Source organism: Stutzerimonas stutzeri (assembly GCF_051028275.1).
Classification (GTDB): Bacteria; Pseudomonadota; Gammaproteobacteria; order Pseudomonadales; family Pseudomonadaceae; genus Stutzerimonas; species Stutzerimonas stutzeri_AS.
The window spans coordinates 690,952-747,191 of record NZ_CP069269.1 but is presented as its reverse complement, the minus strand read 5'-3'; the positions used below and the strand labels follow the sequence as shown (position 1 = coordinate 747,191).

The following is a 56,240-nucleotide window of genomic DNA, read 5'->3' as shown; positions in this document are numbered from 1 at the left end:
ACGAACGGCGCCCGTCGAGGCATCCCGCTCTCTCTCATCCGGACTATACCGTCGGCCCCGGAATCACACCGGGTCTGCTGACCTTGCCAATGCAAGCGCTCGCGGGCTAAACGCATTGAAAGCTACTGCGCCCACGACAAGCTGCGTTGTGACCCTTCTCTCGTCGGGTCACGCCTTGCCTGCCACGGGCTCGCTACGCTTTCGACCTTCTTAATTGCGTATTACCGCCGGTGGGGAATCTCACCCCGCCCTGAGAACGTGGGCCATTCAAGGCCCGGCGCAGTTTTTACCACAGATGGGCCTTTTCTGCAGCCGGCACACAACCGTTTGCTTAGTGCTGCCAATGCAACGAAACATTTAAACGTTCACGCAACTAGCGCTGCGCTTGTTGGTCCATACGCATCGCATCGGTTTCTCGGACGCGAATCCCGCTAACCGTACCGATGTAACGCAAGACGATCAGGAAGGAACGTCAATCCCGCAATTCTTCGTACCGACACGCCGAGCCAGGGTCTGCTCGCATCTGCGGTCCCAGCACGCTGCACATAGGACACGATCAGGACGAACGCTCCGAACCTTCACATGTGCCAGGAGGTTGGGTATGTCAGAGGTTACGGCAATGGAACCGTCGGCGGCCGCGCAGGCAGCGGACATCGACCGCCAGGGTTATGCGGTCATCGAGCACTACATTTCACCAGAACAACTCGAACTGGGCCGTGCATTCATTGCACAGCAGGCTGCGAACCACGGCGGTGAGTATTTCGCTATCCACGGCATTGAGGCCTTGGGTGGCAGCCTGATCGCCGGGCTGGCACTTTCGCCCCCGTTCAAAGAAAAGATGGCTGAGCTCTATCGCCTCCAGACTGGGCGGGAGCCGTCCGCGACCGAGCAGGTCTTTCCGGTTATTCGTTGTCTGCAAGGGCGCAGTGGCCTCAAGCAGTCGCACTTCTACCACTTCGACGCCACAGCCGTTACCGCACTACTTCCGCTGTTCATCCCAACTGAAGGAGAGCACTGCGGCGATCTGATCATCTTCCCCAATACGCGACATATCCGATTCAATGCGTTGCGTAATGTCATCGAAAAGGCCGTGCTACATAACACTGTCAGTCAGAAATTGGTCGCCTTTGCAGTGCGTCGCGGTTGGCTCAAACCGATCCGCCTTAAGCTGGTGCCCGGAAACCTGTATCTGTTCTCCGGTTACCGCAGCCTGCACGCGAACGACGTATGCGATCCCGCCATGCTGCGCGCCACGGCCCTGTTCCACTTTGGCAATCCGCATCACGAAAGCGTGCTGGCGCGATTGCTACTGGGCGCCAACAAACGCAGGGCCAAGCTGGATCACAATGGGCTGAGGCCGGTTAACTAGAAACCAGGACGGCATGTTCTCGCACGCCTCGGGCGGCGAGAACATGCTGAGCATCAGGCGCAGGCCATGACCGGGCCTGATCCCGTATGCTGTGCTGCCCTTTGATGTGCTGCGAGGTGTCGCATTGACTGATCAAACAGTAACGTACTTTCTCGAGATGACTGCCCCTTCGCAGCTACGGGCAAAGCCAGTACCGCAAGACCTGTTTATCAGCGAGTGCGAGATAAAGCAGTTCCGCTTCAACCAGTTTCTCTATGGTTTGATAGGCGGTCCCTGGCAATGGACCGAACGACTCGACCAGCCTGACGACGTCTGGCAACGAGAAATTGAAAGCCCCGACCATCGCACCTGGGTCGCCTACCACCGAGGAGCCATCGCTGGCTATTACGAGCTACGTCGACAGGGCGACGACGTAGAGATTCTCTATTTCGGACTGGAGGCCGGCTTCTTTGGCCGCGGCTTTGGCGGCAGCCTGCTGAGTCACGCCATCGACAATGCCTGGAAATGGCCAGGTGCCCGCCGAGTTTGGGTGCATACCTGCAGCCTCGACCACCCGAGTGCGCTGCAGAACTACCAGGCCCGAGGTTTCAGCCTATACGACACCAGGATCGGCATCGAATAAAACTGGGCATCAGCTCGTTGGCACCGCGACGATCTTCCAGTCGTCGCCTACTGCTCGGATATCCTTGATCTTCAGTTCTCGAGCCTCGCTCATGTACTCCAGCGGCAGGTCGAGGAGTGGTCGTGCAGAGGAACCGAGAAATTTCGCAGCGACGAATATCTGGTATTCATCGATCAGCCCCAGCGAGGCGAAAGCACCGGCCAGTCGCGGCCCCGCTTCGAGCAGCACTTCATTGACATCACGCTTGGCCAGTTCACGCAACAAGCTGCGCAGATCCACGTGCCCTGCCTCGCCTGGCAGCGTCAGCAGCTCATGACCGGCAAACCGATACCGAGCGGCCTGCTCATCACTGCTGCTCACGACCAATGCCGGCCCCGCCTGGAAAAAGGGTGCGTCCAGCGGCACGCGTTGGCGACCGTCGACCAGCACGCGCAGCGGTTGGCGTTGTAACGCCAGCGTGGCTGCCTCGTCATCCAACCGGAGCTCTGCGGCGCGCACCGTCAGTCGAGCCTTGTCCATCAGCACCGTGTCTGCACCGGTGAGCACCACGCTCGATTGCGCGCGCAGCCGCTGCACTTCACTGCGTGCAGCCGACCCGGTGATCCATTGGCTTTCGCCGCTGGCCATCGCGGTCCGGCCATCGAGGCTCATCGCCAGCTTGGCGCGCAAATAAGGTAGCCCCGCCTCCATGCGTTTGATGAAGCCCGGATTCAATCCGCGCGCTTCGCTTTCCAACACCCCGCTGACCACCTCGATGCCGGCGCTGCGCAACAGCTCGAGTCCACGGCCAGCGACCTGAGGATTTGGGTCCTGCATGGCGGCGACCACGCGAGTTATCCCTGCCTTGACCAACGCTTCAGCGCAAGGCGGCGTTCGCCCATGATGGCTGCACGGCTCAAGGGTGACATAGGCAGTTGCGCCAAGGGCGCACTCGCCAGCCTGACGCAAAGCATGCACCTCGGCGTGTGGCTCCCCGGCGCGAACGTGCCAGCCCTCACCTACCCGCTCACCGTTCTTGACGATGACGCAGCCTACGCGTGGATTGGGGTGCGTCGAATACAGCCCCTTGCGCGCCAATTGCAGCGCCTGTGCCATCCAGGCGTGGTCGTTGGAGGTCATTCGGTTTTGGCCGGCTCACGTGAGAGGCGCTCAATTTCCTCGCGGAATTCATTGAGGTCCTGGAAGCGACGGTAAACAGAAGCGAAGCGGATGTAGGCGACTTCATCGAGCTTCTGCAACTCGACCATCACCAGCTCCCCCAGTACGCGCGACTTGATTTCGCGCTCACCGGTGGCCCGCAGCCGATGCTTGATGTGGGCGATGGCTTCTTCCAGGCGCTCGACGCTGACCGGGCGTTTTTCCAGCGCGCGCTGCATACCGGCACGCAACTTGTCCTCGTCGAACGGCTGACGGCTGCCGTCCTGCTTGATCAAGCGCGGCATGACCAGTTCGGCAGTCTCGAAGGTGGTGAAACGCTCACCGCAGGCGAGGCATTCGCGGCGACGGCGCACCTGGTCGCCTTCGGCCACGAGGCGCGAGTCGATGACTTTGGTGTCATGTGCACCACAGAAGGGACAATGCATGGGCTAGAGCTGTCAGACGTCGGGACAGCCATGGTAGCGCATCCCGCCGGCAAGACAAATCGAGCCAATTGTTGCTATACAGGCGCGCATCAACCTCATGTTATGGAGCCGTCCGTGCAGTTACGCCCCTTCGTTGTGCCTGCTTTGCTGCTGGTGCTGGCTGGGTGTTCGAGTGAACAATCCCAGCGTCCTATCGCGGCCGTCACGTTCGAGGAGCCGCCGCAGGCCACCACCCTCATGCACGAACTGCACGGCAGCCTGATCGGCGTCCCGGCCGACAGTGAAGTCGAGCTGGCGCTTCTGGAGGTCAATCGCCGTGACCAGCCAGACCGACTACTGAGCAATGTAAAGCTGCAGGGCCGGGGAACCGAGCTGCCGTTCATTCTCAAGTTCAACGCCGAGAAATTTCCGAAGGGTCAGGACGTGGAACTGCGTGGCCGGGTGACCCGTTCAGGGCAGTTGATCATGCGCCTGCCTGCCGTACAGGTCAGCAGCCCGGCCAATCAGTCTCTTGGCCCGCTGCATCTGGTGCCGGCGCCTTGACCCCGCCCGCTGTGCTGCGACAGGCACTGACCGAGCTGCTCGGCGATGCTTCGCTGAGCATCGAGTCACTGCCCAGCACTGATATCCAACTGTGGCTGATTGATGCGGGAAACATGGACCGTGCGTTCAGCCCCGAGGAAACCCGGCGGGTCCTCCAAGAGCCGCCATACTGGTGTTTCTGCTGGGCCAGCGGCCTAGTCCTGGCTCGCTGGCTGGCTGAACGGCCTGACTGGGTACGTGGCAAGCGCGTCCTTGATTTCGGCGCAGGGTCAGGTGTCGCCGCCATTGCCGCTGCAAAGGCTGGCGCTGCCGAAGTAGTAGCCTGTGACCTGGACCCGTTGGCCCTGGCCGCCTGTCGCGCCAACGCGGAACTCAACGGCGTGCAGCTCCACTATTCGGATGATTTTTTCGCTGAGGCTGACCGCTACGATTTGATCATCGTCGCCGACGTGCTCTATGACCGGGCTAACCTGCCGCTGCTCAACGAGTTTCTCAGCCGCGGTAAAGAGGCTCTGGTCGCTGACTCACGCGTGCGGGATTTTCAGCACCCGCTGTATGAGCGTCTGGACATCCTTGACGCCTGCACATGGCCGGATCTGGCCGAACCCGCGGAATTCCGTCGGGTGAGTCTTTACCATGCCTGTCGCGAAGGCACATCCGTCGCGATGTGCTGAAACGCAGCACCTACCGCACAGGAGGAGATATGCCGATCGAAAAACCATTACGCCTGTTCTTCGCCCTGGCCTGCCCTTCCGACCTGGCCGAAGCTATCTGCAACTGGCGCGACAGTCATGAGATAGGTGGTCGCCCCGTCGCGCAAGCCAACCTGCATCTGACCTTGGCTTTTCTCGGCAACCAACCTGCAGCCGCGGTGGATGGTCTGAAGCAGCTTGCCGCTAACCTGCGCGCGGATACGTTCACACTGCAACTCGACCAGCTGCAGATGATCGGCAAGGATTTCGCCTGCCTGATGCCCAGCCAGAGCCCCTTGCCGTTAATGGATCTCGTCGGGCAATTGCACGCCGGGATATCCGCGCACGGAGTCGTGCTTGATTCACGACCGTTTTTGCCGCACGTCACGCTTTCACGCCATGTTCACGCCTTGCCCGATATCCAGCCACATGCGTTCCAGTGGGCTGTGAGCCGGTTCGGCCTCTATCTGTCCGAAAACACCCCACAGGGCGCTCATTACACCGAGGTGGCTAGCTGGCCGCTGGCTGCGCCGAGCCGCTGAACACTCGCAACCTGCGCCCTTGCTTCCGAATCGTCTCGCCCCCACTTACCATGCACGCCTCATTTCGCATGTGCCCATTCCGAGAATTCCGATGAGCCAGACTCCCTACATCTTTGACGTTACCAGTAGCAATTTCGAGCAGCTGGTGCTGGAAAACTCCTTCCACAAGCCGGTGCTTGTCGACTTCTGGGCCGAGTGGTGTGCGCCCTGCAAAGCATTGATGCCGCTGTTAGCGAAGATTACCGATGAGTACCAGGGTGAACTCCTGCTGGCCAAGGTCAACTGCGATATCGAACAGGATGTCGTGGCCCGTTTCGGCGTGCGCAGCCTGCCAACCGTCGTGCTTTTCAAAGACGGTCAGCCGGTTGATGGCTTTGCCGGCGCCCAACCGGAGTCGGCGATTCGCGCCATGCTTGAGCCCCATGTGCAACCGCCCGCCGCGCCGGAAGCTGACCTGCTCGAAACCGCTCACTCGCTATTCGCTGAGGGACGCATCGGTGAGGCCGAAGATTCGCTTAAGCAAGTGCTGGCTGAAGACAACGAGAACGCCGGCGCATTGATTCTCTACGCCCGCTGCCTGGCCGAACGCGGCGAGCTAGGCGAAGCCGAGCGGGTTCTTGATGCGGTCAAGGGTGATGAACACAAGCAGGCCCTGGCCGGTGCACGTGCGCAACTGACCTTTCTCCGTCAGGCCAATGACCTGCCCGAAGTCGCTGACCTCAAGAGCCGACTGGCGCAGAACGGCGAGGACGACGAAGCGGCCTACCAGCTGGCTATCCACCAGCTGGCACGTCAGCAGCACGAAGCTGCGCTGGACGGCTTGCTGAAACTGTTTGTTCGTAACCGCGGCTACGCTGAAGGGTTGCCGCACAAGACGCTGTTGCAGGTGTTCGATCTGCTAGGCAGCGACCACCCGCTGGTGACTGCCTACCGACGCAAGTTGTACCAGGCGCTGTATTGATTTCCCAATGAGGCCAGTCGCCCTGCATCAGCTATCGGCCACAGCCTAGACAGGCCGGCAATGTCTCGGATCGACATTGCCTTCCCATCCTCGGAGCTGGCCCGCCAGACGATACGGTAGGTCGCTATCGTGCGACCCACTCTACAGATGACGTTGCTTTTCGGCCTGAGCTCGTTTGCTCGTTCGCCTAACCGAGTAACTGTCGCAGCGCCGCGCAATCTCGGGCGTGCAGTTCAGTCAGCTCAGGCCAGGGATTTTCCGGCAGGTTGACCAGTACGCCGCGCGCCCCAGCCGCCTTGGCGCATTCCAGGTCGAAGCGGTAGTCGCCTACCATCACCAGCGCGCTGGGTTCGATGCGCCATTTGTCTGCCAGCTGCAGCAACCCACCTGGATCGGGCTTAGGCGGCGCCTCATCACGGCCAAGGATGTCTTCGCTGGCAAAGCAGTCAGCCATACCAACCGCCTGCAGGGTGACCAGCGCCAGTTCGTGCGCATTGCGGGTCAGCACACCGAGCCGGCAACCGCGATCACGCAGCATATGCAGCAACTCTCGTGCGCCGGGAGCAGGCGTCGCAGCCTGAGCCAGCTCACGCTCGTGCTCCAGCAACCAGGCCCGTTTGTGCGCGGCTTGATCGGATGGCAGCGCAGCGAGGTGATGGAGGATGTCGTCGTCTTGGGGAATATCCAGGGCCCGCTTGATTGCTGGAAAGTCGTGCACGGCGAGTGTCAAGGTGCCATCCATGTCGAACACCCAGTGCCGCGCATCGGCCAGGCTCACTTCCAGTCCTCGCGCACACGGATCAGGCCTTCCTGTGCCACCGAAGCCACCAGTTCGCCGGCACGGTTGAAGATGCTGCCGCGGGCGAACCCACGCGCATTGCCCGCCCAGGGGCTGTCCATGGAATAGAGCAACCACTCATCGGCACGCACTTCGCGGTGGAACCAGATGGCATGATCGAGGCTCGCCAGCTGGATGAACTTGCTCCACGAACTCACGCCGTGCGGCTGCAATGCGGTGCCAATGAAGCTGAAGTCCGAAGCGTAAGCGACCAGGTACTTGTGCAGCGCCGGGTTATCCGGCAGCGAGCCATCGGCCCGGAACCAGATGTTCCGGATCGGCTCGATAGGCTGAGGGTTGATCGGGTCCTGCAGCGTCACCGGGCGGATCTCGATGGGCTTTGGTCGGCGCAGCTTCTCAGCCACTCGAGGCGGCACCAGCGGCGTCAGCTTGTGCATCAGGTCCCATTCACTGAGCAGGTTTTCCGGGCCTTCGACCTCTGGCATCTGCAGCTGATGCTCGTAACCGGTTTCGTCAGTCTGGAACGAGGCGCTGCAGGTGAAGATGGTCTGGCCTTTCTGGATCGCGCTGACGCGGCGGGTGGTGAAACTTCCGCCGTCACGAACCCGGTCTACGTCATAGACCACCGGCTGATGCGAGTCACCGGGGCGCAGGAAGTAGCCGTGCATCGAATGAACATGGCGCTCCGGGGCCACCGTCTGGCTGGCCGCAGACAACGCCTGACCGACCACCTGGCCGCCGAACAATTGAGGAAAACCGAGATCCTGGCTTACGCCGCGAAACAGGTTTTCCTCGATGCGCTCCAGCGACAGCAGGTTCACCAGGGTGTCGAGTGTGTCGGTCATCTTTCTCTTTCCTAATCAAGCGGGCACGGGGCAGGCGCGCAATGTTACGGATTCCGTGGGTTTCGCTCCAGTATCGACCTTAGCCACGCGCAGAAAGCCAATCATCACGCCGAATGCGGTAGAGCCGATGGACGCGCAACGGATGCCCGCCCGGCAGGTTCGGATGGTCGAAGTCCTCATGCGGTTCCGCCTGCATGCCGAGCGTACGCATCAACCGCAGCGACAGCTCGTTGCCCGCTGCGGTATAGGCAACTACGTCCGGTAGTTGCAGCTGTTCGAACGCGCAGGCCAGCGATGCTTCCGCGGCCTCGCGAGCAAGACCCTGGCCCCACTGATCACGCGCTAGCCGCCAGCCGATCTCGACGGCAGGACAGAACGGCAACGGCAACCGGCTCCAGGACAGCCCGGTGAGGCCAATGAAGCGCCCGTCGCTCTTGCGCTCCAGCGCCCAGAAACCGAAGCCATGACGGATGAAATGCAGCCTGAAACGGGCAATGGCGGCCGCGCACTCGTCGCGTGTAAGCAGACCGGGGAAGTAGCGCATCACCAACGGATCGGCGCAGATTTCAGCCAGCGGATCGAGATCAGCGTCGCGCCAGGCGCGCAGGAGAAGACGTTGCGTTTCCAGTTCGATGCGTTCCATCGATTGCCTCATGCTGTTTCCTTGAAGGGGCTGCCACCCGCTCTGCATACTTCCGGCTGTCCTCTACAGGCGCCGTTCTATGACCTTACCGCTGGTCTACCACGACGACTACAGTCCGCCGTTACCGCCCGGCCATCGCTTCCCCATGGAGAAGTTCCGCTTGCTGCGCGACCACCTCGTGGAGCAGGGTTTGACCACGGACCATGCCCTGCTGCGCCCGGAGATGTGCGCAAATGAGCTTATAGCGTTGGCTCATGACCGTGACTACGTCGAGCGATACTGCACCGGCGACATGAGCCGGGATGAATTGCGCCGGCTGGGTCTGCCCTGGAGTCCGGAACTGGCGCAGCGCACCGTCCGGGCGGTCGGCGGCTCGCTGCTGGCTGCCGACCTGGCGCTGCAGCACGGGCTGGCCTGTCATCTGGCGGGCGGCACCCATCATGCTCATTACGATCATGCCTCCGGATTCTGCATTTTCAATGACCTGGCCGTTATCGCGCTTTCGCTTCTAGAGAGCGGGCGCGTCGGGCGCGTGCTGATCTTCGACTGCGACGTGCATCAGGGTGACGGCACCGCGCGAATTCTTGAGCAGGTGCCAGACGCGGTGACCGTTTCACTGCATTGCGAAAAGAACTTCCCAACGAACAAGGCCCACAGCGACTGGGATATTGGCCTCGCACCCGGCCTTGGCGATCTGGAGTATCTGAAGGTAGTCGACGATACACTGGGTTACCTATTGCCGTTGTACCAGCCGGACTTGGTGATCTATGACGCAGGCGTCGATGTGCACCGGGACGATGCGCTGGGCCTGCTCGACCTCACAGATGAGGGACTGGCGATGCGCGACAGCGCTGTCATCGACCATTGCCTGGGTCGCGACATACCGGTGGTCGGCGTCATCGGCGGCGGCTACGACAGGGACCGTGCCCTGCTCGCGCGTCGGCACGCCCAGCTGCATTTCAGCGCCGCCGCAGCATGGCAAAGGCACGGTTTACGCTGACACCACTGGTCACACGGCAGGCCAGGCGGCGGAACTTCAACCAAGCGTCAAACCCTCACGTTTATGTGTGAATAAACCGATCCGTCCCCATGGGTCGCTGTTTGGGCACTGATAAACATAAAAAAAAATGAGGACGTAACGATGCTCGAAACTGATCGCGACACCACTGCCTACCACAACCCGCTCACCCGCCACCGGCCCCATACGTCCTGGAGCGCCGTATTCGCCGGCATTGCATTGGCGTTGGCCATTTCCCTGCTATTGCACCTGCTCGGCACCGCGATCGGTGCCTCGACGGTTGACCCCGCCACCGAAGCCAATCCGGTCGCAGGCCTCGGCAAAGGCGCCGTCATCTGGATGGTGCTTGCGGGTGTCGTTTCGCTGGCAGTCGGCGGTTATGTCGCGGGCCGCATGGCGCCGCGCCACGGCATGTTGCACGGCTTGCTGGTATGGGCAGTGAATACGCTGGTTACGGTCTATCTGATTGCAAGCCTGGCCAGTTCGGCCATATCCGGCACGGTCAGCGTGGTCGGCTCCGGCCTGCAAGCAGTCGGCTCCGGCATTGCCTCGGTAGCTCCGGCGATTGGCGGCGAGATCAAGCAGCAGATAGAGCAGGCCGATATAAACCTTGACCTCAGCGACATCCAGGCCGAAATCAGGCAGGCACTGCGTCAGACCGGCAAGCCTCAGCTGGCGCCAGAAAGTCTCGAGCAGGACGCTCAAGCCGTTCAGCAACAGGCCCAAACCCGCGTCGAGCAGGCCCAACAGCAGCCGCAGCAGGCCGACGAGCAACTGTCGGAGCTGATCGAGCGGATCCAGCAGAAAGCGGAGGAGACGCTTAACGCCGCCGACCGGGAAGCGCTGGTCAACCTGATGCAGGAGCGCGGCAACATGAGCGAGCAGAAAGCCGAGCAAATGGTCAGCCAGATCGAGGAGCAGTATCAGCAGGCCTACGTGCAGTTCAAGGAACTGCAGGCCCAGGCGGAGCAGAAAGCCCGTGAGGCGGCCGATCAAGCTGCCAAGCGCGTCTCCCAGGCCAGCTGGGCATTGCTGATCACCCTGTTGATCACTGCTGCCGTAGCCGGTTTCGCCGGTATGTTCGGCTATCGTCGTCAGCCGAAGCAGTCCGACGCGGTATAACAGTCGCGCCCCGGCACGCCCAGTGCCGGGGCTCCCTTCCTCTGTTCGCTACGGCGAATCACTTCTTGCCCGACGCTGCGACTTCGCGTCGTGAACCGCTAGAATGGCCGCCTCTGAACCACGGCCTTCTGACATGCCCACCTCACAATTTCGCGTCGCTGTCATCGGCGGCGGTCCTGCCGGACTGATGGCTGCCGAGGTGCTGAGCCAGGCGGGCATTGCTGTCGACCTTTATGACGCCATGCCCTCTGTCGGTCGCAAATTCCTGCTCGCGGGCGTCGGCGGCATGAACATTACCCATTCCGAAGCCTTCGAGCCGTTCATGGCACGTTACCGTGAGCGCGCCCCGGCGCTCCGCCCTCAGCTTGAAGCGTTCACCCCCGAGCAGCTGCGCGCGTGGATTCACGGTTTGGGCATCGACACCTTTGTAGGCAGCTCAGGACGGGTGTTTCCGACGGACATGAAAGCCGCACCGCTGCTGCGCGCCTGGCTGCGCCGACTGCGCGACGCCGGGGTGCAGATTCATACGCGGCATCGCTGGTTGGGCTGGGGGGCTGACGGCAGCCTGAAACTGCACGGCCCGGATGGTGATATCAGCGTCACCGTAGACGCCGTGCTACTCGCACTTGGCGGTGGTAGCTGGGCACGCCTGGGCTCCGATGGCGCCTGGGTTCCGCTACTCGAACAACATGGCATTACGGTCTCTTCGCTGCGCCCCGCCAATTGTGGTTTCGAGGTCGAGGGCTGGAGCCAGCATCTGCAGGACAGGTTCGCGGGCGCGCCATTGAAAACGGTAAGCCTGGCGCTGGCCGGCAATGCGCCACGCAAGGGCGAGCTTGTTGTCACGACCACCGGTATCGAGGGCAGCCTGGTCTATGCGCTGTCAGCCGAAATCCGCCAGGCGATCGAGCACAAGGGCAGTGCTACGGTCATGCTGGATCTCCTGCCGAGTCATTCATTGGAAGCGATTCATCGCTCGCTCGCCAAGCCTCGCGGCTCGCAATCCATGGCCAAGCACCTCAAGCGCCAGCTAGGTCTCGACGGCGTCAAAGCCGTATTGCTCAGGGAACTGGCGCCGCCGGAAGTCTTCGACGACGCGCACCGTCTGGCCAGCGCGATAAAAGCGCTGCCGATTAGCCTGCTCCGCACCCGACCGCTGGACGAAGCCATCAGCAGCGCCGGAGGGGTGCCGTTTGAAGCGTTGGATGAGCGACTGATGCTGCACCAGCTACCCGGCGTGTTCTGCGCAGGAGAAATGCTCGATTGGGAGGCGCCAACAGGGGGCTATCTGCTGACCGGGTGTTTTGCCAGCGGTCGTGCAGCGGCGACCGGCGTGCTTCAGTGGTTAGCTCATCGCCCATCGAATAGCTGACAGCTTACGCCATCACCCTGAAGCGCAAGTCAGAGTTGCCTGAACAGCGCCACCGCAACGATTCCAGCTGCGATAGCCGGCAAGGGTTTCTTGAGCCACAGCATGGTCACGGCTGTGACGAGAAAGGCTAGCCGCGCGCCATCGTCCCCGTTTACCGCCATGGGGGTCAGCAAGGCCACCAGCACCGAGCCGGACATGGCGCTGATGAACTGCTCGGTACGACGGTTGATGGGCACGAGCGACATCGCAAAGACACCACCCCAGCGCGTGGCCAGGGTCACCACGGCCATGATCAGGATGATGACCAGCGTACCGGCCCCAGCAGTCTCAAGCGTCACTTCGCTTTCTCCATCCAGAGGGCGCCCAGCAGGCCGCCTGCTAGCGCCCCGACCACCACATGACTGTTGGCCGGCAGGTACCAGAAGGCCAACATCGAGGCGCAGCCAGCGACCATCCAGATGACGATCATTCGCAGGTCTTTCTTGCCGCCCACGACCATCGCCAGCAGAAAGCAGCCCATGACCATGTCCAGGCCAAGGCTGACCGGGTCCTGGATTGCGCTGCCGAAGTAGATCCCAAGCCACGTACCCAACACCCAGAACGTCCAGAGCGCGAGCCCACCGCCAAACAGAATGCCTATTCCGGGCTTGCCCATACCAAACGCCTGCATGGACATGGCCCAGTTGGCATCCGAGACGACAAACATCACGGCGTAACGTTTCGCTGGCGGCAAATGACGCAGATGCGGATACAGTGTCGCGCCCATCAACAGGTGCCGAGCGTTGACGGCAAAGACCGTCACAATCAGCGGAACGACCGGAACCTCTGCCCCCCATAGCTCCAGCGACGCGAACTGCGAGGCCCCGGCAAAGACCAGTGCGCTCATCAGCAGACTGGAATAGTCACCTAGACCCGTCTGCGTTGCGGCCAGGCCGAAGGCCAAACCGAACACCACGACGAACAGCGAGATCGGGGTCAGCTGTCTGAACCCAGCCCATATGTCCTGCCGGGTAAGCCGCTCGAGCCCCTCATCCGTGTTTACCAAAAGAAAACCTCGCTGTTCTGCTTGGAGCCCGATCGCTCGAATCTCAAGGCTGCCCCCAACCAGCTGCCAGACGCTGCCGATATGACAGTGGGCGTTGTGACCGTTACACCACGCCAGAATTTGGCACAGGCGCGCCAGCGCATTGACCGGTCAGCGTTTTTTGGGCGGCTTCGTTCCGCCCAGGCTGGGCACCTTGCGGACCGGCTTGGCGTTGGGCTTCTCGCTTTCGTCAAACCAGTTGCCCAGATGAACGCGGCCTTTACCTGTCGCCACCTTCGGTTTCTTGGGCTTTTTCGGCTTCTTGACGATCTGGCCGCCGGGCTGTGTCGTCGGCACGCGATGGTCCGGAACGAAACCCGGCTCATCGTGGCGCGGCAGCACCTGACCAATCAGGGTTTCGATCGCGGCGAGCTGGTCGACTTCATCCGCTGCGACCAGCGAGACGGCTTCCCCGCTAGCGCCTGCGCGGCCAGTCCGGCCGATGCGGTGCACGTAGTCCTCTGCGACGATTGGCAGGTCGAAATTCACCACCTGCGGCAGATCATGGATATCCAGCCCTCGTGCGGCCACATCGGTCGCCGCCAGCACTCGCACCTCACCCGCTTTGAAACGCTCCAGCGCGCGCAACCGCGAAGCCTGGGGTTTGTCGCCGTGGATCGCATCGCTGGAAATACCTTGGGCCTGCAACTCGTCCACCAGCTGGTCGACACCCTTGCGCGTTTTGACGAAGACCAGGACCTGGCCCCAGCGTCTTTCCGCCAGCAGGTGCAGGAACAGCTCGGACTTGCGTTTCTTGTCCACCGGCACCAGCCACTGCTTGACCGTCTTGGCCGCAGCGTTGCGCGGGCTGACTTCGATGGACAACGGATCGCGCAGCAGCTTCTGCGCCATCTGCCGAATCACGTCGGAAAACGTTGCGGAAAACAGCAGGGTTTGCCGCTTTTTCGGTAGCGCGCTGAACAGCGCGTCCAGCTCTTCCGAAAAACCGAGATCGAGCATGCGGTCCGCCTCATCCAGCACCAGTGCCTGAACCTGGCTGAACTGGACCGCATTCTGTCGATACAGGTCGAGCAAACGACCGGGCGTCGCCACCAGCACATCGACGCCCCTGCGCAGGGCCATCATCTGCGGGTTGATGCTGACGCCGCCATAGACCGCATAGGTGCGCAGCGGCAGGTCCTGACCGTAGGATTTGAAGCTTTCGTGCACTTGCTCTGCCAGCTCACGAGTGGGGACCAGCACCAGCGCCCGGACGGAATTGCTCGCGACCTGCGGTCCTTCGTGCAACAGGCGTTGCAGCAACGGCAAAGCGAAGCCAGCGGTCTTGCCAGTGCCGGTCTGCGCCGCAGCCATAAGGTCGCGCCCCTTGAGCACGGCCGGAATGGCCTTGGCCTGTACCGGCGTCGGCTCGGTGTAATCGAGCGATTCGAGGGTGCGCAGCAGCTGATCGATCAGGCCGAGTGAGGCGAACGTCATGACAGATACCGGAGAACGGAAAACAAGGCGCGCAGTTTACCCGTAAAGGCCTTTCGAATCGCAGCCATTGCGGCCCGGCAAGGGCCAGCTGGCGCAATTCAGTCGGCCCTGTACATGCGCTCTAACGTAACAGCAGACCGCCTTCGATCGGCACATAGCGCGTAGCGGCGCGAATCAGCGAGTTGGCCGTCAGGCCCGGCGCGCCGTAGGCCGTAGCCTCCGCCCCGCCAGCCCGGACACGTTCGAGCAGCAGATCGAAGTCGCCATCGCCGGATGCCAATACCACCTCATCGACCCGCCCCGCAGCATCCAGCACGTCGATGGTGATGCCGACATCCCAGTCGCCTTTGGCCGAGCCATCGCTGCGCTGGATGAAGGGCTTGAGCTTTACCGTGAAACCAAGGTTGCGCAGGATCTGCTGAAACTGTTGCTGCTTGGCATCGCCGCGATCGATAGCGTAGGCATACGCCTCGACGATATCGCCGCGCTCGCTGACCTGCGCCCACAATGCGGCGTAATTGAAATGGCAGCCGTGGGCCTGGCGCACCGTGTAATACAGATTCTGCACGTCAGCGAACAGGGCAATTTTTTTCACGGGGGGCCTGCTTCGGATTGGCGGGTCAGTATGGACGGCATTGGCACACATGTCGCCGCCCGGTCCCTTGGGCTAAAGTGCGCGCCTGTTTTCACGACGATAAACTTTCAAATGAACGTATTCTCGATAGTGCGCGACGCCTGGTTCTTCTACTCTCACAACCTGAGTTCGATCGTCCGCCTCTGCCTGCCACTGATCCTACTGGAAAGCTTCACGACTGTTGCCGTCGAGCACCTGTTCGGCTCGGACGCCCTGCCCCTGCAAAGCGTGCTGATCGGTTTGATCTTCTACCCGTTCTACATTGGCGCGCTGATTCTGTTCCTCGACGCGCGCAGCCGCGGTTATTCCCCGCAGGTCCGGCAAGTCTGGGCACGGACACTGCCACTATGGCCGTCGCTGGCCGTGCTGGCGGCCCTCGGCACCTTGCTGATCATGCTTGGCGCCTCGCTGTTCGTGCTGCCGGGACTTTGGGTCATGGTCAAGATCGCCTTCGCCGAATACCTGTTGGTGTTGCGCGGCATGACACCGCTGGCGGCGCTGAAGGCAAGCTTTCTACAGACGAGGGGGCATTTCCTGCTGGTGCTCGGCTGTATTCTCGCCGTGCTCCTGCCGCTGTGGCTGCTCGAAGCCTGGCTTGCGCAGCACCTGTGGGCCGAGGACACCGCCCGCGGCGCGCTGGGCGTGGTGGTCGACAGCGCAGTCGGCATGGTGCAGCTGCTCGCGACCGTCGTGCTGTTTCGCTGCTTCATGCTTTGCAGCCCGCCGGCCATCGCACGCGACGACCAAAACTGAAGCGCGCGGCAGCAAACTGCGGCAGCCGGGTCTAGGCTAGGTCTCCACCCTGTGCGGAGGCCTTTCTCATGACCGATCAGAACCCAAGCATCATTTCCCACGTTTCACTGGGCAGCAATCGCTTCGACGAAGCCGCAGCCTTCTATGATGAGGTGCTTGCCACCCTCGGTTGCAAGCGCATCATGGCCCACCCGGGTGCGATAGCCTGGGGCCGTGAATACCCCGAGTTCTGGCTGCAGGCGCCAATCGACGGCCAGTCGGCCACCGTCGGCAACGGCACGCACGTTGGTTTCTTCGCGCCAGACAAGGCATCCGTCGACGCCTTTCACCACGCGGCGCTGGGCTCCGGCGCTACCGACGAAGGCGCCCCGGGACCGCGTAAAGCGTATGGCGAGCCCTACTACGGGTGTTTCGTTCGTGATCTGGATGGCCACAAGATCGAAGCAGCCTACTGGGACATCGAGTTGATGCAGCGTTTATACGGCGACGCGACAGCCACTTAAGCTCACCAGGCGAGGTTCGAGGCAACCCGCGCCCGTCTGGGGCATTCGCTCGGCCAGGGCGCGACCGATACCGACACAGTCCCGATAATCACCACCCCTCCGGTCAAGCACCTTGTTGGTGAATACCTTGCGATACATCTAGCACGCCTTCCCAAACTGAGCCGCCCCGCAAGTGCTCAAAGCCACACGGGCCGCTGAGTTTCAGCATCGACAGGCTGTCCTAAAACCGGGCTCGGCCGATAGCCTATGCATGGGCAGGGCCCGCCGACCAAACGCCGCAAATGGACAGCTCGGCACCGGGCGGCCATGCTGGATATGTGAAAACCACAAGGGGCAGTGAATTACCTTGAAGCGTTCAGTTTGGACAATGCTCGCTGCGGTTCTGGCCGCACCCTGCTTAGCCGCGTCTAAGGTCGACACACCACAGGTCCTGACCGTTGGCTTCTACGATTTCCCACCGGCGATCTACAGCGACCCGCAAGGCCGCGCACATGGCCCTCTGGTCGACATCACTCAGCGCGTACTTGCACGTGCCGGCTACCAGGCAACATTTCGTGGATCACCCAGTGCTCGTTTGTACGCGGCTTTGCAAAACGGCACGGTCGACCTCTGGCCCGGTGCGCCGGGAAAGCCGGAACTCTTGGCCGATACGCTCGAAGGCCGCGAAACACTTGCGCATATCAGCCTCAACCTCTACCACCGGCCCGACACCCCGTCGCCGGCAATACCCGAAAGCCTTCGCAAGCGCGGCGTCATCGTCATCAACGGGTACAACTACTGGCCAGCCGTGAACCAGATGCTGCTCGATCCGCAGCTGAACATTCGCCTGCATCGCGCCAGCAGCCACGCTTCGGCCCTCGAAATGCTTCAGCATCGCCGCGCCGACTACTTGCTCGACTACCAGATTCCGGTCAACCAAGCCCTGCAGCAGCTTGGCATGGAGCCATTGCCTTACCTCAACTTGCACGAGGTTCCGATCCGCTTCATCGCGTCGCGCCGGCTTGAAAACCATCAGAAGATCCTTGATGACCTGGATCGTGCGTACGCCGACATGGTCGCCGCAGGTGAGGATCTCAGCCTGCCCGGCGAGTAGCCTAGCGAGGCGAGTACCTCTCGACCGGGGTGCACCTGCCTGCCAGCGAAGCCTCAGCTGATGAGCAACCTGCTGGCCGAGGGCGTTCGAGCGTCGACCACCTGCGGGCGAGACGCCTCGCCTGGCTACTGATCCGGCATCAGCAGTTCAGGCACGTCGCGACCGGCGACGAACAGCTCGTCCACCAGCCGCGTGACATCCGCCTCCTTGCGCACCCGGTACCAGTTGCCGGCCGGATAAACACTCAGCGTCGGGCCCTGATCGCAGGGGAACTGGCACTGGGTGCGGGTGATGTGCACACCGCCCTCACATTCAAGCTTGCCGGCCGCTTTGAGCTTTTCCCGCAGCCCTTTCCAGAGCGGCAGGGCACCACGGCGCGTACAGCGAGGGCCATTGCACAGCAGCACGCGATGTTCATGCAGCGGGATCTTGGACCAGGCATGCACGGCCGGAAGTGGCGCGACATCAGTGCAGGCCAGGTGCAGTTCCGTCCGGTCGACCAAGGCGCAGGCCGCTTCCACGGGTAACGTCTCGGCGGTTCCGATCGCACTGGCCACGAAGATGCGATCAGCGCCTTCGAGCTGCATGAGCTCGCTGCGCAACCAGTCCAGATGGGCACTGCTGGCTTGCGGCTCGAGATCGATCACCAGCAGCGGCCGACCGCTTTCACGAACGATCTGCCAAAGCGGGCCGTAGCCAGAGCCCGTATCGATCACGTCCTGCAACGCTTGCTCACCGCGCAGCGCGGCCAGACGTGCTCTGAACACTTCGGCGAACGAGCCTTCGGACAAGTCGGGCCCGGCGAACAGAACCCGGGCGTAGGGTGAAACAGCGGTGGTCATTGGCTCTCTCCTCAGCGGCGCGCAGTCTAGCAGCGACGACAGAAGACGAGCGATCACATACCGGTCACGACGCCGATGGTTGTCAGCGCTGAAAGCAGCTCATCTCGATGAACGAATTCCCGGTTTGCCGCCGGCAGCATCGGGCGGCGCAATAGCAGCACTGGCAAGCCACGCTCGCGGGCTACTTGCAGTTTTGGCTCGGTAAAATTGCCACCGCTGTTCTTGGTGACGAGCACATCGCAGTGCAACCGTTCGAACAGCTGTCGTTCGCTTTCAAGGTCGAACGGGCCGCGGTCACCGATAATCTCGGCGCGATCCGTTGGCGCCTGGGCATCCAGGCAGCGCACTGTCCAGTGTTGGTGTTCGGGAATCTCGTGCAGATGCGCCAGCGGCTCGCGCCCAAGGGTGAAAAACGGCCGCTGGAAAGCGCCGATGGCCGACACCAGCTCAGCCCAGTCCGCTACTTCGTGCCAATCATCTCCGCTGCTGGCTTGCCAGGCAGGCCGTCGCAACGCCCAGCAGGGGATACCCGTCTGCTCCGCGGCGATGACTGCGTTTGAGCTGATCTGCGCCGCGTAGGGGTGCGTGGCGTCAACCACCAAATCGATGCGTTCAGCCGTAATGAACGCAGCCAGACCTTGCGCACCGCCAAATCCACCGACGCGAACCTGGCATTCCAGGTCGCCGGGGACGCGGCCCAGCCCGGCCAGACTGTAGACGTGCGCCGGGCCGAGGCCGCGAGCGAGTCGCAGGGCATCGCCCGTGCCGCCAAGCAGCAGGACGCGCTTCATCGCGGTTTCTCGACCTGAAGCAGCGTGATCGGCAAGGCACCGCGCCATGTGTCGAAACCGCCGAGGGGCTGAGCGTGCGCAACCGATAGCCGGGTCAACTCGCCGCCGATGCGCTCGCGCCAGCTCATCAGCATCGCCTCGCTCTGGAGGGTCACGGCGTTGGCCAGCAAGCGCCCGCCTGGCTTCAGGCTGGCCCAGCACTGCTCCATCACGCCCGCAACCGTGACGCCGCCGCCAATGAAGATCGCATCCGGCGCGGGAAGGCCTGCCAGTGCCTCCGGCGCGCGGCCGGCCACCAACTTCAACGCAGGAACACCCAGCGCGTCGCGGTTGTGTTCGATAAGCGCCTGACGCCCCGCATCCGCCTCTACCGCGATGGCCCGGCAGCTTGGATGCGCCCGCATCCATTCGATGCCGATGGAGCCGCAGCCCGCGCCCACGTCCCAGAGCAATTCGCCAGGCATCGGCGCAAGACGGGCCAGGGTCACCGCCCGCACATCCCGTTTGGTCAGCTGGCCATCGTGCCGGTAGAAGTGGTCGGCCAGGCCCGGCGTCAGCGGCACGCACGCGACATCCGAATCAGCGATGCATTCGACGGCCAGCAGATTCAAATCGGCAATGGCACCGAATGACCACTCTGCGGCGAGTGAATCCACCCGGCGCTCCCTTTCGCCGCCCAGGTGCTCCAAGGCGGTCAAACGGCTCGCGCCAAAACCACGACTCGTCAGCAACTGCGCCACCTGAGCGGGGCTGGTTCCGTCATTGCTGAGGATCAACAGGCGCGTGCCGCGAAATATCCTGGAGTTCAATGCCGCGAGCGGTCTGGCGACCAGGGACACGACCTCGACCTCCTGCAACGGCCAGCCAAGGCGTGCGGCCGCCAACGACACGGACGACGGTGCCGAGAAGACACGCATTTCTTCGGGATTCAGCTGCCTCGCCAAGGTGGCGCCGATGCCGTAGAACATCGGATCGCCGCTCGCCAACACGCACAGCGGCGTACCCCGGCGTGACATGACGGGTTGCAGACTGAACGGGCTCGGCCAGGCCTCTCCCCGGCTCTGCAGCTGATCGAGCAGCAACGCCAGCTGTCGCTCGCTGCCGATGATGCGTGACGCTTCTCCAAGCGCCTGCCGCGCCGCTTCGCCAAGCCCGGCCCAGCCGTCTTCGCCGATACCCACCACCGTCAACCAGGGCGTCATCTCGCCTCTCCATCACAATGCCAAACCTTCGTCGGCCGACAGGCTTGGCTGTCGCCGCGACGGGCAAAGCGGGCATAATAGCGCCTTCGTCGGTGCCCGCCGCGACTACGCCAAGGGCCTAAGAGGGAATACGGAGCGATCTCCAGATCGTTACCGAGCTGCCCCCGCAACTGTAAACAGCGAATCGCCGCAAAGATGCCACTGGGAAACCGGGAAGGCCGCGGACGATGAAGACCTGTCAGCCAGGAGACCTGCCGACGACGCTGGTCGCGAGTGCCATCATCGGGCGGGGTGTACCGATGCCAATGGAGTTCATCGAACTCTGCCGGTCTGGTCGCCGCGTCTTTTCGTTTCAGGTGACACCGTGCGCGAACTTGCTTCCCATGACTGAACTGCCCGTTCCACGGCCCAGCCCGTGCCCTGGCTTGCTGCGCATTGTGCAGGCACTGGACGGTGGCATCTGCCGTATCAAGCTGCCCGGTGGCGTGCTCTCCTGCGGCCAGGCCCGATCCATTACTGAAGCGGCCGAGCACCATGCCAGCGGCGTGCTGGAGCTGACCAACCGCAGCAATCTGCAGATACGCGGCATAGGTGCCGGATCGGAGCAAGACCTGATCCGCGCGCTGCTGGTCGCAGGACTAGGGCCATCTGTGCCCGACGCCGACGATGTACGCAACCTCATGCTCAGCCCTGCGGCCGGCCTGGACCCTCAACAGCACATGGATACCCGGCCGCTGGCTGCAGAGATCCTGGCACTGTTGCAGGACAATCCCGCGCTGCACGTACTCTCTGCCAAGTTCGCCATTCAGCTCGATGGCGGCGAAGCGCTGTGCATGCTCGGACATGCCCACGACCTCTGGCTGCGTGCCCTCCCCGGCGAGCCGCAGCAGCTGGTGTTCGGGATAGCAGGCTGTCCGACCGCTAAACCACTCGGCATGGTCGCCGCAGCGGACGCCGTACCCTTGGTCGAGGCGATCCTGCTTACGTTTCTGGAGTGTGCCGAACCGGAGCAGCGCCGCATGCGTCAGCTGCTCGAATCAGTCCCGACCGACAGGCTGTTGCGACAGGTGCAGGCGCGCATGCCGTTTGCCTTGTTACCCGTGCCAGACGACTGGCAACGGCGAACCTTGGCGGCCAACCCGCCGATTGGCATCATCGCCCAACGCCAGGAAGGGCTTTCGATGGTGGCCGCCAGCGCCCCGCTTGGGCGAATCGATACCCGCCAGCTCCTTGCCGCCGCCGAACTGGCCGAGCTGCATGGCGACGGCAGCCTGCGACTCACGCCCTGGCAGGGCCTGCTGATCCCGAATGTGTCGGCTGACGAGGCCGAGCCCGTGCTCGCAGGCCTTGGGCAGGCCGGGCTGCTCACTGACGGCAACGCGCCCCTGGCCAATCTGATCGCCTGCACCGGTTCTGCCGGCTGCGCGCGCGGGCTGGCCGATACTAAAGGCGATGCCCTGACATTGGCGGCCCGCCTGCAGCGAACCGACGCCCGCCCGCAGGTGCACCTCAGCGGCTGCTCGCGATCTTGCGCGGCCGCGCATGTCGCGCCGTTCACGCTGCTTGCCGTGGGCGACAACCGATACCAGCTGTTCGAGCGCACGGGCGAGGCCGGTTTCGGCCAACCACTGGCGCCACCCATGACCATCGACCAAGCGGGCGCATGGTTCGCCCAGCACCACGCAACGGGACGCACCCATGCTTGATTACATCCGCGACGGCCAGGAAATCTACCGGCGCTCCTTCGCTACCATTCGCGCCGAAGCCGACCTCAGCGCGATTCCGCCGGACATGGAAAAGCTCGCCGTCCGGGTGATCCACGCCTGCGGCATGGTCGACATCGTCAGCGATCTCGCCTTTTCTGCGGGCGCTGGTGCAGCAGGCCGCGCCGCGCTACAGGCCGGCGCGCCGATCCTCTGCGACGCACGCATGGTGGCCGAAGGCATCACCCGGCCACGCCTGCCAAAGGACAACCGGGTCATCTGCACACTGCACGACGACGACGTGCCGGACCTCGCCAAAACGCTCGGCAACACGCGCTCCGCCGCTGCGCTGGAGCATTGGCGCGAGCATCTGGAAGGCAGCGTGGTGGTGATCGGCAATGCGCCGACCGCGCTCTTCTATCTCCTGGAAATGCTCGATGCCGGCGCACCGAAGCCGGCGCTGATCATCGGGATGCCGGTCGGTTTCATCGGCGCGGCGGAATCCAAAGATGCGCTGGCGGCGAACAGCCGTGGCGTCCCCTACGTGGTGGTGCGCGGCCGGCGCGGCGGCAGTGCGATGGCGGTGGCAGCGGTCAACGCCCTTGCCACGGAGGTGGAATGATGGAAAGCAAAGGACGGCTGATCGGGCTGGGTGTTGGCCCGGGCGATCCGGAACTCATCACGCTGAAAGCCTTGCGCCTGCTGCAGAGCGCGGAAGTGGTCGGTTATTTCGTGGCCAAGGCAAAAGCCAGCAAGGGCCAGGGCGGCAACGCCTTCGGCATCATCGAGCAGCACCTGACCGACCAACAGCAGCGCATGCCGCTGGTCTATCCGGTCACCACCGAGAAGCTCGCGCCACCGCTCTCCTACGAGGATGTCATCGCCGACTTCTACGACACCTGCGCCGTGCAGATTGCCGCCGAGCTCGATGCCGGGCGCGACGTGGCGGTGATCTGCGAGGGCGATCCGTTCTTCTACGGCTCCTACATGTACCTACACGACCGCCTGGCGGCGGACTATCCGGTCGAGGTCGTGCCCGGCGTCTGCTCCATGCTCGGCTGCACCTCGGTGCTCGGCACGCCGCTGGTCTATCGCAACCAGAGCCTGTCGGTGCTGTCCGGCGTGCTGCCGGAGGCGGAACTCAAGCAAAGGCTGCGCGATGCCGAGGCGGCCGTGATCATGAAGCTCGGGCGCAACTTCGAAAAGGTGCGTCGCGTTCTTCAGGAGCTGGGACTCGAGAAACGCGCGCACTACGTCGAACGCGCCACCATGGCCAACCAGAAGATCGTTCCGCTGGATGAGGTCGAGCCGATGTCGTCCCCCTATTTCTCGATGATTCTCGTCCCTGGTGAGAAGTGGCGCGGCTAAAACCTCATCCATTCACCCGTTTTCCCTGATTTACGGATGCACTATGCCCGGCCCCGCTACCACCGCACCCGCCATCGTCGTACTCGGCGCCTCAGCCCTTGAAACCGCCAGACGGGTACAGCGCCTCTACCCTGAGGGGCGCATTCACGGCTTGCGCGGGCGTGCTGATGAAGCCGATACGCTGTACGAAAACTTCGGCGAACACCTGCGCGAGCTGTATCGAGCCAACACACCGATCATCGCGCTGTGCGCTGCGGGCATTGTGATACGGAGTCTCGCCCCGGTACTGGGCGACAAGGACAACGAGCCCCCGGTACTGGTGGTTGGTGAAGATGGCAGCGCCGTGGTGCCGCTGCTTGGCGGCCTGGCAGGAGTCAACCGGATGGCACGGGAGATCGCCGCTGTGCTGGACGTCAGCCCGGCCATCACCACCAGCGGCGAGCTGCGCTTCGGCGCCTGCCTGCTGTCCCCGCCTCCCGGTTATGTGCTGGGCGATCTGGAACAGGGCAAGCGTTTTGTCAGCGACCTGCTGGCCGGTGCGCCGGTGCGAGTCGAAGGTCCGGCGCCCTGGCTGGACGAACTCAGCCTGCCGCTCGACCCGAATGCGACGCACCGGGTTGCGGTCAGCCCGCTGAAGCAGGAGGACGTCTCCACGCTGAGTATTCATCCCCAACAGACCGCGATCCACGTCGAAGAGATTGGCCCGGATCTAGGTGCCGAGATTCAGCGACTCATTGATGGGTCCGGTTTTTCCTTGCGCAGTCTCGCCTGCCTTATCGCTCCGCCCGAGCTGATGACAGACGTCGCGCTGCAACAGGTCGCAAGCCAACTGGCGTTGCCGATCCGTTACAGCAGTGACATCTCGCAGCTGCCACCGCAGCATAGCCGCAGCCAGCGAGCACGCCTGTTACAGGCAGACGAACCCATCGATGTCACGCGCATCGGTCAGCCGCGCGGCTCCCTGACGGTGATCGGCCTCGGCCCAGGCGCACCCGAGTACATGGTGCCTGCGGCGCGACAGGCACTGGACGAGGCGCAGGACCTGCTCGGGTATGAAACTTACATCAGGATGGCCGGCCCGCTGAAACCAGGCCAGACCAGCCATGGCAGCGACAACCGCGAGGAGCTGCAGCGCGCAGCCCACGCCTTCGAGCTGGCCGCCAACGGGCGGCGCGTGGTGGTGATCTCATCCGGTGACCCCGGCGTGTTCGCCATGGCTGCGGCCGTTCTTGAAGCGCTGCACGCCTCCAGCGATCCGCGCTGGCATGCGGTCGATCTGCAAATCCTGCCAGGCGTCTCGGCGGCCCTGGCCACCGCCGCCAAAGCTGGCGCGCCGCTGGGTCACGACTTCTGCATGCTCTCGCTCTCGGACAACCTCAAGCCCTGGGCGCTGATCGAGAAACGCCTGGAGCACGCGGCAGCCGCCGATCTGGTCATGGCCTTCTACAACCCCATCTCCAAGGCGCGGCCCTGGCAGCTCGGCCGGGCGCTGGAAATTCTCCGCCAGCAGCGCGCCCCGGAAACACTGGTGGTGCTCGGGCGCGACATCGGGCGGCCAGCCGAAGCCCTGACAATCACCACGCTTGGTGAACTGACTCCAGAACAGGTGGACATGCGCACCCTGGTCATCATCGGCTCGTCGCAGACCTGCCGGTTCGCCAAGCCGGACGGAAGCGACTGGGTCTACACGCCTAGAAGCTACCCCGCCGATTGAATGACAAACCTCGTTTTAGACGTGCTCAATGCAGGCAAACCCATTACCCTAGCGGCGCTTGATGGTTCTGCCCCAAAGGCAGAGGCAAGAGGGAAGCAGGTACGCCCACGGGCTATTCCTGCGCTGCCCCCGCAACTGTGAACGGCGAGTCCGCCTGCAATGAAGTCACTGGCCTGACCGGCTGGGAAGACGCAGGTGCACATTGACCCGTGAGCCAGGAGACCTGCCATCAGCGTGCCGATCCCGGCGCCTTTCAACCCGCATCCCTCGGAGGGAGAACGATGCATATCGAACCTGGCGTACTCAACGCCGCGAAAATCCTGTTTGCCAACGCTGCTGCCGTTTCCACACTGGCCGTGTTCCTGCCCAAGCTGATGTGGCGGCCGGACATCTGGATCAAGACCCTGCTCGCCGCGCTGTTCTTCTCCATATTCATGGAGGTCTTCCACATGCCGGTTGGCGCCTCGGAGCTGCACTTCGTGGGGGCGTCGGCGGTGTACGTGATCTTCGGCTTCGTGCCGACCCTGTTCGGCTTCGCCATTGGCCTGCTGCTGCAAGGGCTGCTGTTCGAGCCGACCGACCTGGTGCATCTGGCGGTCAACTCGCTGTCGCTGATCCTGCCGCTGATTGCGGCCCATGGCCTGCTCGGCCGGCATTTCTTCGCCCAGGGCGGGCGCGTGATTCGCTGGGCCGAAGTGGTCAAGTTCGACGCAGCCTTCTACGGCGGCGTGGTGCTGATGGTGGGCTTCTGGCTGTCGCTGGGTAACGAGCCCACGCCGCTGCAGAATTGGGCGATGTTCGCCGTGTCCTACCTGCCGCTGGTGCTGCTCGAGCCGCTGTTCACCTGCCTGGTCGTGCGCACGCTCAAGCGCTATGCGGACAAGCCGCTGATCAGCCGCTTCACCACTGTCAAAACCCTCGCCACCGCCTGATCCAGGCCCGCCCGGCGCTGACGATCAAAGCTCGTCAGCGCTGCGGCGACGCAACAGATAGCTGTCCATGATCCAGCCATGCCGCTCCCGCAGTTCGGCGCGGGTCTGGCGGATCTGCTCTGCCACCTCCCCGATTTTTCCCGCGATCAGCACTTCATCCGGGGTGCCGACGTATGCGCCCCAGTAGATATCCATGGGCTGATCGGCGAAACGCATCCAGGTGTCCTGCGCATCGAGCATCACCAGCACGCTGTCCAGCCCGGCGGGGAAACCCTCGGCCAGGCGCCGTGCCGGAGTGACCTGAAAGGCCTGGCCGATGCTGTTGAAGCAGACCTTATGCCTGGCCGCCAGCGCCTGCAGGCTGGTGATGCCGGGAATCACTTCATAGCTGATCGGTTCCGGGCTGGCTTGCACGATGTCCTCGACGATTCGCAGCGTGCTGTCATACAGCGCCGGGTCGCCCCAGACCAGAAAGCCGCCCACCTCACCATCGGCCAGCTCATGGTGAATCATCTGTTCGAACACGCGCTGTTTGTCCTGATTGAGGTCGACGACGCTGGCGCGGTAGTCGGCAACACCGCGCACGCGCTCGGGGCATTCGGCTTCGATGAATCGATACCCCGGCTTTTCGATGAAACGCTCGCAGATGTGTTTGCGCAGGTGGATGAGCGAATCCTTCGAGGCGCCCTTGTCCATCAGGAAAAACACGTCGACGCGGTTCAGTGCCTTGATCGCCTGCACCGTCAGGAAATCGGGATCGCCTGCACCAATGCCGATGATCAACAGGGTTTTCATGGCGTAGGGCTCCATTGCGCTCAGAATTTGTCGTTGAAAGTGTGTCGTTCAAAGCTTGTCATTCAGAATCGCGAACGTATCGATGTGTCGATACTCCGCGCCCAACTGGTCGGCCAGTTGCCGTGCGCGACCCAGGCGGATCGGCGCGCTCTCGATGTCCACCAGCACGGCTGGACAACGGCTCGGGTTCAGCGCGTCCAAGTCACGCAGGCGGCCATCGGTGAGGATCAGCAGTCGGTGCTGCTCCGCAGGCTTCAGGCGTTGGCGGCGCGTTTGCCAGTCGGCGGCCTGCTGCAGGGCATCGAGCAGAGGCGTACCGCCGCCGGCACCGAGATCAGCCAGCCATTGCTGCTGTGCGGCTGAAACCTTTTGCCCTGGCCAGACCCAATCGGCATGCGCTCCGTTGGCCTGCAACAGGGCCAGACGCACGCGTTGCCGCCGCGCCTGCTCGAACACTTCCCCAAGCAGCCCTTTCGCCTTGCTCAGCGCACCGTGGCGCCGGGTCGAGCCCGAGGCATCCATGATCACCAGCCACACCTCGCTTGCCCGCCAACTTCGAGGCCTCAGTACAAGGTCATCGCGGCGATTCGGCCGGCCGTTGAGCATGAAGGTCGCTGCCCAGTCGACCCGCCCAGCCGCACCACTGCGACTGGCGCCCTGCCGACCACCGTTCAGGCTGCCCGGTGCTGCTCGTGCATCCGCGCCGGAGGCGCTGCGTGGGCGGATGCTCAGGGCTTTTTTGACCAGCGAGGCGGTTCACGCCGAGGGCCCACAGGCTGGACCTGGGCCGGCAGCTGACCCCAGTCACCCGCCCCCTGGTTATTCTGAGCAGCACCAGTGTCTTCCTTGGGTTGAGGCTGCGGTGACTGCTGCGGTGGCGTTGAAGGTGGTGTCGCCTGCTGCTGCCGGTGACGCAGGACAAACGCGGCCACCGCATTGATGTCCTCGGCTTCGATGCGTGCCGAACCACGCCATGCGGCATGGGCGCGGCTGGCGCGCAGCCAGACCAGGTCCGCTCGCAGTCCATCTACCTGCGCGTCAAAGCAGCGATGGCTGATCTGCTGCAGCGCCGCCTCGTCCAGCGGAATATCGCCTAGCCTCGCCCGCGCTTGCTGACAACGCGCTCGCAACGCCCCCTGCTCTTCCGACCAGGTGGCCAGAAAACGCTGCGGATCGGAATCGAAGTCCAGCCGGCGCCGCATGATGTCCGCTCGCTGTTCAGGCTGTGGCCGCGCATCCAGCGCAACATTGAAGCCGAAGCGGTCGAGCAGCTGCGGACGCAGCTCGCCCTCCTCGCTGTTCATGGTGCCTATCAGCACGAAGCGCGACGTGTGGCGATGGGATACACCGTCCCGCTCCACATGGTTGACCCCGCTGGCCGCCGCATCGAGCAACAGGTCAACCAGGTGATCCGGCAGCAGATTGACCTCGTCGACATAGAGCACGCCGCCATCGGCCTTGGCCAGCAAGCCCGGGGCAAACCTGGCGCGTCCCTCGCCAAGGGCTGCATCGAGATCCAGCGAGCCGACGATGCGCTCTTCGCTGGCGCCCATTGGCAGGGTGACGAATTGACCGCTGGGCAGCAGGTCCGCCAACCCCCGCGCCAGGGTCGACTTGGCCATGCCGCGAGGGCCTTCGATCAGCACGCCACCAATCGCCGGATCGATCGCGGCCAGACACAGGGCCAATTTCAGATCATCGGCGCCTACGATGGCAGCAAGGGGGAAATGGCTATCGGGCATGGCAGGCATCCGTAGGGGCAGAAAGCGGTACGTAGGGTGGGACGGAGGAAAGGCGCTCGCTCATGATTCCTCGCTGTCGATCAGCAGGTTTTCCAGCGCTTCCTGATAGTCGCCGGGCTCTTCCCACAGTCCGCGCTGCTGAGCTTCCAGCAGGCGTTCGAGGATGTCCCGCAGGGCCTCGGGGTTGTGCTGCTGGATGAACTCACGGGTGTCGCTGTCCAGCACGTAGGCATCGGCCAGCATCGCGTACTGGTGATCATCGATCAGCTCGGTGGTGGCGTCGAAAGCGAATAGGTAATCCACCGTGGCCGCCAATTCGAAGGCGCCCTTGTAGCCGTGGCGCTTCATGCCGGCGATCCACTTGGGGTTGGCCGCACGCGAACGCACCACGCGCCCCAACTCTTCTTTTAGGCTGCGAATTCGCGGGTTGTCCGGCTGGCTGTTGTCGCCGTGGTAGCTCGTCACCGAGCCGCTGCGCAGGGTTTCGGCAGCGGCCAGCATGCCGCCCTGGAACTGGTAGTAGTCGTTGGAATCGAGAATGTCGTGCTCGCGATTGTCCTGGTTCTGCAGCACCGCCTGGACCTGCTGCAGCCGTTCGGCGAAACGCGCCCGTGCCGGCACGCCTTCGTCATCCTTCCCGTAGGCATAGCCGCCCCAGTTCAGATACACCTCAGCCAGGTCCTCGCGGCTCTGCCAGCGGCGGTCGTCGATGACGTTCTGCACGCCTGCGCCGTAGGCACCGGGCATCGAGCCGAACACTCGCCAACCGGCCTGGCGCCGCGCCTCGACCTCGTCGAGCCCGCCGTCCTCAAGCTTAAGGGATTCACGCCAGACCCGCGCCGACAGCGGGTTCATGTCTTCCGGCTCATCGAGATCGGCCACCGCCTGCACCGCCTCGTCGAATACACGGATCAGGTTGGCAAAGGCATCGCGGAAGAAGCCGGACACCCGCAACGTCACATCCACCCGCGGTCGACCCAGTTCTTCCAGCGACACGATTTCGAAGCGCTCCAGACGACCGCTTCCGGGCTGCCAGACCGGGCGCACACCAAGCAATGCCATGGCCTGCGCGATGTCATCGCCGCCGGTGCGCATGGTCGCAGTGCCCCACATGGACAAACCGAGCTGCCGGAGGTAATCGCCATGGTCCTGCATATGCCGTTCGAGCAGGCGCTCGGTGGCTTGCACTCCGATGCGCCACGCTGTTGGCGTGGGCAGGTTGCGCACGTCGACGGTGAAAAAGTTGCGGCCTGTCGGCAGCACATCGAGGCGACCACGGCTCGGCGCGCCACTGGGGCCAGCCGGCACGAAGCGGCCTTGCAGCGCGGCCAGCAAGCCCGTTATCTCCTCCTCACCGCAACTGTCCAGCATTGGCGCGACCTGGCTACGCAGTTGCTTGATCACTTCGCTGCTGGCAGGCCCGTAGCCCGGCGTCTCCGTTTCGATCAACTCCAAAGCAAGCAGCTCCAGCCGCTCGCGGGTGTCACCTTGAGTGCGCCACAGGCTGGTGTCGCAACGCTGCAGCACCTCGGGCCGCGGCCCCTGCCAGGTTGCAGCCATGTCACAGTTGATCGGGTCGAAATCCAGGCCCAGGTCATCGGCCAGCGCACGCAGCAGGCTGGCGTTGGGCCCCGTCCCGTTGCCTCTGGGGATGCGCAGCAGCGCGAGCAGCGTGTCGCGTCGCAATAGCCCGCAGGGCGACTCGCCGAACACATGCAGGCCGTCGCGTATCTGCGACTCTTTCAGGTCGCAGAGATAGGCGTCGAGCTGCGGCAGCCAGCTGTTGGGGTCGTCACTGAGTTGCAGGCCCAGCTCGCGGTCCAGATTGGCCTCACGCACCAGCACCAGGATTTCGCTGCGCAACTCGGCCGCACGTCGCAGGTCCAGCTGGCTGGCTTCGTAGTACTCGTCGGCCAGTCGCTCGATGTCACGCAGCGGGCCATAACTTTCGGCGCGGGTCAGCGGCGGCATCAGGTGGTCAATGATCACCGCCTGGGTGCGCCGCTTGGCCTGGGCGCCTTCACCCGGGTCGTTGACGATGAACGGATAGATGTTCGGCAGTGGCCCGAGCACTGCATCCGGCCAGCACGCCTCGGACAGCCCAACGCTCTTGCCCGGCAGCCATTCCAGGTTGCCGTGCTTGCCGACGTGGATCACCGCATCGGCGGCATAGCGCGTGCGCAGCCAGGCGTAGAACGCGAGGTAGCCGTGCGGTGGCACCAGATCCGGGTCGTGGTACATCGCGGCCGCGTCGAGCTGATAACCGCGCGCCGGTTGGATGCCCACGAAGGTCGAGCCGAAGCGCAGCCCGGCGATCATCAGCCGACCGGCACGATACATTGGGTCCAGCTCGGGGCTGCCCCAGCGATCGAGCACTGCTTGCTGATTGGCAGCCGGCAATTGCTCGAAGAATGTACGGTACTCGTCGAGCGCCATGCTCTGCGCGCAAGGTCGCAGATCCAGATTGTCGAGGTCGTTGGTGACGCCGCCGAGCAACTGGTGGATCAGTTCGGTGCCGCTGTCAGGCAACTCGGCCACCGGATACCCCTGTGCTTGCAGAGCGCGGAGAATGTTCAGCGCGGCGGCCGGTGTGTCCAGCCCGACCCCATTGCCAATGCGACCATCACGGGTCGGGTAGTTGGCCAGGATTAGCGCGACTCGCTTGTCACCATTCGGCCGTCGCGCCAGCCGGGCCCAGCGCCAGGCCAATTCAGCCACATGGTCCATGCCCGGCAGATGCGGCTGGTAGCAGATCACGTCGCTCTGGCTGCGCTCACTGCGCCAGGCCAGGCCCTTGAAGCTGATGGGTCGGGTGATCAGACGACCGTCCAGCTCGGGCAGGACGATATGCATCGCCAGGTCTCGCGAGCCCAATCCCTGCGCGTTGACCTGCCACTGCTCGTGGTTGTCCAGGGCGCAGATGGCCTGCAACACAGGGACATCCAGGCGAAAAGGCCGCAGGTTTGGCGCGTCGGGACTGGATTGGGCAAAACCGGTGGTGTTGATGATCACCGCAGCGGCGCTCTGCTCCAGCCAGCCTTCGGCCTGCGCAAGGCAAGCCGCCTCCTTCAGGCTGGCCACAGCGATAGGCAGCGGGTTGAGCCCCTGAGCCGTCAATCGCTCGCAAAATGTATCGATAAAGCCAGTATTCGCTGCCTGCACCTGGGTGCGATAGAAGATCAGCCCAACCACCGGCGCATCCGTCTGCCAGTCGCGCTGCCAGTCAGCCAGCGTCGCGGATGGACGATGCGGGTGATAGATCGCGACACGCGCCAGTGCTTCGGGCTCCCGCCAGGCATAGTCCCGGCCCAGCCAGCGACTGGCGATGCAGTGATAGAACTGGCGTGCGTTGTCGACGCCACCTTGGCGCAGAAACTGCCACAGCCGATGGCTATCCTCGGCCGGAACGTTGCCGAGCTCGCTCAGTTCGGGATCAGGGCTGTCATCGCCCGGCACCATGATGATCTTCGCACCGCGCTGGCCCAGCTCCACCAGTCGCTCGACCCCGTAGCGCCAGTAACTGACGCCACCGTGAACGGAAATCAGGATGACCCTGGCATGCTGCAGCACCTGCTCGACGTAGAAATCGATCGAGGCGTTATTGCCCAGCTGTGCAGGGCTCGCCAGCCGCAGGCTGGGATAGTCTTCGGGCAACTGCCCGGCCACCTCGGCCAGCAATGACAGGTGCGAATCACCGGTGCACAGCACGACCAGCTCGCCGGGGGTCTGGCCCAGATCGGCGATGCTATCGGCCGGCAGTTGCTGGCCCGGCTGGGTTCGCAGCAGATGCACAGTCGATCAGCCCGCTAAGACCGCGTTCAGTTCAGCGTCGATCACCGATTGGTCGAGTGCTTGACCGATGATGACCAGCCTGGTGGTGCGTGCTTCACCGGCCTGCCAGGGACGGTCGAAGTGCTTGTCGAAACGCTGCCCAACGCCCTGCAACAGCAGGCGCATGGGCTTACCGGGAATCGCAGCGAAGCCCTTGACGCGCAGGATGCCATGCTTGACCACGGCCTCCTTCAACGCCTGCAGAAGCTTGTCTTCGGGCACCTCCGGTAGCTCGACCGCAAAGGAATCGAAGACATCGTGGTCATGTTCTTCGTGGTCTTCGAGATCGTGGTGGGTCTTGCGCCCTTCGATGTGCAGCTCGGTTTCGCAATCCAGCCCCAGCAGCACGTTCAACGGTAGCTCGCCGCCATGCGCTTCGATAATTTTGACCGCTTCGGGAAGCTCCTCGGCCACTTCGGTCCGGACCGCTGCAAGCGCGTCGGGGCTCAAGAGGTCGGCCTTGTTGAGGATCACCAGGTCGGCGCTGGCCAGCTGATCGGCAAACAGCTCATGCAAGGGCGATTCGTGATCGAGATTGGGATCGAGCTTGCGCTGCGCATCGACCTGCTCCGGAAAGGCGGCAAAGGTGCCAGCCGCCACCGCTGGGCTGTCGACTACCGTAATCACCGCATCGACCGTGCAGGCGTTACGGATTTCCGGCCAGTTGAAAGCCTGTACCAGCGGCTTGGGCAGCGCCAGGCCCGAGGTTTCGATGAGGATATGGTTAAGGTCGCCACGGCGCGCCACCAGCTCGCGCATCACCGGGAAGAACTCTTCCTGAACGGTGCAGCAGAGGCAGCCGTTGGCGAGCTCGAAGACCCGACCGTTCGCCTCCTCTTCGCTGCAGCCTATGGAGCACTGCTTGAGAATCTCGCCATCGATGCCCAGCTCGCCGAACTCGTTGACGATCACGGCGATGCGCCGCCCTTCGGCGTTGGCCAACATATGGCGCAGCAAGGTGGTTTTGCCGGCACCGAGAAAGCCGGTGACGATGGTAACGGGGAGTTTGGAGAGGGTTTTCATCGTAGCCCTGCGAGCATCGGAAATGGATGAGCAGGCAGGCGGACACTTACATGGCGGCACGCGCCAACAAGCACCACCGGAGCACCCCGCCCGGTTGCAAAATATGTAGCGAGGCAGGTCTCCTGGCTCACGACCGGGCGACGCATGAAGCGTCAGCCAATATCCCTTGCCTTCCCGCGCCATGCGCAGTGGCTGGTGTGCCTGATGACAAACACACCCAAGGGTCAAATCGCTTACAGTTGCGGGGGCAGCCACGGCTTTTCCGTGTTCCCTCTTAGCTCTGGCAGCGCCAGAGAACCTCGACGCGTGAAGGCTACGCAGAGGGCGGGGGCGGGTCAATCGCCCGGTTGACGCTCGGAAACGCACGTGATGTTCTTGCGCACCTCTTTTCACCCGACCGCGAGCGCGCTTGCGGTCCCGGAATCCATCAGCCGTCATGTCCTCTGATAGCCCCCTGCGCTCCTATCCCCGGCAGCCAAGCCGAGCCCTGCATGTCGCAGGCTTGGGATGCCGCCGAGGTTGCAGCCGGGTTGAGCTCGAACAACTTCTATACCGCGTGCTGCAGCAGCATGACCTTGCGCTCAGTGCAATCGACTGCCTGGCAAGCAGCGCCCATAAAACAGCCGAAACGGGGCTGCTGGAACTGGCCGAGCACCTGCAATTGCCACTGGTTTGGCTGTCAGCCGAGCAGCTCGCACCTTATGATGGCGCGCTCAGTGGCGCTTCATCGCTCAGTAAACAGCTCACCGGCAGCGCCGGAGTTGCCGAGGCCAGTGCGCTTGCCCAGGCCGAGCGGGCCACCGGCCAGAAAGCGCGACTGCTCGGCGCCAAGCTGCGTTCCGCCAATGCAACCTGCGCGCTGGCTGTCGCCCGCCTTCCCTGATTGGAGTTTGCATGACTGTCTATTTCATCGGCGCCGGCCCTGGCGATCCCGAACTGATCACCGTCAAAGGGCAGCGTCTGGTGCGCATTTGTCCGGTCATTCTCTACGCCGGCTCGCTGGTCCCGGCTGCCGTGCTCGAAGGTCACAACGCGGAGTTAGTGATCAATACCGCCGAGCTGCATCTGGACGAAATCATCACGCTGATCCAGCAAGCCGATGCCAAGGGACAGGACGTCGCGCGAGTGCATTCGGGCGACCCGTCCCTCTATGGCGCCATAGGCGAGCAGATTCGCCAGCTGCGCCGGCTCGGCATCGCCTTCCAGATCGTTCCGGGCGTCACCGCAACGGCTGCATGCGCCGCGCTGCTGGACGTCGAGCTGACCCTGCCGCAGGTCTCCCAGACGCTGATCCTGACCCGCTACGCCACCAAGTCGGACATGCCGCCCGGCGAAGCGCTGCATGACCTGGCCCGCCACGGCGCGACCATGGCGATTCACCTTGGCGTACAACATCTGTCGCGCATCGTGGCCGAACTGTTGCCCCATTACGGCGCGGACTGCCCAGTTGCCGTGGTACACCGCGCCAGCTGGCCCGATCAGGATTGGGTGATGGGCACGCTGGCCGATATCGAGACGAAGGTCAGCGAGAAGGGGTTTCGCCGTACTGCATTGATACTGGTTGGCCGGGTTCTGACCGCCGACGCCTTCGCCGATTCGGCGCTGTACAACGTGGACACACGGCATCTCTATCGCGTGCCGAAAGGCTGAGCGTGACCAGAGCCGCCCCCGCTCATTCGAACGGGCCCAAGCGATCGGCGACGCCATGCTTTTCTCGGATGCTACCGCTACGGCGCGACGTCGTTGAGCCAGGGCAAAGCGCACGTTGCGCCAAGGCAGCACACGCACCCAACTTGCTGCATCGGAACGACTTGTTAGAGGCTGGGCGTAGACGAGAGGCTGCCCGGGGTGAGCAGCTATCACCTGGAACGGCCGACGGTACGGAACCCGCCGGCCCCTTTCGTCACTCGATCCGATAACTGAAGGTGTTCTTCACATCCGGCACCGGGACGGCCTGTCCGTTGACTATACGGGGCTGGTAGCGAAACCGCTTCGCGGCGGCCAGTGATGGGCTTTTGAACAGCGGGTGGCAGTCATCGAGCACTTTGGGATCTTCTACCCGACCGTTTGGGTTGACGGTGTACGACACGGTGCACTCGCCTTGGATATTGCGGTCCAGCGCGCGCTGGGGATAGGCCGGTGCTTCCTTGGCGATGGGCAGGTATTGACGGCTTGCGGCCGCGGCTTCGGCCTGGGCGCGCGCGTTTGCGGCCGCAGCGGCGGCGGCCTGACGGTCGGCTTCGGCGCGTTGTGCGGCCAGGGCTACCTGCCGCTGTGCTTCTTCACGCCGTTGTGCCTGCTGCTGCTCTTCCAGCCGCTGACGTTCACGCGCCTGGGCAAGTTCTTCCTGCTGCTTTCGCTTGCGTTCAGCCTGCTCCTGCTGGCGTTTGCGTTGCGCCTCTTCTTCGCGCGCCTGCTCGGCACGTTTGAAGGCGAGGTCGGCCTGCTCCGGCGCTTGCCGTTTGACCACAGGCTCGGGTACGGGGGCAGGTTCCGGCGGCACCGGGACGGGCGGCGGAACCGGTGCCGGCGCCTCAACCACAGGCACGGGCTGGGGCAACTGGATCAGTTGGGTCTTGAGCAGCGCTGGGGCCTGTGCGACCTCAAGCGCTGCCGGTTGATCGTGCGACAGGCTGACCAACACCCAGGCCAGGCCGGCATGCAACGCCACAGCGATCGCCGCGGCGCTGGCATGGCTGCGCAAGGCCGGCCAGTTGATGACCGAGCGCGGCGTCTCCAGGGTCAAGCTGGTCATGTCAGGGCGCCTCTGTAATCAGCCCGAGTTGGGTCACGCCACCTCGCTGCAACTCGGCAATGCCGGCCACCACGTTGCCGTAGTCGGCGTGTTCGTCGGCGCGGACGTAGACTTGGGTATCGGGCCGCTCGGCGACCAGTGCGGCGATCTTGTCGCGCATCTCTTCGCGATCCACGGCGCTGTCGGTCTGGTTCTCGATGTCCAGCTCGCTGCCCAAGTTCCAGTAGTACCCACCGTCTGCTTTGACGGAAAGGGTCACGATGCGCTGCTCTTCGGAGGGCGCCAGCGCTTCGGCCGCGACCTTGGGTAGCTCGATCTTCACGCCCTGCACCAGCATCGGCGCGGTCACCATGAAGATGACCAGCAGTACCAGCATCACGTCGATGTAGGGCACGACATTCATTTCAGCCTTGAGGCCGTGCTTCTTGTGCGGTTTGACGAGCATGTGCTGTCTCCTCAGGCCGCTGCAGCGAAGGCAGGCGCCGTAGCATGCAGATGCCGATGCAGGCGGCCCTGCAATTCGTTACCGAAGGCGTAATAACGTGCAACCAGCGTTTGGGTGCGAGCCGAGAAGCGGTTGTAGGCCATGACTGCAGGGATGGCCGCGAACAAGCCAATGGCGGTCGCGATGAGGGCCTCGGCAATGCCGGGGGCGACGGTCGAAAGCGTCGCCTGTTGGACCTGGGCCAACCCCAGGAAGGAGTTCATGATGCCCCAGACCGTACCGAACAGGCCGATATAGGGGCTCACCGAGCCGACGGTCGCGAGGAACGGCAGCCCTTTTTCCAGGCGCTCTTCCTCCTCGGCGATGGCCACGTAAAGGCTGCGCTCCACGCCGTCGATCACGGCGTCAGGATCGGTGACACGGCTGCCCTGCATCTGCGCGAAGCTTTCATAGCTGGTCAGGAAGATGCGCTGCAGCCCTGCTTCGGCTGGCAGCGTCTGTTGGCTGCCTTCATGGTGAAGCTGCGCCAGATCTTCCTGGCGGAAGCGCTTGAGAAACGCCTTGAACAGGCGCTCGCTGCGCCTCAATGCCGTGCCACGCTGGACGATCAGGTACCAACTGATGAGTGATGCGAGCACCAGAGAGAGCATGACCGCTTGCACCACGATACTGGCTTCGCTGACCAGACCCCAGACGGACATATGTTCAAGAGTGGTTTGGCTTTGCATAAAGTGTTTCCTTCATCGTTGTAGCGCGAGCGCACACATTGAGAGGCACCGTATTGCGCCTTGATGACAGCGCAATGCTGATGCGGATTTACTCGAGCCCGAGCGCGTCGGCCACCGACGTCCAAGGCACGTATTTGTAGTTCTGGTTGGCTTCAGGCATCCGCTTGCGGCCGTCCTGCACCACCAGCATGCCGTCACGCCAAGGACCACCGAGGTTGGCTGAGGTCACTTCCAAACCATCAGTCTCGGACGCGCCGTCGATGCCGAGCGCAGCATTTAGGCCGACTCGGAAACGCCCACGTACCGCGTAGGGTGCTGTGGCGTCCAACACGACGTAGCTGTCATTGCCCTGGCTGGAGATCACCAGATAGTCACGCGCCTTGCCGTGGTACAGCGCGAGCCCCTCGATGTCTGCCTTGACGACACCGCCGGCGGCGATCACCTGCTCCAGCTCAGCGGGGGCCTCGGCCCGAGCATCCAGGGTCCAGACCGCGACATCCTCCTCGCCTACATAAAGCCGCTGGCGGCGGTCATCGGCGACGCAGCCTTCAGGCTGGGTTTGCGTGCGGAAGCGGCGCACCAGCTCAGCGCTGGGTTTACCGGCCACGCCACTCAATCGGTACTGCAAGAACGTGCCGTCCTTGTCGTTGACGAACGCATGAACAGCTCCGCTCGCATCCTTGAACAGGCACATGCCGTAGATGTCTTTGAGCGACGTTGGCGTCTGACCGATGTCGCGCAGCACGCCGGTGGCCGGATCGATGGCGAAGAAGTGCAGGCTGTTGTGATCGCGATTGCTAGCCACTGCGAGATCAACCGTTGCGCCACCGAGATTGAAACCAGTGCGCAGGTCAACATTGTTCAAGCGGCCAACGCGCAGGTCCTGGAGCTGTCGACCCTTGAGGTCGTACACCAGCAGGCCACCCTGTTTGTCGGTACCCAGGACGCGGCTCTGCGAACGGTCGCGTGGGTTGACCCAGATGGCTGGATCGTCCGCCGCATCACCCAGGCTGGGCACCGGATCGGTCCCGACCAGTGGCATGACGACAGCCATCGGTTCGTCGACCTGAACCGGCTTGGGAGTCCAGTCGAGCGTCGCGTAGCGAGCGCCGCGTTCGTCCACCAGGAGCAGGTCAACCCCTGCAGACGTGACCCGAGCGCTGACCTTTTCCGGCTCGTCCAATTCGGTCAGCTCGAACGTGCGATCAAGCGCCCATCGCTGGGCCTGCTGCTGATAAACATGCAAGGCACCGGCCTTGGGATCGAGTACCAGCAACCCGCCAGGCACAAGGGCCAGACCAGCAGCGGCCTTGGCGATACCGCCGAAAGGTGCACGCATATCCACCGGCTCGCGCACCAGCGCCGCTTCGGCCCCGGCGTCGTATCGCCAGAGCCCGACGCGCTCTTCGCTGATATAAAGGCTGTCGCTACTGTCATCGACCTGACAGAACTCGCTTTCCGGCGGCAGGCTCAGCCCGCGAACCCGGCGCGCCTCGGGTAGCGGCCGCCCGTTGGCAGCCACCAGCCACTGCTCACCTACGCCCTCCTCCCCCAGCAGAAAGACGAAGTCGTTGCGCGCGCTGTCGCGATACAGGCACAGCCCTTCAATGGCGAAAGCTGTCTTCGGCACATAGTGCGGTACACCCCACCGCTGCTGGCCATCGATCTGCACCATCATGGCCTGCTGACGCTTCTTGTCGATGGTCGCAACCAGCAACCCCTCAGCGTCGGCGCGGTGATCGAGCGATTCGAAGCGCCCCGGCAGCTCAGCCAGTACCTGATTCTGGCGATCAAGCACCTGCAAGCCACGTGCAGATGACGGATCGACCAATAGCCGGTCGGCATTCGGCCAGAAGCTCAGCGGGCCGAGTAGGCGCGCCTCCTCGGCCGCAAGCACCGGATCGGCAACGCTCAGCATCGGCGCAGTGGCCGGAATAACGGAGCGCGGGTTGCCGTTCTGGCATGCCGCAAGGGCAATGCACAGACCGAGCAACCATGAAGATGAGTAATTACGCATGAAGCGGACGCATCCTTAAGACGGCGCCGAAGCGCCGTCCAATCGTCAGAAGTGGGTCAGGGTCAGGCCGAGCTTGTACGTCCGGCCGTATTCCTCGTACTGGGCGTTGTAGCTGCGACGGCCGGTGTAGACGTAGTAGGACTCGTCCGTGAGGTTGGCCGCCTCGAACGTCAGCTGCAGGTTCGGCGTGAGGTAGTAGCCGGCCTTGAAGTCGACGAACAGCTGCTGGTCGGCGTACAGGTCGTGGGACTTGTCGTCGATGCCGGCCACTTCCACCAGATAGCTCGACTTGTAGTTCGCCGCCAGACGCATGTCGAAGCGGTCGTTTTCCCAGCCCACCATCACGTTGCCGACGGTGTCGGAGTGGTTCGGCAGGTCGACCGAGCGGCTGAGACCCTGGCTTTTGATCGAGGCGTCGGATTTGCTCAGCGTGACGTTCGCACCCAGCAGCAGCCCGTTCCAAGGCGCGGCCAGCCAGTCCATCTTTTGCGAGTAGGCCAGCTCGATCCCGTAGAGCTTGGCGTCCTTGCCGTTCTCATAGGTCAGGGCTTCGCTGAAGTCAGCCCATTCGCCCGTACCGCCGATGTTGGTGTCATAGACGAAGTTGTCGATGTCCTTATAGAAGGCATAAGCCGACACCATGCCCGCGCGGCCCATGTAGTGCTCGATGCCCACGTCGAAGTTCATCGACTCCAGCGGCTTGAGGTTCGGGTTGCCGAACGAGGCTTCGCCGTCATCGGTATCGATGGTGAAGCCCGGCGCCAACTGGCTGAAGGTCGGGCGTACCACGGTGTTGGTCCAGGCCGCGCGTACCAGCGTCGAAGGCGAAATCTGGTAGCGCGCGTGCAGGCCTGGCAACCAGTGGTCGTAGCTGTTCTTGCTGCGGATCGACTCGAAACCATCGTCACGCAAGCCGCTGCCTTTGGCATCAAACCGAGTGCCTTCATAGCGCAGGCCGGCGATGAAGCGCCATGCGTCGACGTCCACGGTGTTCATCAGGTACGCCGCGTTGATGTCTTCGTGCATGGTGAAGTCGCTAAGGCGCGAATCTTCTTCGTTGTAGTAGCTGGCAGCGTCGAGCCCGCCGATCAGCTGCTTGACCGCACCGGCGCTGATGCCCCGGCCGTAGTTGCCCAGTGCGTAATCGACGTTGCCGCTCTGATAACCCACCAGATCGATATCGCCAAGCTTGCCGTACGTCCAGCCTTCTGTGTCGCTGGTCTTGGTGCGTCGGCTGAGCTTGCCACCGAATTTGACCTGGGAGGCGTTGCCGGCCATGTCGTAATCACGGGCCAGATCCAGGCGAATGTTCTTCTCCCTGTCCTTGCCATCGACGTCCTTGATCTTCACCTTGTCCAAGGTGAAAGCCTGTGGATCGTAGAAGTCAGAGCCGACGGACAGGCGTGGCTTGCGGTTGCCGTCGAAACCTACGTCATCGAAATCGCCGGTGAACTTCGCGCCGGCGATGCCCATCGGATTGCGTTCTGTCGCCTGGCTATAGCCGGCCTGACCACCGATCGTCCACTGGTCGATCATGCGTTCGCCGCCTACCACATAGGACTGAATCTTCTGCGTGTCTTCGCGCGACTTGAGGTCGCGCCAGCCTTCTGCCGAGCCGCGCTCGCCCGAGATTTGTGGATCTTCGAACTCAAGGCCCGAGCCGTTACGCGTCTCGGTGTCTTTGAACTTGCTGTACAGGGTGCGCAGGTAATAACTGGAAAGGTCGTCCGGCTGATAGTCGAAATTCAAGCCGAAGCCGGTGCGCTCGCGGGTGATGTCGTAGTCACGCTGCTCAACCTCTTCGAGCCGTGCTACATCGGTGAAGTCCCAGGCGCCGCCCGTCTCGACGTTATCCGAGCCGAACTTGCGCTTCTGGTGGCTGAAGGCTGCGGCTACGCCGAAGTTGTCGATGCCGTCGCCGAGGCTGAAGCGATCACTGATGGCGCCGGAGAATTTCGGACTGGTCTTGCTGACGTTCTCGTCATAGCTGCCCTCGACGCTCAGGCTGTAGAACAAGCCTTCATGATCGAAGGCCGACAGGCTTTCCACTTCGATGGTGCCGCCCAGGGAGTTGGCGTCCATGTCCGGCGTTAGGGTCTTGACCACCGACAGTGACTGCACGAGCTCGGCCGGCAGTACGTCCAGCGCGACGGCGCGACGCTTGCCTTCGGGGGCCGGCACCAGCGTACCGTTGATGGTGACACTGTTGAGGTCTGGCGCGATGCCGCGCACGCTGACGAAGCGCCCTTCGCCCTGGTCGCGCTCCACCGAGACGCCGGGAATACGCTGCAGTGCTTCGGCGGCGTTGTCGTCAGGCAGCTGAGCCACGCCGTCTGCGTGAATCACGCTCTTCACGCTGTCGGAGCTCTTTTGCTCACGCAGCGCCTTGTCGATGCTGACCGATTGGCCGATGACGTCGACTCGCTCAACCGCTTCCTGCGCCCAGACAGGCGCCGAGGAAATGGCCGCGGCCAGCAGACTGAACTTGAACGTCGCATTGCAGATGTGGCGAATTGGCTGCGCCATGGATGACCCCCTCCGATTGAAAAATGCGCCTGGCCAAGCCAGGAATGCAGCGGACGGTAGGGGCGGTTTATGGCACTTCCATGAAGGTCTGGCGGCGCCAGGGTCGGTTCCGGCGCATTTGAGCAGCGAAACGGCAGTCGATGAGCTGAAACGACCCTTTCACTCGATCCGTTACGAGACGTTCTGATGGTTGCTCAGCCCATAAAGAGCTCTGGAATGGGGTTTTCACGGTACTTACCGCACAAAAGATTGCCGTTTGACGCATTTTTTCCTGAGCTGAATCGACCCCCCGCAACGTAACAGAACCGTCATTTGGCTTTGTTTCCTTACGCCCACTCCATCAACCGGATGTATTAAGGAACAGCGGATGTATCACCATCGCTTACTGGCGGCCCTGGCCGTCGCCACTGCCACCTCGAGTCTGTTCACCCTGCCCGCCTGGGCCGAGTCGACCACTCGCGTTAACTCGCCGGGGGCGCCGTACGCGGCTTCTTCGCTGGCCGATCGCATTGTCCTGACACCTGGGGCCAACCCCTCCACTGAAATGGGTGTCGCGTTTCGTACCGACCTGAATCAGCCCACCGCGCAACTGCAACTCGGCCCAGCCCTAGCCGGGCCCACGCTGGACGCGAAGGCGAACATCCTGACAGGCGAGACTCAGCGTCTCGATGCGGAGAACGGTCCGGCCTACTACCACCAGGTCCGCCTCACCAATCTCCAACCGGACACCGCCTATGTCTACCGGGTCAAAGGCGCTGCCGGCTGGAGCGAATGGCTGCAGTTCCACACGGCTAAGGAACGCTTCGCCCCGTTCAACTTCATCTATCTGGGCGACACGCAGAACGACATTCTCTCCATCGCGTCACGCACGACACGTCAGGCACTGCGGAGCACGGCCAATCCTGCGCTGATCGTTCATGCCGGCGACCTGGTCGCTCAGGGCAGCACGCTGAGCCACGACGATGAGTGGGGCGAATGGAACCAGGTTGGCGGCTACGCCTACGGAGGCATCCCGCAACTGCCTGCCGCCGGCAATCATGAGTACCTCGACGACAAACGCGCCGACGGCAGCGAGACGCGTCGCCTCGGTCCGCACTTCCCGCTGCAGTTCACGCTGCCGGACAACGGTGCCGAGGGTGTGAAGGAAACCAGCTATGTGGTCGACTACCAAGGCGTGCGCTTCGTCGTGCTCGACGGCACCGCTGCCCTCGATCTCGGCGCCCTGGAAACGCAAACCGAATGGCTGGAACGCAACCTGCGTGACAGCAAGGCACGCTGGAACATCGTGGTCGTGCACCAGCCGCTGTACACCTGCGCGCGACCGGGCGACACGGAGCCGCTCAAGGGCGCCTGGAAGCCCTTGCTCGATCGTTATGGCGTGGACATGGTCTTGCAAGGGCATGACCACTGCTACAGCCGCCTGACTGATGAAGCCGGCCGCGACGCCAGCGCCAAGGCACGCGCCGCCAATGCGCCGATCGGGCCGGTGTACATGGTGTCGGTGGTTGGCTCGAAGGCGTACGGGTTGAACGGCCGGGCCCGTCAGCAAGGCGACCGCATTGCCGAGCAGACGCAGCTTTACCAGACCATTGCCGTCGAAGAAAACCGCCTGGCGGTGCGCACGTTCACCGCAGACGGTTCGCTGTATGACGCCTTCGATATCGAGCGCGACGGGCAGGGCAAGAAGCGGCTGCGCGAATCGGAATCCCCGCTGCCACCAGAGCGGTTCTGCGAGGGCGCGCAAGGCCCGGACGGCCTGCCGTGCATTGCACGCGACAAGTCGATGTAATCATTCTGTGACATGCCCGCTCCATCCTTGGCCAGCTTTCCGGTTGGCCAGGGCTCCCTGGAGATATCATGAAATCATTCTTGAAGACGCACTGTTTCATGCTGATAGGCCTGTTCGTGGCCATGAGCGCAGGCCTGCAGATCTACATGGCTGTCGGCTACCCCAAGGATGTCATCAAGTGGAGTCACGTGGTCGGAGAAGGCGGCACCGCCACGATCTGCTTCGTCTGGATGATCATGTTCTTGCGTTCGAGACCGGCTGGCCGCATCACACGTCTGCTGTCGATTGGGATGTGCTGCGTCTGCTTCTCGATGTGGATGGACATGCTCGATGAATTCATCAAGCTGCCGCCCGAAGCGGCAATCTGGGACATCCTGCTGGAAAAAGCACCGATGCCCTTTGGCATGTTGCTGATCACGCTTGGTATCTATCACCTGCACAAGGAACAACAGGCGATCAGCGCCCAGATGAGCAAGCGTGAGCGCCTGTTCCGGGAGCACCGCCTGTTCGACAAACTCACCCCGTTGAACGGTGCGCAGTACCTTCGCCAGCATTTGAAGCAAGCGCTCGATCAAGCCGAGACCGAGCAGCAGCCGCTGTCCGTCATTGCCATCGACCTGGACGACTTCAGCCAGATCAACCAGGTCTACGGCCATGAAGAGGGCGATCAGGTGCTGCAGGTCGTCGCGCAACTGTTGCTGTTCAACCTGCGCCAGCAAGACGTGCTTTGCCGGTTGGCCGGTGACCGCTTCGTCGCCGTACTGCCCAATACCGGTGCCGCGCACGCCACGGCGATGGCGCAGGATATGCGACACAGCATTGCCAGCGTGGCCCACCGCACGCAGCGCCATGGCGAGCGTCTACATCTGCGCGCCACAGCCGTGGCCGCCATGGCGATGGACGAGGACGAAGACCAGCTGCTCAAGCGGTTGAACATCCTGCTGGCAAACGCCAAACCCCGTCAGCCGTCGCGGTTACCCCATCATGCTGCCTGAGGCCGGATATGACCGCGACACGCGGTTCATCCTCGCGCATCACCAGCCGGTCGGGCTGATCGACCTGGCGCGCTCCCGTTCCATCGACAGCCATCGCCTGCTCAAGGGGTGCGAGCTGTTCTATGAGGACATCGTCACCCGGCAGGTGCGAATCAGCCCTGAACAGTTCCTCCGGCTGATCGGCAACGCACAGCGTTTGCTGGATGCGCCGGACACGAGCTTTCTTCTGGGTCAGCGCCTGTGGCCCGGACACTACGGGCCCGTCAGTCAATTGCTCGAGCATGCCGACAATCTGGCCCAGGCCATCGAGTATCTGGGTCAGTACCGTGCCCTGCTCACCCCGCTGCTTACGCCGCAGGTGCAGCTCGATGAGAGGCATCTCCACCTGTACTGGCGCGACAGTTGTGGCGTCGGCGAGCTGCTGCCGTTCGTGATCGAGACCACCGTGACCGCGGTCGTCGCCCTCGCCCGCCGCCAGCAGGGCACGAAGCTGCCCTGGCACTTCCAGTTCGCTTATCCCGAGCCGGCCCACGTCGAGCAGTACTGGGTGCATCTCGGTGAGACGGTGTTGTTCGACCGCCCTTCCACCGTCATCAGCCTGCCCCGCGAATACCTGCACAGCCCATGGCCAGGCGTGGGCTCGACGGCCGGCGTCATTGCCCGTCAGGCGAGCCAGGAACAGCTACAGGCACTCGGCTGGGGGATCAGCTTTCTCGATCAGGTGCATGACTACCTGCAGGCGCACATCCGCACACCCCTGAATCTGGAGCGCGCCTGCGCGGCATTCGAGACGAGCCCCGCTTCGTTCAAGCGCAGGCTGAAAAAACACGACACCACCTTCCAGGAGCAGCTGGACGTGGTACGCCGTGAGGTCGCGTTGTACCTGTATCAGATGAAGGGCTACAGCAACGAGGAAGTCGCGCAGTACCTGGGCTTCAATGACATCACCAACTTCCGACGCTCGTTCAAGCGTTGGACGGGGCTGACGCCCAGCAGCGTGGCGGCGTTCTTCTGAGGTGAGTGGCCGCCACTAGGCGTTAGCCATGTGCAGGCGGAGGGCGGTAAAGGCGATCCCGGCGTCGAGCCCGGGATCGCGCTTCATGAAACGGGCGATCTATCAGCGAGGCGAAGAAGTGCAGGTCCTTGGACCACCTGTTTCAGGCCACCACCTTGAAGCGCCTCGACGCCTTGGTGCGCCAGCACGACAGCGCTGCTGGTTCGCCTGCTCCTGCCTGCAGGGACTGATTACTGCCCGCGCGGTTTCGCTCGGGCGGTAGGCTCGGCGACCAGCGGATCGTCCGGCCAATAGTGCTTTGGGTAACGGCCTTTCAGGCCTTTCTTTACCTCGGCGTACGTGTTCTTCCAGAAGCTGGCCAGGTCCTGCGTAACCTGCACTGGCCGGCGCGCCGGTGACAGCAGGTGCAGCTTGACCGCCACGCGGCCTCCGGCGATTCGCGGCGTGTCGGCAAGCCCGAACAGTTCCTGCAGACGCACCGCCAGCACGGGCGGTTGCTCGGTGTAATCGAGCCGGATGCGCGAACCCGAAGGCACCTCGAGGTGGCTGGGCGCCTCCTTTTCGAGCTGCTGGGGCAGCGGCCAGGGCAGAAGCGTCGCGAGCATTGCGGAGAGATCAAGGGCGGCGAAATGCGCCAACCGGGTCACTTTCCCCAGGTAAGGCTGGAGCCAGTGTTCAAGGCTGGCCAACAGCGCCGCGTCGCTGACATCAGGCCATTGGCTGACCGCGTCGCGCTCGAGCTGCAAGGTGCGCAACAGCATGACTCGTGCCTGCCACTGACGAAGCTCCGGCGTCCATGCCAACAGCTCAAGCCCCTTGCGCCGCACAAGTTCGAGCAGCGCATGACTGCGGGTCTGCTCATCGAGGCCGGCCAGTGGTTCGCGGGACAGGATCAGCTCGCCCACCCGCCGTTGACGCTCGGCCCGCAGCGCGCCCTCGCGCTCGTCCCAGTCCAGCTCGTCATGCACAGCCACCTGCTCGGCCAACACGTCCTCGAACAGGGCCGGGTCCAGAGCCGCGGCGCGGTAGATACGCTCTTCACGCTGCCCCTGCTGGCTACCGAGCTCGGCGATGACCAGCCAAGGCTCCTTCATCAGCGCATCCGGCTCGCCGAACTGCGCCGCGCGCCCGTTGGCCAGCCGGTAAGCAGCTGCGCCGTCGCGCCGTTGCTGAGCGATGCGGTCAGGGTAAGCAAAGGCCAGCAACGCGCCGAGCCAGCGCGGGTGGTCCGGCTCGTTCACGGGTTCGCTGGCCGTGCCGCGCAAGAGACCCCGGTATTGCCGGGCCAGCTGACGGGCACGCTGAATGCCCCCGCCGCGCCCACTTTCGAGCAAGGCCAGGCGGCTCGCAAGGTCCGCCCCATCGGCACGGGCGAAATCCCGCTCTCCGAGCAGTGCAGCCAGGTCCGCCGCAAGCGTAGCTAACCCCAGCGCCTCGCCGCGCAAGAGCAAATGGCCAATTCGTGGATGGGTCGGCAGCTCGGCCATGGCCTGGCCGTGCCGCGTCAAACGCCACGCGCCAGCATGCGGCTCGAGCGCACCCAAGCGCACCAGCAGCGCGCACGCCTGGGCGTGGGCGGCCGAAGGGGGCGCGTCAAGCCAGGCGAGCTCGTGGGGTTCGGCACCCCAGCGGGCCAGTTGCAGGGCCAGGCCGGCAAGGTCGGCCTGGAGGATTTCCGCTTCGCCATAGGCGGCCAGCTGCGCATGTTGGGCCTCGGACCACAGCCGATAGCACACGCCCGGCTGCAAGCGCCCGGCCCGCCCGGCGCGTTGCGTCGCCGAAGCCCGTGAGATGCGCCGGGTATCGAGCCGGGTCATGCCGCTGCCGGGATCGAAGCGAGGCACGCGCGCCAGGCCTGCGTCGACCACGACACGCACGCCGTCGATGGTCAGGCTCGTCTCGGCAATGTTGGTGGCCAGTACGACCTTGCGCTTACCCGGCGGCGAAGGTTCGATGGCGGCACGCTGGGCGCCGAGATCGAGCTCCCCGTGCAACGGGCAAAGCACGACTTCCGGCCGGCCAGCGAGCGGCTCGCCCAGGGCTTCGGCCACACGCCGAATCTCGGCCTGGCCGGGCAGAAACACCAGCAGGCTGCCGGCCTCGTCATCGAGGGCCTGCAGCACGGTCTGCACGACGCGGGCTTCGATTCGCTCGCCAGGCTGGTACGGCTGCCCCCACCGCGTCTCGACCGGAAACATGCGCCCTTCGCTGCGAACCACCGGCGCCTGGCCGAGCAGCTGCGATAACCGCTCGCCTTCGAGCGTGGCGGACATCAGCAGGATCTTCAGCGGCTCATCGCGCAGCAGCTCGCGGGCATTGAGCGTGAGTGCCAGCGCCAGGTCGGCGTCGAGGCTGCGCTCGTGGAATTCGTCGAAGATCACCAGCCCTACGCCATCGAGGGCGGGGTCGTCCTGCAGGCGACGCGCAAGGATGCCTTCGGTTACCACTTCGATACGGGTGTTCGGACCGACCTTACTGTCCAACCGGATGCGATAGCCAACGGTGGCACCGACCTTTTCGCCCAGCTCGTCGGCCAGGCGCTCGGCCGCCGCTCGGGCTGCGAGGCGACGTGGCTCGAGCATCAGGATCGATTGTCCAGCCAGCCACGGCTCATCCAGCAGCGCCAGCGGTACCCGCGTGGTCTTGCCTGCGCCGGGCGGCGCTTCGAGCACCGCTTCATCGCGGCTTAGCAGGGCCTGGCGCAACGCCGGCAGGGCTTCATCAATAGGCAGGGCAATCATGGGGACTCCGCTTTCAGGGCCGCGATTATAACGGGCCAAGGCCTCGGCGCGGCGCGAGCAGAGTGATGGCAACATCCGTTGCGAAGACGGCGAACAGAGCATGCAGCAAGAGTGTCTGATATCGAGATAACATGACACAGCCCTAGTGCACCCTTTGATAGTTGCGCCACTTTTCCAGGAGGTCCTTATGCGTACTCGTTCCCGTGTCATCGGCGGCGTGCTGGCCGTCTCTTTGTTCACCCAGCTGACCGCTTGCGGGACGCTGTTCTACCCCGACCGCCGTGGCCAGATCGATGGCCGGATCGACCCCGCCATTGCGATCGCAAATGCCGTGGGCCTGCTGTTCTACGTGATACCGGGCCTGATCGCTTTTGGCATCGACTTCGCCACGGGCGCGATCTACCTGCCCGACAACAGCTACTCCATGGCGCCGGAAAAACTTCAGGAAGCCATCGGCGCCGACGGCGTGATCGATCAGGCCAAGCTCAAGGCCATCATCGAATCCGAGATCGGCCGCAACCTGCCCCTGGATGACCCCCGCCTGATCCAGCACAACGGCAGCGTCGAACAGCTTGCCGCCTTTGGACTGCGTCCGGCCGCCTGATGCAGCACACCCGCGAGCGCAAAGGCGTCAGCGCCGAACACGCGCGGCTGATGCGCCGTGCCACCCGACTGGCTTTGGCCGTAGCGCTGACGCTGGCCGCAAGCAAGGCGCTGGCGTGGTGGATGAGCGGATCGGTAAGTCTGCTGGCCGGGCTTACCGACTCGCTGTTGGATGGCGCGGCTTCATTGCTCAATCTGCTGGCGGTGCACTATTCGCTGCGCCCTGCAGACGACGACCACCGTTACGGCCACGGCAAGGCCGAGGCACTGGCGGGGCTCGGTCAGGGCGCCTTCATTTCGGTGAGTGCGATCCTCGTTTGCGTGCAGGGCGTCGACCGCATGCTGCACCCTGAGCCACTGGGCGCACCGGCACTCGGCATCGCGGTGATGGTGTTGTCGCTGGCGATGACCGTAGCGCTGCTGATGTACCAGCGCCATGTGGTGCGCGAAACCGGCTCCACCGCGATCCGCGCCGACTCGTTGCATTACCGTTCCGACCTGCTGCTCAACAGCAGCATCCTCGTCGCCCTGGTGCTGGCTGGCTACGGCTGGGAGCGCCTGGACGCGATCTTCGGCATCGCCATCTCGATCTACATTTTCAGGAGCGCACTGAGCATCGTTCGTGAAGCCGGTGCGGTACTGATGGATACCGAACTGGCGCCGGAAATCAGCGAACACATGCACCAGCTGGCCTGCGACGTGCCGGGCGTCGTCGGTTGTCACGACCTGCGGACCCGGGTTTCCGGCACGCGCTGGTTCGTACAGATGCATCTGGAGCTGCCCGGGCAGCTGCCGTTGATCGAGGCGCATGGCTTGTGCGATCAGGTCGAGGCGGCGATACATGCCAAATACCCACAGGCGGAAGTGTTGGTGCATGCTGATCCGCTTGAGGTGGTTAAGGCTAAGGGGTGATGCGTAAAGCGCGCCGTGGGGCGCGCGGCCTGTTGCTTAGCCGATTACAGCGGTTTCGCCCTGCTGGGCGACACCAATGCCTCCGTCAATCCGGCCAACGGGCGTAACACCGTGGCCCAAGAGCCCAACATTTTCGTGGCCAAGGCCGCTCTCACAGCGCAATGTAGGGCGAAACCAAGCCATCAGCCGTCTCAACACTAGGAACCGACTCAGCACCTAGACCAAACGAAGCTCCAAAACGAAAAAGACCACGCCTGGGCGTGGTCTCTTCGATTCGTTGGGCCGATGGTAACGGCTTCTTCTCTCGACACCTCATGAGCATCGGGGGCCCGGACCGTCGACCTTGGTAAGGCGTTCGGACGCCACGGCGGGATCGCATGCCGTGTCCTTTCTGCCGGGGGCTGAAGTTGAATAAAGCTTACGCCCCACACGGCGACGGATGTTTGCGAACATTGCTCAGATACGCCACTCTTGCGCAACCGATAAAAGCAATACCCATATCTAGCGCAACAATTCAGCATGAGCATCCGGAAATGAGCAAACTAGACCGATACGACCTGCGCATCCTCCACGAACTTCAACATGACGCACGCATTTCCAACCAGGAGCTTGCCGAACGCATCGGCTTGTCGCCCTCGCCCTGCTCGCGCCGCGTCAAACAGCTTGAAGACGATGGCTATATCGCACGCCAGGTCGCGCTGCTGGACCGCAAGAAACTCGGGCTGACCCTGACCGCCTACGTGCTGATCGGCATGGACCGTCACACACCGGAGCGCTTCGAGCACTTCGAAGGCGTGATCGGAAAATGCCCGGAGGTGCTCGAATGCAGCCTGGTTACGGGAATGGACGCTGACTACCAGCTCAAGGTCGTGGTACCCGACATGGAGCATTACCAGGCCTTTCTGCTCGGCACCTTGACACGGATCGAAGGCGTCTCAAGCGTGCGCTCCAGCTTTGTGCTGCGCCAGGTGTCATCCAGCACGGAGCTGCCGCTCGAGCATCTGCGAAGCTGAGACAAACCTCAGGCCTCAACCCACGCCACAACAACCATCAGTTCCTTGTGGTGCGCGCCCGTCAGTCCCGCCAGACAACATGCCGAAGCACGACGCAGCGCCTCTCGTGACGCCCTGCTTCGAACGCATGACGAGCTCAGCCGTCCAACCCAAGGCAGATGCGCCCCTTGCGGGCGTATACTGCGCCGCTCGCGTCCGGCCTGCCTCGGGCGCTTCGTCGAAGTCAGTCAGGAGTATCGCGTGGAGCCCGAAGTATTTGAAAAATGGATGATGATCATCCTCGTTGGCGGCCTGATGTGCTTCATGGCTTTCATCATCTGGGACCTGGCGAAGAAATCCAAAGCTGGCCGCCTCGGCACGGCGATTCTGTTCCTGGGCCTTGGGCTTTGTCTGTTCGCTTTTCTCGCCAAGCCGATCATTGGCTACATCATCGAAGTGACACAGGGTATTCCGCACTGATTGATGGCAAGCCGTCGTCGGCGCCTCATAGGTGCGCCGGCATCTCGCGCCATTCGCCCGGCTGCAGGCCGTCCAGCGACCAGGGCCCGATCCTGACTCGCACCAGCCGTAGCGTCGGCAACCCAACCGCCGCGGTCATCCGCCGGACCTGACGGTTACGCCCTTCGCGGATCACCAGCTCCAGCCAGCTGGTGGGCACGCTCTTGCGAAAGCGCACAGGTGGATGACGCGGCCAGAGTTCGGGCTCGTCGAGTTGCCGTGCTTCGGCAGGGAGCGTCATGCCATCGTTGAGTTCAACGCCGTCGCGCAGGCGCCGCAGCTGCTCGGCAGTCACCTCGCCCTCGACTTGCACCCAATAGGTTTTGGCCAGCTTGTGCTTGGGATCGGCGATCCGCGCCTGCAGTTGCCCGTCGTTAGTCAGCAGCAACAGGCCTTCGCTGTCGCGATCCAACCGACCAGCCGGGTACACGCCTGGAATCGGCACGAAATCCTTCAGCGTGGCTCGGCCATCAGCATCATTGAACTGCGTGAGCACGTCGAACGGCTTGTTCAACAGCAATAGGCGCGGCTCGGCCGGTGGCGCTTTGGCGACCCGGCGGGGCTGGGTACGAGCTGCGCTGGTGCGCGGCGGTCGGGGACGAGAAGGACGCGGCATGGAGGCTTCCTGAGCGGGCTGGCCATGCTAGGGCGCCGAGTCAAACCCCGCAAGCCGCTGGTGTAGTCCCCCTTATAAGGCACCCGCAAAAAGCAGGATCGCTTTCGCACCACAAACGTGCAGAGCGTTGCCCCACGTCTTTCTGCCCGCCCCGTTTTCGTACCCCTTTGGTATTCCGCCCTGTTAGAGCGCACTCGACAGAATTACCGCAAAGCCCCACGACAGAGCGCTTCGGTGAAATTGGCACGGATGCTGCGATAGCGCTCTGTGTCCCGAAGGACCCACCCACAGTTGCGCACGGACAGCCAAGGAGCCGCCCACAATGAAACGCCGTCCCCTACTGAAGTCCACCCTCGCCGCCAGCGCCCTGATGCTCAGCGGTCTGTTCCCGTTCACGCTGCAGGCCGCCGAGACCATCAAGATCGGTATCCTGCATTCGCTGTCCGGCACCATGGCCATTTCGGAAACATCCCTCAAAGACATGGCGCTGATGACCATCGACGAGATCAACGCCAACGGTGGCGTGCTCGGCAAGCAGCTCGAGCCGGTGGTAGTCGACCCTGCATCCAACTGGCCGCTGTTCGCTGAAAAAGCCCGTCAGCTGCTCACTCAGGACAAGGTCGCGGTGACCTTCGGCTGCTGGACCTCCGTTTCGCGCAAATCCGTGCTGCCCGTTTTCGAAGAACTCGACGGACTGCTGTTCTACCCCGTGCAATACGAAGGCGAAGAACTCTCGCCTAACGTCTTCTACACCGGCGCGGCGCCAAACCAGCAAGCCATTCCGGCCGTCGAGTACCTGATGAGCGAAGACGGCGGCGGCGCGGAGCGCTTCTTCCTGCTCGGTACCGACTATGTCTACCCACGCACGACCAACAAGATCCTGCGCGCCTTCCTGATCAGCAAGGGCGTGCCGGAATCGAACATCGAAGAGGTCTACACACCCTTCGGCCACAGCGATTACCAGACCATCGTCGCCAACATCAAGAAGTTCTCTGCGGGCGGCAAGACCGCTGTGGTCTCGACCATCAACGGTGATTCCAACGTCCCGTTCTATAAAGAACTGGCTAACCAGGGCCTGGACGCCACCGAAGTGCCGGTCGTTGCCTTCTCGGTCGGCGAGGAAGAACTGCGCGGCATCGACACCAAGCCGCTGGTTGGCCACCTGGCCGCCTGGAACTACTTCCAGTCCGTGGAGAACCCGGTCAACGACAAGTTCGTGAGCAAGTGGAAGGCCTACGCCAAGGAAAAAGGCCTGCCAGGTGCCGACAAGGCGGTGACCAACGACCCGATGGAAGCCACCTACGTGGGCATCCACATGTGGGCGCAGGCGGTCGAGAAGGCTGGGACTACCGATGTCCAACCGGTGGTGCAGGCACTTGCCGGCCAGACCTTCGAAGCCCCGAGCGGTTACACCCTGACCATGGACGAGAAGAACCACCACCTGCACAAGCCGGTGATGATCGGCGAAGTCCAGGACGACGGGCAGTTCTCAGTGGTTTGGGAAACCGAGAGTCCTGTCCGTGCCCAGCCGTGGAGCCCCTACATTCCGGGCAACGACAAGAAGCCGGATTACGCGGTGAAGTCGAACTGAGGACGGCCTTCGTGGTGGATGGATGAAGCGCCATCCACCTGTCGACCACCCAAGCTCCTCCAAGAGAGCACCGGGGTTCCAAGGAAATACACGAATGAACACTGCCCTGTACCGTTTTTTACTGGTGCTCCTGCTGGGCCTGCCTTGGGCAGCCCAAGCCGGAGACGCGGCCGACTACGCCAAGGCGAGCCCGGCCAAACAGGCCAAGCTGCTCGAAGAATGGGTCATTTCGCCGGTCCCCGAGCGCCTGGCATTGATCGAAGCACTGCGCGCCAACCGCGTCGTCATCGACAAGAACAAAACGCCCTTCGTTGAGGACGGCGACACCTATCACTCCCTCGAAGGCAACGCCGAACCCGTCGGTACGCCGAAGAAGCTGCGCCTGAACAACCGTCTGCGCGGCCTGCTCAATACCGCTCTGGCCAGCCACACGCTGTTCTCGGACGACCCAGCGCAACGCCTCAGCGCCGCCAAACGCCTGCAGCGCAGCGGTCAACCGGAGCAGCTGCCGCTCCTGCAGCAGCGTCTGGACGCTGAAGACGACCCGACCGTGCGCGAAGCCCTGACCCTGACACTGGCCAACCTGCAACTGAGCGCCGAGGACCCTGCGGTGCGTCTGGCCGCCGTGCGCCTGCTCGGCGAAACCGGCGCGCCACTGGCGCGAGTTCGCCTGGAAAACCTGCTGGCCGATGAAGCGGAAACCGATGCGGCTGTACGCAAGGCAGCAGAAACCAGCCTCGCGCAGGTCAAACGCAAACTCCTGATCGGCGAACTGCTCGGCCAGGCCTTCAGCGGCTTGAGCCTGGGGAGCATCCTGCTCCTCGCCGCGCTGGGCCTGGCCATCACCTTTGGCTTGCTGGGCGTCATCAACATGGCCCACGGCGAGATGCTGATGCTAGGTGCCTACACCACCTACATGGTGCAGGTGCTGATTGCCCGACTCATGCCGGACGCCTTGGCGTTTTATCCGTTGCTTGCATTGCCGGTAGCCTTCTGTGTCACGGCAGCTGTCGGTATGGCACTGGAGCGCACCGTGATCCGTCATCTCTATGGCCGTCCATTGGAAACACTGCTGGCGACCTGGGGCATCAGCCTGATTCTGATTCAGCTGGTGCGTGTGCTGTTCGGCGCGCAGAACGTCGAAGTCGCCAACCCCGGCTGGCTATCCGGCGGCCTACAGGTACTGCCAAATCTGGTACTGCCCTACAACCGCATGGTGATCATTGGCTTCGCGCTGTTCGTGGTGCTGTTGACCTGGCTCTTGCTGAACAAGACACGTCTGGGCCTGAACGTGCGTGCCGTCACGCAGAACCGCAACATGGCCGCCTGCTGCGGCGTACCCACCGGGCGCATCGACATGATGGCGTTCGGTCTCGGCTCCGGCATCGCCGGCCTCGGCGGTGTCGCGTTGAGCCAGATCGGCAACGTCGGCCCGGACCTCGGCCAGAGTTACATCATCGACTCTTTCCTGGTGGTGGTGCTCGGCGGCGTTGGCCAGCTGGCCGGCAGCATCTTTGCCGCCTTCGGCCTCGGCATCGCCAACAAGATCCTCGAACCGCAGATCGGCGCCGTACTGGGCAAGATCCTCATCCTCGCGCTGATCATCCTCTTCATCCAGAAGCGTCCGCAGGGGTTGTTTGCACTGAAAGGGAGGGTGATCGATTGATGCTCCCATCGACCCACAGCCTGCCGCATTGCCGCAGGCGCGAACCGGGCTACACGCCGAGCTGCAAAACGCAGAATTTTTACGGCGTTACGCCACGCCTTTCATGCGTATCGGCTTGCGTGCAGTTAATAACCCTTCGTTCGCGAGCAAGCTCGCTCCTGCAGGAGAGCTGCGCATGAACCAGCCACTCACCCTCACCGCCACACAAAAAGCCGGGCCAAAAGTCACCGCCGTCGCACTGGGCGTCGTACTCATCGTCCTGTTGGCCATGCCGCTGTTGCACCTGCTCCCTGCGGACCATGCCTTCCATGTGTCGGCCTACACCCTCACGCTGGTCGGCAAGATCCTTTGCTACGCCATCGTCGCGCTGGCGCTTGATCTCGTCTGGGGCTACGCCGGCCTGTTGTCGCTCGGCCACGGTCTGTTCTTTGCGCTTGGCGGCTACGCCATGGGCATGTACCTGATGCGCGAAAGTGCCGGCGATGGGCTGCCCGCCTTCATGAGCTTCCTCGCCTGGACCGAACTGCCCTGGTACTGGTACGGGACCTCCAGCTTTCTCTGGGCCATGTGCTTGGTGGTGCTGGTGCCAGGGCTGCTGGCTTTCGTCTTCGGCTTCTTCGCCTTCCGCTCGCGGATCAAGGGCGTGTACTTCTCGATCATGACCCAGGCGCTGACCTTCGCCGGTATGCTGCTGTTCTTCCGCAACGAGACGGGATTTGGCGGTAACAACGGCTTTACCGACTTCAAGACCATCCTCGGCTTCTCGATCTCG

53 protein-coding genes and 3 riboswitches (1 of these 56 running past the window's edge) are annotated in these 56,240 nt (G+C 63.3%); of the genes, 29 read left to right on the top strand and 24 right to left on the bottom strand.

The features are described from left to right. The first annotated feature begins 601 nt into the window (after positions 1 to 601). On the top strand, positions 602 to 1,369 hold the full coding sequence (locus JQR87_RS03355) for a hypothetical protein (protein ID WP_407292599.1): 768 nt from the start codon (positions 602 to 604) through the stop codon (positions 1,367 to 1,369). Positions 1,370 to 1,493: 124 nt separating this feature from the next. After that, positions 1,494 to 1,991, top strand: a complete 498-nt coding sequence (locus JQR87_RS03350) for a GNAT family N-acetyltransferase (protein WP_407292601.1) — start codon at positions 1,494 to 1,496, stop codon at positions 1,989 to 1,991. 9 nt (positions 1,992 to 2,000) lie between these two features. On the opposite strand, the gene ribD is transcribed toward JQR87_RS03350, so the two are convergent. Both ribD and nrdR read right to left on the bottom strand, forming a co-directional pair. Further along, complete coding sequence (gene ribD, locus JQR87_RS03345) at positions 2,001 to 3,110, bottom strand: bifunctional diaminohydroxyphosphoribosylaminopyrimidine deaminase/5-amino-6-(5-phosphoribosylamino)uracil reductase RibD (protein ID WP_407292603.1); 1,110 nt, start codon at positions 3,108 to 3,110, stop codon at positions 2,001 to 2,003. Then, the gene (gene nrdR, locus JQR87_RS03340; RefSeq protein WP_407292605.1) at positions 3,107 to 3,574 is read right to left on the bottom strand and encodes a transcriptional regulator NrdR; all 468 of its coding nucleotides are present in this window, start codon (positions 3,572 to 3,574) and stop codon (positions 3,107 to 3,109) included. Before nrdR ends, ribD begins: the two co-directional genes overlap by 4 nt. 114 nt (positions 3,575 to 3,688) lie before the next feature. On the opposite strand from nrdR, the gene JQR87_RS03335 reads away from it, so the two are divergent. The 4 genes from JQR87_RS03335 to trxA all read left to right on the top strand — a co-directional run bounded on the left by JQR87_RS03335 (position 3,689) and on the right by trxA (position 6,312). Continuing rightward, on the top strand, positions 3,689 to 4,117 hold the full coding sequence (locus JQR87_RS03335) for a YbaY family lipoprotein (protein ID WP_407292607.1): 429 nt from the start codon (positions 3,689 to 3,691) through the stop codon (positions 4,115 to 4,117). Beyond that, on the top strand, positions 4,114 to 4,791 hold the full coding sequence (locus JQR87_RS03330) for a class I SAM-dependent methyltransferase (protein WP_407292608.1): 678 nt from the start codon (positions 4,114 to 4,116) through the stop codon (positions 4,789 to 4,791). The genes JQR87_RS03335 and JQR87_RS03330 overlap by 4 nt, the downstream gene beginning before the upstream one ends. Positions 4,792 to 4,820: 29 nt before the next feature. Further along, complete coding sequence (thpR, locus tag JQR87_RS03325; RefSeq protein ID WP_407292610.1) at positions 4,821 to 5,351, top strand: RNA 2',3'-cyclic phosphodiesterase; 531 nt, start codon at positions 4,821 to 4,823, stop codon at positions 5,349 to 5,351. Between the two features lie 91 nt (positions 5,352 to 5,442). Continuing rightward, complete coding sequence (trxA, locus tag JQR87_RS03320; RefSeq protein WP_407292611.1) at positions 5,443 to 6,312, top strand: thioredoxin; 870 nt, start codon at positions 5,443 to 5,445, stop codon at positions 6,310 to 6,312. A gap of 187 nt (positions 6,313 to 6,499) precedes the next feature. Here trxA and JQR87_RS03315 read toward each other — a convergent pair whose 3' ends face one another. The 3 genes from JQR87_RS03315 to JQR87_RS03305 all read right to left on the bottom strand — a co-directional run bounded on the left by JQR87_RS03315 (position 6,500) and on the right by JQR87_RS03305 (position 8,599). Continuing rightward, positions 6,500 to 7,054, bottom strand: coding sequence for an HAD family hydrolase (locus JQR87_RS03315; RefSeq protein ID WP_407297838.1), 555 nt, complete (start codon positions 7,052 to 7,054; stop codon positions 6,500 to 6,502). Positions 7,055 to 7,086: 32 nt separating this feature from the next. Continuing rightward, positions 7,087 to 7,956 carry an acyl-CoA thioesterase II gene (gene tesB / locus JQR87_RS03310; protein WP_407292613.1) on the bottom strand — a complete coding sequence of 290 codons (870 nt, stop codon included), beginning with the start codon at positions 7,954 to 7,956 and terminating at the stop codon, positions 7,087 to 7,089. Between the two features lie 79 nt (positions 7,957 to 8,035). Next, a complete protein-coding gene (locus JQR87_RS03305) occupies positions 8,036 to 8,599 on the bottom strand; it encodes a GNAT family N-acetyltransferase (protein WP_434157923.1) in 564 nt (187 codons plus the stop codon). A gap of 79 nt (positions 8,600 to 8,678) precedes the next feature. Between JQR87_RS03305 and JQR87_RS03300 the strand changes: the two genes are divergently transcribed. The 3 genes from JQR87_RS03300 (at position 8,679) to JQR87_RS03290 (ending at position 12,111) form a co-directional block, all read left to right on the top strand. After that, positions 8,679 to 9,599 (top strand): histone deacetylase family protein, encoded by a 921-nt coding sequence (locus tag JQR87_RS03300; protein ID WP_407292616.1) that lies wholly within the window; start codon positions 8,679 to 8,681, stop codon positions 9,597 to 9,599. 141 nt (positions 9,600 to 9,740) lie between these two features. Continuing rightward, positions 9,741 to 10,739, top strand: a complete 999-nt coding sequence (locus JQR87_RS03295; protein ID WP_407292618.1) for a hypothetical protein — start codon at positions 9,741 to 9,743, stop codon at positions 10,737 to 10,739. 133 nt (positions 10,740 to 10,872) lie between these two features. Next, complete coding sequence (locus tag JQR87_RS03290) at positions 10,873 to 12,111, top strand: TIGR03862 family flavoprotein (protein WP_407292620.1); 1,239 nt, start codon at positions 10,873 to 10,875, stop codon at positions 12,109 to 12,111. Positions 12,112 to 12,140: 29 nt separating this feature from the next. Here JQR87_RS03290 and JQR87_RS03285 read toward each other — a convergent pair whose 3' ends face one another. From JQR87_RS03285 to JQR87_RS03270, 4 genes are all read right to left on the bottom strand, one after another. Next, complete coding sequence (locus JQR87_RS03285; RefSeq protein ID WP_407292621.1) at positions 12,141 to 12,449, bottom strand: AzlD family protein; 309 nt, start codon at positions 12,447 to 12,449, stop codon at positions 12,141 to 12,143. Continuing rightward, positions 12,446 to 13,156, bottom strand: coding sequence for an AzlC family ABC transporter permease (locus tag JQR87_RS03280; protein ID WP_407292623.1), 711 nt, complete (start codon positions 13,154 to 13,156; stop codon positions 12,446 to 12,448). The genes JQR87_RS03285 and JQR87_RS03280 overlap by 4 nt, the downstream gene beginning before the upstream one ends. Before the next feature lie 150 nt (positions 13,157 to 13,306). Beyond that, positions 13,307 to 14,632, bottom strand: a complete 1,326-nt coding sequence (locus JQR87_RS03275) for a DEAD/DEAH box helicase (RefSeq protein ID WP_407292625.1) — start codon at positions 14,630 to 14,632, stop codon at positions 13,307 to 13,309. 121 nt (positions 14,633 to 14,753) lie between these two features. Beyond that, the gene (locus tag JQR87_RS03270; RefSeq protein ID WP_407292626.1) at positions 14,754 to 15,227 is read right to left on the bottom strand and encodes an NYN domain-containing protein; all 474 of its coding nucleotides are present in this window, start codon (positions 15,225 to 15,227) and stop codon (positions 14,754 to 14,756) included. A 111-nt stretch (positions 15,228 to 15,338) separates the two neighbouring features. Here JQR87_RS03270 and JQR87_RS03265 point away from each other — a divergent pair, with 111 nt between their 5' ends. The 3 genes from JQR87_RS03265 (at position 15,339) to JQR87_RS03255 (ending at position 17,615) form a co-directional block, all read left to right on the top strand. Then, the gene (locus JQR87_RS03265) at positions 15,339 to 16,019 is read left to right on the top strand and encodes a YciC family protein (protein ID WP_407292628.1); all 681 of its coding nucleotides are present in this window, start codon (positions 15,339 to 15,341) and stop codon (positions 16,017 to 16,019) included. A gap of 68 nt (positions 16,020 to 16,087) precedes the next feature. Then, a complete protein-coding gene (locus JQR87_RS03260; protein ID WP_407292630.1) occupies positions 16,088 to 16,522 on the top strand; it encodes a VOC family protein in 435 nt (144 codons plus the stop codon). A 346-nt stretch (positions 16,523 to 16,868) separates the two neighbouring features. Beyond that, positions 16,869 to 17,615, top strand: a complete 747-nt coding sequence (locus tag JQR87_RS03255; protein ID WP_407292632.1) for a substrate-binding periplasmic protein — start codon at positions 16,869 to 16,871, stop codon at positions 17,613 to 17,615. Positions 17,616 to 17,740: 125 nt separating this feature from the next. Here the strand turns inward: JQR87_RS03255 and JQR87_RS03250 are convergent, their stop codons facing one another. From JQR87_RS03250 to cbiE, 3 genes are read right to left on the bottom strand one after another with little or no spacing between them, the layout of a single operon-like run. Then, on the bottom strand, positions 17,741 to 18,457 hold the full coding sequence (locus tag JQR87_RS03250; protein WP_407292634.1) for a (2Fe-2S) ferredoxin domain-containing protein: 717 nt from the start codon (positions 18,455 to 18,457) through the stop codon (positions 17,741 to 17,743). 53 nt (positions 18,458 to 18,510) lie between these two features. Further along, on the bottom strand, positions 18,511 to 19,248 hold the full coding sequence (locus JQR87_RS03245) for a cobalt-precorrin-6A reductase (protein ID WP_407292635.1): 738 nt from the start codon (positions 19,246 to 19,248) through the stop codon (positions 18,511 to 18,513). Next, entirely contained in the window at positions 19,245 to 20,450 is a 1,206-nt protein-coding gene (gene cbiE, locus JQR87_RS03240) for a precorrin-6y C5,15-methyltransferase (decarboxylating) subunit CbiE (protein ID WP_407292637.1), read from the bottom strand. The genes JQR87_RS03245 and cbiE overlap by 4 nt, the downstream gene beginning before the upstream one ends. A gap of 73 nt (positions 20,451 to 20,523) precedes the next feature. Then, positions 20,524 to 20,723: riboswitch (cobalamin riboswitch) on the top strand. Between the two features lie 110 nt (positions 20,724 to 20,833). Between cbiE and cobG the strand changes: the two genes are divergently transcribed. The 5 genes from cobG to JQR87_RS03215 all read left to right on the top strand — a co-directional run bounded on the left by cobG (position 20,834) and on the right by JQR87_RS03215 (position 26,167). Beyond that, positions 20,834 to 22,156: a precorrin-3B synthase gene (gene cobG, locus JQR87_RS03235; protein WP_407292638.1), complete on the top strand. Its 1,323-nt coding sequence runs from the start codon at positions 20,834 to 20,836 to the stop codon at positions 22,154 to 22,156. Continuing rightward, positions 22,149 to 22,775, top strand: a complete 627-nt coding sequence (locus JQR87_RS03230) for a precorrin-8X methylmutase (RefSeq protein ID WP_407292640.1) — start codon at positions 22,149 to 22,151, stop codon at positions 22,773 to 22,775. Before cobG ends, JQR87_RS03230 begins: the two co-directional genes overlap by 8 nt. After that, entirely contained in the window at positions 22,772 to 23,521 is a 750-nt protein-coding gene (locus JQR87_RS03225) for a precorrin-2 C(20)-methyltransferase (protein WP_407292641.1), read from the top strand. Before JQR87_RS03230 ends, JQR87_RS03225 begins: the two co-directional genes overlap by 4 nt. Before the next feature lie 43 nt (positions 23,522 to 23,564). Continuing rightward, positions 23,565 to 25,235, top strand: a complete 1,671-nt coding sequence (gene cobJ, locus JQR87_RS03220; protein WP_407292643.1) for a precorrin-3B C(17)-methyltransferase — start codon at positions 23,565 to 23,567, stop codon at positions 25,233 to 25,235. Positions 25,236 to 25,281: 46 nt separating this feature from the next. Beyond that, positions 25,282 to 25,480, top strand: a riboswitch (cobalamin riboswitch). Continuing rightward, positions 25,445 to 26,167: an energy-coupling factor ABC transporter permease gene (locus JQR87_RS03215; RefSeq protein WP_407292645.1), complete on the top strand. Its 723-nt coding sequence runs from the start codon at positions 25,445 to 25,447 to the stop codon at positions 26,165 to 26,167. Its footprint overlaps the riboswitch before it by 36 nt. 24 nt (positions 26,168 to 26,191) lie before the next feature. On the opposite strand, the gene cobF is transcribed toward JQR87_RS03215, so the two are convergent. Genes cobF through cobW form a run of 5 tightly spaced genes read right to left on the bottom strand, consistent with a single transcriptional unit; the run spans position 26,192 to position 33,558 of the window. After that, positions 26,192 to 26,962: a precorrin-6A synthase (deacetylating) gene (gene cobF, locus JQR87_RS03210; protein WP_407292647.1), complete on the bottom strand. Its 771-nt coding sequence runs from the start codon at positions 26,960 to 26,962 to the stop codon at positions 26,192 to 26,194. Between the two features lie 48 nt (positions 26,963 to 27,010). Continuing rightward, positions 27,011 to 27,709, bottom strand: coding sequence for a vWA domain-containing protein (locus JQR87_RS03205; RefSeq protein WP_407297839.1), 699 nt, complete (start codon positions 27,707 to 27,709; stop codon positions 27,011 to 27,013). After that, positions 27,691 to 28,704: an ATP-binding protein gene (locus JQR87_RS03200; protein ID WP_407292649.1), complete on the bottom strand. Its 1,014-nt coding sequence runs from the start codon at positions 28,702 to 28,704 to the stop codon at positions 27,691 to 27,693. The genes JQR87_RS03205 and JQR87_RS03200 overlap by 19 nt, the downstream gene beginning before the upstream one ends. 60 nt (positions 28,705 to 28,764) lie before the next feature. Continuing rightward, positions 28,765 to 32,496 (bottom strand): cobaltochelatase subunit CobN, encoded by a 3,732-nt coding sequence (gene cobN / locus JQR87_RS03195; protein WP_407292651.1) that lies wholly within the window; start codon positions 32,494 to 32,496, stop codon positions 28,765 to 28,767. Positions 32,497 to 32,502: 6 nt separating this feature from the next. After that, entirely contained in the window at positions 32,503 to 33,558 is a 1,056-nt protein-coding gene (gene cobW, locus JQR87_RS03190) for a cobalamin biosynthesis protein CobW (RefSeq protein ID WP_407292653.1), read from the bottom strand. Positions 33,559 to 33,653: 95 nt separating this feature from the next. Next, a riboswitch (cobalamin riboswitch) is annotated at positions 33,654 to 33,875 on the bottom strand. Positions 33,876 to 33,994: 119 nt separating this feature from the next. Here cobW and JQR87_RS03185 point away from each other — a divergent pair. After that, on the top strand, positions 33,995 to 34,441 hold the full coding sequence (locus JQR87_RS03185; RefSeq protein WP_407292655.1) for a cobalamin biosynthesis protein: 447 nt from the start codon (positions 33,995 to 33,997) through the stop codon (positions 34,439 to 34,441). 11 nt (positions 34,442 to 34,452) lie between these two features. Next, positions 34,453 to 35,208 carry a precorrin-4 C(11)-methyltransferase gene (gene cobM / locus JQR87_RS03180; protein ID WP_407292657.1) on the top strand — a complete coding sequence of 252 codons (756 nt, stop codon included), beginning with the start codon at positions 34,453 to 34,455 and terminating at the stop codon, positions 35,206 to 35,208. Between the two features lie 253 nt (positions 35,209 to 35,461). On the opposite strand, the gene JQR87_RS03175 is transcribed toward cobM, so the two are convergent. From JQR87_RS03175 to JQR87_RS03155, 5 genes are all read right to left on the bottom strand, one after another. Continuing rightward, positions 35,462 to 36,313, bottom strand: coding sequence for an energy transducer TonB (locus JQR87_RS03175; RefSeq protein ID WP_407292659.1), 852 nt, complete (start codon positions 36,311 to 36,313; stop codon positions 35,462 to 35,464). Position 36,314: 1 nt separating this feature from the next. Then, a complete protein-coding gene (gene tolR, locus JQR87_RS03170) occupies positions 36,315 to 36,758 on the bottom strand; it encodes a protein TolR (protein ID WP_407292661.1) in 444 nt (147 codons plus the stop codon). A gap of 11 nt (positions 36,759 to 36,769) precedes the next feature. Then, the gene (tolQ, locus tag JQR87_RS03165) at positions 36,770 to 37,486 is read right to left on the bottom strand and encodes a protein TolQ (RefSeq protein WP_407292663.1); all 717 of its coding nucleotides are present in this window, start codon (positions 37,484 to 37,486) and stop codon (positions 36,770 to 36,772) included. Between the two features lie 88 nt (positions 37,487 to 37,574). Then, entirely contained in the window at positions 37,575 to 39,503 is a 1,929-nt protein-coding gene (locus JQR87_RS03160; RefSeq protein ID WP_407292665.1) for a phytase, read from the bottom strand. Between the two features lie 45 nt (positions 39,504 to 39,548). Further along, the gene (locus tag JQR87_RS03155) at positions 39,549 to 42,029 is read right to left on the bottom strand and encodes a TonB-dependent receptor (protein WP_407292666.1); all 2,481 of its coding nucleotides are present in this window, start codon (positions 42,027 to 42,029) and stop codon (positions 39,549 to 39,551) included. Between the two features lie 367 nt (positions 42,030 to 42,396). Here JQR87_RS03155 and JQR87_RS03150 point away from each other — a divergent pair, with 367 nt between their 5' ends. From JQR87_RS03150 to JQR87_RS03140, 3 genes are all read left to right on the top strand, one after another. Further along, entirely contained in the window at positions 42,397 to 43,818 is a 1,422-nt protein-coding gene (locus JQR87_RS03150; protein WP_407292668.1) for a fibronectin type III domain-containing protein, read from the top strand. 68 nt (positions 43,819 to 43,886) lie between these two features. Next, positions 43,887 to 44,813 carry a GGDEF domain-containing protein gene (locus JQR87_RS03145; protein ID WP_407292670.1) on the top strand — a complete coding sequence of 309 codons (927 nt, stop codon included), beginning with the start codon at positions 43,887 to 43,889 and terminating at the stop codon, positions 44,811 to 44,813. Beyond that, a complete protein-coding gene (locus tag JQR87_RS03140; protein ID WP_407297841.1) occupies positions 44,800 to 45,828 on the top strand; it encodes an AraC family transcriptional regulator in 1,029 nt (342 codons plus the stop codon). Before JQR87_RS03145 ends, JQR87_RS03140 begins: the two co-directional genes overlap by 14 nt. A gap of 230 nt (positions 45,829 to 46,058) precedes the next feature. Here JQR87_RS03140 and hrpB read toward each other — a convergent pair whose 3' ends face one another. Next, the gene (hrpB, locus tag JQR87_RS03135) at positions 46,059 to 48,569 is read right to left on the bottom strand and encodes an ATP-dependent helicase HrpB (protein ID WP_407292672.1); all 2,511 of its coding nucleotides are present in this window, start codon (positions 48,567 to 48,569) and stop codon (positions 46,059 to 46,061) included. Between the two features lie 187 nt (positions 48,570 to 48,756). On the opposite strand from hrpB, the gene JQR87_RS03130 reads away from it, so the two are divergent. The 4 genes from JQR87_RS03130 to JQR87_RS03115 all read left to right on the top strand — a co-directional run bounded on the left by JQR87_RS03130 (position 48,757) and on the right by JQR87_RS03115 (position 51,556). Beyond that, a complete protein-coding gene (locus JQR87_RS03130) occupies positions 48,757 to 49,173 on the top strand; it encodes a polyribonucleotide nucleotidyltransferase (protein WP_407292674.1) in 417 nt (138 codons plus the stop codon). Beyond that, complete coding sequence (locus JQR87_RS03125; protein ID WP_407292676.1) at positions 49,173 to 50,084, top strand: cation diffusion facilitator family transporter; 912 nt, start codon at positions 49,173 to 49,175, stop codon at positions 50,082 to 50,084. Before JQR87_RS03130 ends, JQR87_RS03125 begins: the two co-directional genes overlap by 1 nt. Before the next feature lie 533 nt (positions 50,085 to 50,617). After that, positions 50,618 to 51,097: an Lrp/AsnC family transcriptional regulator gene (locus tag JQR87_RS03120; protein ID WP_222909527.1), complete on the top strand. Its 480-nt coding sequence runs from the start codon at positions 50,618 to 50,620 to the stop codon at positions 51,095 to 51,097. Positions 51,098 to 51,337: 240 nt separating this feature from the next. After that, positions 51,338 to 51,556 carry a DUF2788 domain-containing protein gene (locus JQR87_RS03115; RefSeq protein WP_407292678.1) on the top strand — a complete coding sequence of 73 codons (219 nt, stop codon included), beginning with the start codon at positions 51,338 to 51,340 and terminating at the stop codon, positions 51,554 to 51,556. Positions 51,557 to 51,581: 25 nt separating this feature from the next. Here JQR87_RS03115 and JQR87_RS03110 read toward each other — a convergent pair whose 3' ends face one another. Beyond that, on the bottom strand, positions 51,582 to 52,211 hold the full coding sequence (locus JQR87_RS03110; protein WP_407292680.1) for a pseudouridine synthase: 630 nt from the start codon (positions 52,209 to 52,211) through the stop codon (positions 51,582 to 51,584). A gap of 322 nt (positions 52,212 to 52,533) precedes the next feature. Between JQR87_RS03110 and urtA the strand changes: the two genes are divergently transcribed. The 3 genes from urtA to urtC all read left to right on the top strand — a co-directional run. Beyond that, positions 52,534 to 53,802 (top strand): urea ABC transporter substrate-binding protein, encoded by a 1,269-nt coding sequence (gene urtA, locus JQR87_RS03105; protein WP_407292682.1) that lies wholly within the window; start codon positions 52,534 to 52,536, stop codon positions 53,800 to 53,802. Positions 53,803 to 53,896: 94 nt separating this feature from the next. Continuing rightward, on the top strand, positions 53,897 to 55,468 hold the full coding sequence (urtB, locus tag JQR87_RS03100; protein ID WP_407292684.1) for an urea ABC transporter permease subunit UrtB: 1,572 nt from the start codon (positions 53,897 to 53,899) through the stop codon (positions 55,466 to 55,468). 175 nt (positions 55,469 to 55,643) lie between these two features. Continuing rightward, positions 55,644 to 56,240, top strand: partial view of an urea ABC transporter permease subunit UrtC gene (gene urtC, locus JQR87_RS03095; RefSeq protein WP_407292686.1) — the 5' portion only. It continues 483 nt past the right edge of the window; the window shows 597 of its 1,080 coding nt (coding positions 1–597); it begins with the start codon at positions 55,644 to 55,646; its stop codon lies off the right edge, out of view.

What these genes read in the sequence shown, in the direction of transcription:
- JQR87_RS03315 (WP_407297838.1), bottom strand. Translation starts at nt 7,054, where the DNA reads ATGGATGGCACCTTGACACTCGCCGTGCACGACTTTCCAGCAATCAAG.
- JQR87_RS03145 (WP_407292670.1), top strand. Translation starts at nt 43,887, where the DNA reads ATGAAATCATTCTTGAAGACGCACTGTTTCATGCTGATAGGCCTGTTC.
- tesB (WP_407292613.1), bottom strand. Translation starts at nt 7,956, where the DNA reads ATGACCGACACACTCGACACCCTGGTGAACCTGCTGTCGCTGGAGCGC.
- cbiE (WP_407292637.1), bottom strand. Translation starts at nt 20,450, where the DNA reads ATGACGCCCTGGTTGACGGTGGTGGGTATCGGCGAAGACGGCTGGGCC.
- JQR87_RS03200 (WP_407292649.1), bottom strand. Translation starts at nt 28,704, where the DNA reads ATGCCCGATAGCCATTTCCCCCTTGCTGCCATCGTAGGCGCCGATGAT.
- urtB (WP_407292684.1), top strand. Translation starts at nt 53,897, where the DNA reads ATGAACACTGCCCTGTACCGTTTTTTACTGGTGCTCCTGCTGGGCCTG.
- JQR87_RS03265 (WP_407292628.1), top strand. Translation starts at nt 15,339, where the DNA reads ATGAACGTATTCTCGATAGTGCGCGACGCCTGGTTCTTCTACTCTCAC.
- JQR87_RS03160 (WP_407292665.1), bottom strand. Translation starts at nt 39,503, where the DNA reads ATGCGTAATTACTCATCTTCATGGTTGCTCGGTCTGTGCATTGCCCTT.
- thpR (WP_407292610.1), top strand. Translation starts at nt 4,821, where the DNA reads ATGCCGATCGAAAAACCATTACGCCTGTTCTTCGCCCTGGCCTGCCCT.
- JQR87_RS03250 (WP_407292634.1), bottom strand. Translation starts at nt 18,457, where the DNA reads ATGACCACCGCTGTTTCACCCTACGCCCGGGTTCTGTTCGCCGGGCCC.
- JQR87_RS03300 (WP_407292616.1), top strand. Translation starts at nt 8,679, where the DNA reads ATGACCTTACCGCTGGTCTACCACGACGACTACAGTCCGCCGTTACCG.
- JQR87_RS03110 (WP_407292680.1), bottom strand. Translation starts at nt 52,211, where the DNA reads ATGCCGCGTCCTTCTCGTCCCCGACCGCCGCGCACCAGCGCAGCTCGT.
- JQR87_RS03245 (WP_407292635.1), bottom strand. Translation starts at nt 19,248, where the DNA reads ATGAAGCGCGTCCTGCTGCTTGGCGGCACGGGCGATGCCCTGCGACTC.
- cobW (WP_407292653.1), bottom strand. Translation starts at nt 33,558, where the DNA reads ATGAAAACCCTCTCCAAACTCCCCGTTACCATCGTCACCGGCTTTCTC.
- JQR87_RS03185 (WP_407292655.1), top strand. Translation starts at nt 33,995, where the DNA reads ATGTCCTCTGATAGCCCCCTGCGCTCCTATCCCCGGCAGCCAAGCCGA.
- JQR87_RS03275 (WP_407292625.1), bottom strand. Translation starts at nt 14,632, where the DNA reads ATGACGTTCGCCTCACTCGGCCTGATCGATCAGCTGCTGCGCACCCTC.
- nrdR (WP_407292605.1), bottom strand. Translation starts at nt 3,574, where the DNA reads ATGCATTGTCCCTTCTGTGGTGCACATGACACCAAAGTCATCGACTCG.
- trxA (WP_407292611.1), top strand. Translation starts at nt 5,443, where the DNA reads ATGAGCCAGACTCCCTACATCTTTGACGTTACCAGTAGCAATTTCGAG.
- JQR87_RS03305 (WP_434157923.1), bottom strand. Translation starts at nt 8,599, where the DNA reads ATGGAACGCATCGAACTGGAAACGCAACGTCTTCTCCTGCGCGCCTGG.
- JQR87_RS03230 (WP_407292640.1), top strand. Translation starts at nt 22,149, where the DNA reads ATGCTTGATTACATCCGCGACGGCCAGGAAATCTACCGGCGCTCCTTC.
- JQR87_RS03155 (WP_407292666.1), bottom strand. Translation starts at nt 42,029, where the DNA reads ATGGCGCAGCCAATTCGCCACATCTGCAATGCGACGTTCAAGTTCAGT.
- JQR87_RS03290 (WP_407292620.1), top strand. Translation starts at nt 10,873, where the DNA reads ATGCCCACCTCACAATTTCGCGTCGCTGTCATCGGCGGCGGTCCTGCC.
- urtA (WP_407292682.1), top strand. Translation starts at nt 52,534, where the DNA reads ATGAAACGCCGTCCCCTACTGAAGTCCACCCTCGCCGCCAGCGCCCTG.
- tolQ (WP_407292663.1), bottom strand. Translation starts at nt 37,486, where the DNA reads ATGCAAAGCCAAACCACTCTTGAACATATGTCCGTCTGGGGTCTGGTC.
- ribD (WP_407292603.1), bottom strand. Translation starts at nt 3,110, where the DNA reads ATGACCTCCAACGACCACGCCTGGATGGCACAGGCGCTGCAATTGGCG.
- JQR87_RS03355 (WP_407292599.1), top strand. Translation starts at nt 602, where the DNA reads ATGTCAGAGGTTACGGCAATGGAACCGTCGGCGGCCGCGCAGGCAGCG.
- JQR87_RS03120 (WP_222909527.1), top strand. Translation starts at nt 50,618, where the DNA reads ATGAGCAAACTAGACCGATACGACCTGCGCATCCTCCACGAACTTCAA.
- JQR87_RS03225 (WP_407292641.1), top strand. Translation starts at nt 22,772, where the DNA reads ATGATGGAAAGCAAAGGACGGCTGATCGGGCTGGGTGTTGGCCCGGGC.
- JQR87_RS03295 (WP_407292618.1), top strand. Translation starts at nt 9,741, where the DNA reads ATGCTCGAAACTGATCGCGACACCACTGCCTACCACAACCCGCTCACC.
- JQR87_RS03260 (WP_407292630.1), top strand. Translation starts at nt 16,088, where the DNA reads ATGACCGATCAGAACCCAAGCATCATTTCCCACGTTTCACTGGGCAGC.
- JQR87_RS03130 (WP_407292674.1), top strand. Translation starts at nt 48,757, where the DNA reads ATGCGTACTCGTTCCCGTGTCATCGGCGGCGTGCTGGCCGTCTCTTTG.
- cobJ (WP_407292643.1), top strand. Translation starts at nt 23,565, where the DNA reads ATGCCCGGCCCCGCTACCACCGCACCCGCCATCGTCGTACTCGGCGCC.
- cobM (WP_407292657.1), top strand. Translation starts at nt 34,453, where the DNA reads ATGACTGTCTATTTCATCGGCGCCGGCCCTGGCGATCCCGAACTGATC.
- hrpB (WP_407292672.1), bottom strand. Translation starts at nt 48,569, where the DNA reads ATGATTGCCCTGCCTATTGATGAAGCCCTGCCGGCGTTGCGCCAGGCC.
- JQR87_RS03125 (WP_407292676.1), top strand. Translation starts at nt 49,173, where the DNA reads ATGCAGCACACCCGCGAGCGCAAAGGCGTCAGCGCCGAACACGCGCGG.
- JQR87_RS03150 (WP_407292668.1), top strand. Translation starts at nt 42,397, where the DNA reads ATGTATCACCATCGCTTACTGGCGGCCCTGGCCGTCGCCACTGCCACC.
- tolR (WP_407292661.1), bottom strand. Translation starts at nt 36,758, where the DNA reads ATGCTCGTCAAACCGCACAAGAAGCACGGCCTCAAGGCTGAAATGAAT.
- cobG (WP_407292638.1), top strand. Translation starts at nt 20,834, where the DNA reads ATGACTGAACTGCCCGTTCCACGGCCCAGCCCGTGCCCTGGCTTGCTG.
- JQR87_RS03175 (WP_407292659.1), bottom strand. Translation starts at nt 36,313, where the DNA reads ATGACCAGCTTGACCCTGGAGACGCCGCGCTCGGTCATCAACTGGCCG.
- cobF (WP_407292647.1), bottom strand. Translation starts at nt 26,962, where the DNA reads ATGAAAACCCTGTTGATCATCGGCATTGGTGCAGGCGATCCCGATTTC.